The organism is Streptomyces sp. NPDC008139, from assembly GCF_042957025.1.
Classification (GTDB): Bacteria; Actinomycetota; Actinomycetes; order Streptomycetales; family Streptomycetaceae; genus Actinacidiphila.
Map to the genome: position 1 here is coordinate 261692 of NZ_JBIBHM010000011.1, position 45884 is coordinate 307575.

Sequence of the window (45884 nt, forward strand, 5' to 3'; positions counted from 1 at the left end):
GTCGGCGAGGGCGCGGGCAAGATCTCCCGGCCCACCGGGCCCGAGGTCGACTCGTTCTCGGTCAAGGACTTCGAGATCCAGCGGATCTGCAACACGCAGCAGTTCGGCAAGGGCAACCGGCACTATCTGGGCATCCAGTTCACCCTCTGGGACGGCAATCTCGTCATCACGCTGATGACGACGGTGACGGTGCTGGCGCACACCCTGCGGATCGAGGTCACCGGGCACGCGCTCGGCCCGATCCACGGGATCTTCACCTCCGGGCCGCCCGCGAAGGAGAAGACGATCACCAAACCGGTGAAGTTCTGGGAGACCAGGACCGTCCAGCTCCCGCTGATCGAGTCGGACGAGGTGGTACGGCTGGCCGCCCGCGCGCCGCTGACCCGCTTCCCCGCCGTGCTCGACTACCTCGGCGGCACGCTGAAGCTGCCCGAGCCGTTCGGGCTGCGGCACACGTGGGCCGACAAGCCGTGGAAGCACCGCTTCATGGCCGACGACGCGCTGCGCGCGGCCACTCCGGTGCTGCGGGCGGTGCACGCCGCCGCGATCCAGGTGATGAGCGAGAACGGCGTGGACACCTCGCACTTCACCAGCCGCTCGATGATGCTGAGCGGTCTGTCGCAGAGCGTGGAGCCCAGGAAGGCCGACGCGTACGACGCCTAGGACCTGTCCGGGCTCCGGCTCCGGCGCATGCGGGGTTCAGGGCGACGGGACGTTTCAGGACGACGGGCCGGCCGTCAGGAGGGCCAGACGTCCGCGAGCATCTTGCGGGTGTCGGCGAGGAGCTGCGGCAGCACCTTCGTGTGTCCGACGACCGGCATGAAGTTGACGTCGCCGCCCCAGCGCGGCACCACGTGCTGGTGCAGGTGCGCGGCGATCCCGGCGCCCGCCACATCGCCCTGGTTCATCCCGATGTTGAAGCCCTGCGCGCCGGACGCGGACCGCAGGGCGGTCATCGCCTGCTTGGTCAGCACGGCCAGTTCCGCCGTCTCGGCGCCGTCCAGCTCGGTGTAGTCGGCGACGTGCCGGTAGGGCACCACCATGAGGTGGCCGCTGTTGTACGGGTAGAGGTTGAGCACCGCGTACACGTGCTCGCCGCGCGCGATGACGAGGCCGTCCTCGTCGGACTCGGCCGGGACCGCGCAGAACGGACATCCGTCACCGGCACCGGGGCCGGTGGGCTTGTTCTCGCCCTGGATGTACGCCATCCGGTGCGGGGTCCACAGGCGCTGGAACGCGTCCGGCACCCCCGCTCCGATCTGCTGTTCCGGCTCACTCGTCATGCCGTTCAGCATAGGACTTCCCCCGGAGCACGCGTGCTGCGGGGGAAGTCCCGGATCTCACGGGCGGCGGGCCTCGGCGCCGTCAGACCTGGATGCGGCGCTCCACGGCGTCCACCATCTCGGCGATGGCCTCGTCGCGCGGAATGCCGTTCTTCTGCGAGCCGTCGCGGTAGCGGAAGGAGACCGTGCCGCCGGACATGTCCTCGTCGCCGACGATGACCATGTAGGGCACCTTCAGCTTCTGCTGGTTGCGGATCTTCTTCTGCATGCGGTCGGAGGACGCGTCCACGTCGACCCGCAGGCCCTTGCGCCTGGCCTCCGCCGCGAACTCCTGGAGGTACGGCACGTGCGCGTCGCCGATCGGGATGCCGACCGCCTGCACCGGCGCGAGCCAGGCGGGGAACGCGCCCGCGTAGTGCTCGAGGAGCACCGCGAAGAACCGCTCGATGGAGCCGAACAGCGCGCGGTGGATCATGACGGGCTGCTGCTTGGAGCCGTCGGGGGCGGTGTATTCGAGCCCGAACCGCTTGGGCTGCTGGAAGTCCACCTGCACGGTGCTCATCTGCCAACTGCGGCCGATCGCGTCCCGCGCCTGGACGGAGATCTTCGGACCGTAGTACGCGGCGCCGCCCGGGTCGGGGACCAGCGGCAGGCCCTGCTTCTCGGCCGCCTGGCGGAGCGCCTCGGTGGCCTCCTCCCACTCCGAGTCCTCACCGATGAACTTCGGGGAGTCGTCGCGGGTGGACAGCTCCAGCTCGAAGTCGTCCAGACCGTAGTCGCGCAGCAGGTCCAGGACGAAGGTGAGCAGCGAGTCCAGCTCGCCCGCCATCTGCTCCTTGGTGCAGTAGATGTGCGAGTCGTCCTGGGTGAAGCCGCGGGCGCGGGTGAGGCCGTGCACCACACCGGACTTCTCGTAGCGGTACACCGTGCCGAACTCGAAGAGCCGCAGGGGCAGTTCGCGGTAGGAACGGCCGCGCGCGTCGAAGATCAGATTGTGCATCGGGCAGTTCATCGCCTTGAGGCGGTAGTTCTGTCCGTCGAACTCCAGCGGCGGGAACATCCCGTCGCCGTAGTGCGGAAGGTGCCCCGAGGTGACGAAGAGCTCTTCCTTGGAGATGTGCGGGGTGTTGACGAACTCGTAGTCGGCGTCCTCGTGGCGCTTGCGCGAGTAGGTCTCCATCTCGCGGCGGATGATGCCGCCCCTGGGGTGGAAGACCGCGAGGCCCGAGCCGAGCTGCTCGGGGAAGGAGAACAGGTCCAGCTCCGCGCCGAGCTTGCGGTGGTCGCGCTTCTCGGCCTCGACCAGGAAGTCCAGGTGCGCCTTCAGCTCTTCCTTGGTGGGCCAGGCGGTGCCGTAGATCCGCTGGAGCATCGGGTTCTTCTCGCTGCCGCGCCAGTACGCCGCCGCGTTGCGCATCAGCTTGAACGCCGGGATGTTGCGGGTGGTGGGCAGGTGCGGACCCCGGCAGAGGTCCTTCCAGCACAGGTCCCCGGTCTTCGCGTCCAGGTTGTCGTAGATGGTCAGCTCGCCGGCGCCGACCTCGACGTCCGCGCCGTCGTCCGAGGCCGCGGCGCCGCCCTTGAGGCCGATCAGCTCCAGCTTGTACGGCTCGTCGGCCAGCTCCTCGCGGGCGGCCTCGTCGGTCACGACACGGCGCGAGAAGCGCTGGCCGCGCTTCTGGATCTCCTGCATCTTCTTCTCGATGGCCTTGAGGTCATCGGGGGTGAACGGCTTCTCGACGTCGAAGTCGTAGTAGAAGCCGTCCTTGACCGGCGGGCCGATGCCGAGCTTGGCCTCGGGGTGCAGCTCCTGCACGGCCTGTGCCATCACGTGCGCGGTGGAGTGCCGCAGGATGTTGAGGCCGTCCTGGCTGGTGATGTCCACCGGCTCGACCTCGTCGCCGTCGGCGAGGGCGTACGCGAGGTCCTTCAGCTCGCCGCCGACGCGGGCGGCGATCACGGACCGCTCGCCGGGGAACAGCTCGGCCGCGGTCGTGCCCGTCGTGACCGTCCGCTCTTCCAGCTCAACGGAATCGCGTTTGATGATCACACGGACATCTGACACCGGTCTGCTCCTGACTCAGGTCCTGCTGGCTGTGGTGACTCGGCGGCGGCGGGCGCCGCACCGCTGAATCGTACCGAGCCGCGAGGGCTGCCCGCGAAGCGATAACCCGCAGGGGTGGCGGCGCGAGGTGCCGTGAGCCCCGACGACCGGCCGCATCGCGGTCCTCACCCCCGGGGCCGGTCCTGAGGACGGTCCTGGGGACGGCCGCCGAGCGGCGGCACCGGGTGTCGTCGCCGAGCGGTGTCCGGCTGAAGTCCAGCGGCGTTCGACCCCGACCGCTTCCCGGTGTGGATCTGGGAGGACACCAACTGCTTCTACAAAATCCCCGCCTACGGCGAACCCACCGTCAAAGCCGCCCGTGACGTGTCGAACAACCTGATGACGCCCGAGGACCGGACCTTCGAGCCGTCCGCCGAACTGCTCGACCGGCTCTCGGCGTTCATGGGCGCCACGATCCCCGCCAGCGGCCATGTGCTGCGCACCGTCACCTGCCAGTACGCGATCACGCCCTACCGGGAATTCGTGCTGAGCCCGCTCGCGCGGTACCCCGACATCATCGTCGCCCTCGGCGCGGGCCACGCCTTCAAGTTCACCCCGGCCATCGGCCGCATCCTCGCCGAATTGGCGCTGGACGGTGAATCCACCGACGACATCTCGGCGTTCACCGCACCCGGCGTTGCCGCCTGACGGTCTCACAGGCCGGCGTTCCGCGACGGCCGCCGCGGAACGCACAACGGCCTGCTGACTGATGTCGGCAGGCCGTCACGGTACTTCGAGGCCGGTGAGCCTCGGTGGGCGATACTGGGATCGAACCAGTGACCCCTTCGGTGTGAACGAAGTGCTCTCCCGCTGAGCTAATCGCCCGGGACGCCTCGAACCATACAGCGCGACGGGCCCGCCGTTCAAACCACATGCGCGGCGTCGGCGGCGAGCCGCGCGAGCAGCCCGTGGCGCCCGCCGCGCATCATCAGCGTGTGGTTGGCGAGGAAGAGCGGGCGGCAGGGGACGGCGAGCAGCCGCATCAACGGCTTGCGGACGACGACTTCCTGCTCGTAGAGCAGCCTGGTGCGGGTCCCCGGGACGGCGCCCGGCGTGATCGTCCAGCGGAACCAGCCCTCCAGGTCGCCGGTCATCGCGGCTTCCAGGACCCGCGTGCAAGGGTCGTGCCGGACGGATCTGGCGCTGACGACGAGGTCGTACGGGAGGAGGGAGCGGAAGCGCAGCATTCCGGTGGTGTCGCCGGTCTGCCGCACCTCGCGGATCTGGGGCCACCAGACGGGGTAGTCGTCGGGCCGTTCCAGCACCCGGTAGACGGCGTCGGGTTCCGCGTCGAGCTGCCACGTCCTACGGAATCGGTAGTGACTCCAGTCCATACCGCAAGTGTGCGCGATCGAATCCGCGTACGGCACGGGAACGCAAAGGATCCCGGGGAGCGGTTTGAAAACCGGTCCCCGGGATCCTCGAATCCGGTGGGCGATACTGGGATCGAACCAGTGACCCCTTCGGTGTGAACGAAGTGCTCTCCCGCTGAGCTAATCGCCCGGACGCGTCGACAACTTTACCGCACGTGGGAGGGGCCTCGGACCAGGATCCCGAGGGTCTGCGGCGGTCAGCGGCCGACTAAGGCCTGTCGTGTGGATCTCCGTGACGCCGCGGAGATCCACACGACAGGCCCTAGCTGTCGCCCCAGGGCGTGTCGAGGCCGAACTGCCACAGGTAGCACCCGGCGAGTCCGGCCAGGGCGAGCACGGCGGCGGTGGTGAGCAGCAAATTGCGCCGCCGTACGCGGGGGTCCAGGGCGGACCTGGCGGCGTCGGCGACCTTGCGGCGGGTCCAGCGCAGGACGCGCTGGGCCCAGGCGAATTCGGTGGCCCAGATCGCCATGCCGCCGAAGATCACCACCCAGCCGGGGCCGGGCAGCGGGAGGAGGACGACTCCGCCCGCGACGACGGCGAGGCCGACGAGGAAGACGCCGACCCGCCAGGACTGGTGCAACAGCCGTGACTTCCTGATGAAGCCGGGGGCCCGTGACCCCAGCCGCGAATCCTTGGCCACGGCTCCGTCGAACTCGTCACTCTCCGCAGCCATACCGACAATTTACCCGACCGGCGTTCGTCACCGAAATGGCCGATCGGCCCGTCTCGGGACTAGGCCGGACGAGGTACCAGAAGCCTCACAAACCCCTCAGAGGGGTTTACAACGTCCTCGCAGGTGGCATGTCGATTTCGCCGACGTGCGAATCCCCGAGCGCACACTGAGCGAAAGGCCCTGGCGCTTATGAACACCACGGTCAGCTGCGAGCTGCACCTGCGCCTCGTTGTGTCGAGCGAATCCTCACTGCCTGTACCCGCGGGCTTGCGGTACGACACGGCCGATCCGTATGCCGTGCACGCCACCTTCCACACCGGAGCCGAAGAGACGGTCGAATGGGTGTTCGCCCGCGACCTGCTCGCCGAGGGGCTGCACCGCCCCACCGGCACCGGAGACGTCAGAGTCTGGCCGTCCCGCAGCCACGGTCAGGGCGTCGTCTGCATCGCCCTCAGCTCCCCCGAGGGCGAAGCGCTGCTGGAAGCACCGGCGCGGGCCCTGGAGTCCTTCCTGAAGCGGACGGACGCCGCGGTTCCGCCGGGCACCGAGCATCGTCACTTCGACCTCGACACCGAGCTCTCCCACATCCTCGCGGAGAGCTGAGACCCAGCCCGTCACCGCAGTCCGCGGCCGTCCTACTCGGGGGGACGCCCGGACCCGACCAGCGGAGCCGGACGCTCGCGCCCGGCCCGGCCGCCTGTCATCTCGACACGACTTCGCACGCGATTTCGCTCATGACATCGCTCGTGACGTCGCTCGCCGCGACACGCACGAGACCGTCGCCCGTCGCGTACGAGACACGCACGACAGCCGTCTCCGTGGGGCCTGCACCCCCACGGCGGCGGCTTTCGCGCGCTAGAGTCACCGGAACGCAGCCGACCGATCACGCCGGCAGGGAGCAGTTCCGTGCTGATCAACCATGACACCAGGTGCGCGCTCGACAGCGTCGTCGACCTCGTCAACACCGCGCCGCAGATCGAGGGCCGGGAATCGCTCGCGGACGTCGCGGACCTCCGCGGCTTCGTGGAGCGCAACCAGGTCAGCGAGGTCGGACGGCTCGACGAGCGCGACCTCACCGCCGTCCACGCCGTACGCGCCCGCTTCACCGCCGTCTTCGGCGCCGCCGACAACGCGACGGCCGCCACCATGCTCAACGCGATGGTCGCCGAGGCGGGCACCACGCCCCGGCTGACCGACCACGACGGCTACGACTGGCACGTGCACTACTTCGCGCCGGGCGCCTCGCTGGCCGACCACCTCGCCGCGGACTGCGGCATGGCGCTGGCCTTCCTCATCGTCGCCGGGGAACGAGACCGGCTGCGGCGGTGCGACGCGCCCGACTGCCGCCGGGCCTTCGTCGACCTGTCCCGCAACCGCTCACGCCGCTACTGCGACAGCCGCACCTGCGGCAACCGGCTCCATGTGGCGGCCTACCGGGCCCGCCAGCGCGAGGCGAGCGCCTGAGCGCGGGCGGTCGGGCACGAACAGCTGACCGCGGACGCAGCCGCGTGCGCCCGCCCCCCGGCCCGCGGCGTCAGAGCAGCAGCAGGTCGTAGATCGCGCCTGCCCCGAGCAGCCCTCCGATCACGCACAGGAACAGCATCAGCGGGGGCTGCGAGAGGGCGTACAGGCACCCCTGCGGCTCTCCCTCCCCCGCCCTCGCGGCGGGTTCACGACCCTCGGCGCGCGGGCCTGGAACGACGTTCTCGACAGTGGATTCGGCACGGTCCGGCCGCGGAGGGGAGAGACGATCCCCGGAGGTGGGCAGCACAGGCCGATGATCGCGCAGAGAACGATCACTCGTCTCCCAACACGCCAACTCTCAGGGGTGTTTCGGACCCCCACACCCGTTCGAAGGGGTCCGTGCTGTGCAAACCTTCCGGTCAGATCCCGCGCCGCTTGAGGATCTCCTCGACGTCGGCGAAGTCGGACAGACCGCTGTCCGCCGAGGCGCGCCGTTTCGTGCTCGGGCGGGAGGAGGCGGGCAGCGCGGGACTGGAGGCGCCAGGCACGGCCGCCGGGGGCTGCTGCCCCTCCTCGGGTCCGACGCGCGCGGCGATCAGCCGGGTGACGCCGTACAGCAGCACGGAGACGCCGATGACGCCGAAGCCGAGCCAGACGGTGGGCTTGAAGATCAGGTCGGCCGCCCAGTTGCCGGTGGCGGTGCCGATCTTGCGGCCGAGGGTCACGAGCCCCGCCATGGCCAGGCCGACCGGCAGCAGGGACACGGCGGCGATGCGGGTGGCCCGCAGATAGCGTCGGCGGTAGGCGGTCTGCACGGCGATGGCCAGGCCCGCGGCGGACAGGACGGCGCATAGGGCGGTGGTCAGCATCCCGAGGCTCCTGCGGCAGTTGCGGATGGCCCCGTGAGGTCCGGCCAAGGGCCCGCACGAGGTCGCGTCCTCCCATCCTGCCTCGACATGGGCGCGGGAGGCCACGGTGGGGGGCCGGGTTCAGGGGGATCTCGGGGGTGCCTCCTCCCCGAGTGGGAGACTTGGACCATGGATCAACCCTCCCCCGCCGTGTCGCGTCCCCCCGTACTCGAGGTCTGGTGCGAGCTCCAGTGCCCGGACTGCCGCACCGCCCTGGACGACGTCCGGGCGCTGCGCGAGCGGTACGGCGACACGCTCGACATCCAGCTCAGGCACTTCCCGCTGCCCAAGCACGCGCACGCCCTGGCCGCCGCGCAGGCGTACGAGGAGGCGTACGAGCAGGGCAGCGGCTGGCCGTACGCGGAGGCCGTGCTGGCCAGGGTCGAGGAACTGGACAGCCGCGGTGAGGCGGTGCTGGTCGAGGTGGCCCGCGATCTCGGCCTGGACGCCGACGAGGTGGACACCGCGCTGATCGACGGCCGCCATCTGCTGGTCGTCGACTCCGACGAGGCGGAGGGCAAGGCCATCGGCGTCACCGGCACGCCCACGTATGTGATCGGCGGCGAGCGTCTGGACGGCGGCAAGAGCCAGGACGGACTGCGCGAGCGGATCACCGCGATCGCCGACCGCCTGCTGGCCGATGCGGGCTCGGCCGGCCCCGGCCCCGGCCCGGCCACCGGCGACGACGCGCAGGTCTGCCGGATCCCCGGCCGCGACTAGGGCCTGTCCGGCGGATCATGGGCGGTCCAGGCGGTGCCTGGTGCTCCCCCGGACTCCGTCCTGGCAGACTTCCTCCACACCTACAACCACCACCGCACCCACACCGCACTCGGCGGCCAGCCACCCATCACCCGCGCCAACAACCCTGCGAGTCAATACACCTAGACCAGCACCGGGCTCATCGGGCTCGGGCTCAGACGCGGGCTCGGGTCCGGGTCCGGGTCCGGGCTCGGGTTCGGGCTACAGCAGCGGCTTCGACAGGTGCCGCACCGTCGTGCCGTAGCCCAGCGACTCGTACAGCCGCACCGCCGGTGCGTTGCCCGCGAAGACGTCGAGCGCGACGGCGGTGGCCCCGGCCTCCCGGCAGGCGTTCTCGGCGGCGAGCATGAGCGTACGGCCGTGTCCGCGGCCCCGGTGCGCGGTGTCGACCTCGACGGCCAGCACCCACGCGGGCGCGGCGCGGTCGGCCTCGTCGTACAGCCGCAGCGCCACGCGGCCGACGGTCACACCGTCGTGCGCGAGGGCGTACAGCGCGGCGCCCGGAGTGTCCCGGCCGCGCGGCAGCACGTGGTCGAAGGCGGCGGCCTCGCGGGCCGCCGCCTGCTCCCGCGGCATGCCTCGGTCGACCAGCGAGGCGATGAACTCCTCCGCGCTGTGCGCCCGCCACGGCCCGTACTCGGCGGCGGTCAGCGGGCGCGTGCGGCTGCCGGGCGGCATCGGGTGCGGCGGGGCGGGCTCGCGCAGCGACTTGAGCATGCCGCGGGCGCGCTCGACGTAGCCGAGCGCGGTGGCCAGCCGCAGGCCGTACTCGGCAGCGGCCGGGACCGAGACCTCCGCCCGCGTGCAGCCCCACAGCCGCAGCACCTCCTCGGCGGCCAGCGCGGCCACGGTGCCGCGCCCGCGCCGCCGGTCCGGCTCGTCGACGGCCAGCTCCGCGATCCGCCCGGTGCCGGGGCCGAGCCCCGGTTCCGCGCTCAGCTCGACACCACCGACCGGGCGGCCGTTGACGCAGACGGTGAAGGCGCGGGCGCGACCGCCGTCGGGCGCGCGCCGCTCCGGGCCCGCGGGTCTGAGGGTCGTCGTCATGGTCGCGCTCCCGGGATGTCGCCGTACCGATCGCATGGGTTGCCGGGTGACGTTCTACCGCGCCCGGCCGCCGCCGTGCCGGGACTTGGGGGACCTACGGGTTCACGTCGGCCGCCGCGCGCTCGGCGAAGATCCGCATGGCCTTGGCCGTGACGGGCCCGGGAGCCCCGGACAGCTGACGGTCGTCCGTCCGGTGCACGCCCTGCACATCGCGCAGCGACGACGTCAGGAAGATCTCCTCCGCCCGGTCGAGGACGTCGAGCGGCAGGTCGGTCTCCTGCGCGCCGGTCCAGTCGATCACCAGCTCGCGGGTGATCCCGGCCAGGCAGCCGGACGCCAGCGGCGGGGTCAGCAGCCGGCCGTCGAGGACGACGAAGACATTGGACCCGGTGCCCTCGCAGAGCCTGCCCCGGGTGTTGGCGAACAGCGCCTCGCTGGCGCCGTGTTCGTGCGCCCGCGCGAGAGCGACGACGTTCTCCCCGTAGGAGGTGGTCTTGAGCCCGGACAGCGCGCCCTTCTCGTTGCGCGCCCACGGGACGGTGACGACGGCGGTGGTGTCGGGGCGTACGGACGCCTCGCCGAGCGCCACGACCAGGGTGGTGCCCGCGTCGCCGCGGTCGGAGCCGAGCGGCGACGGGCCGCCGGTGTACGTGATCCGCAGCCGCCCGAGCGGCATCGGGTTCGCGGCGAGCACGGCGTCGCAGGCGCGGCGCACCTCGTCCTGGTCGGGCTCCGGCAGGCCGAGGCCGCGGGCGGACCTGGCGAGCCGCTCCAGGTGTCGGGTGACCGCGAAGGGCCGGCCCTCGACGGCCTTGAGCGTCTCGAACACGCCGTCGCCGACCGTCAGTCCGTGGTCGAGCACCGACACGGTGGCGTCCGCGATGTCCCGCAGTCCGCCGTCCACCCAGATCTTCACCGAAGCATCCCTCCGCTTGTCTCCTGGACTCCCGACGCTACCGCCAGCAGCCTGGCCGCCTTCAATTCGGTCTCGGCCCACTCGCCTTCCGGATCCGAACCCCAGGTGATCCCGGCGCCGGTGCCGAAGCGCAGCAGGGGGGCGCCGGGGCCCGTCCTGTCGATCCAGAACGTCCGGATGCCGACGGCCAGTTCACCGGTCCGCCGGTCGGCGTCGACCCAGCCGATCCCGCCGCAGTACGGCCCGCGCGGGGCGGTCTCCAGCTCGCCGAGCACCCGCAGCGCGCTGGACTTGGGCGCGCCGGTGACCGAGCCGGGCGGGAAGGCGGCGGCGAACAGCTCCGGCCATCCGGCGTCGGGGCGCAGCTCGCCGCGGACGGTGGAGACCAGGTGCACCAGGCCGGGGTGCGGCTCGATCGCGCACAGGGCGGGCACGGTCACCGAGCCGGTGGCGCAGACCTGGCCGAGGTCGTTGCGCACCAGGTCGACGATCATGACGTTCTCCGCGTGATCCTTGGGCAGCAGCTCGTCCGCGGTCCGCGCGGTGCCCTTGATCGGCCCCGACTCGACCGTCGCGCCGTCGCGCCGCAGGAACAACTCGGGCGACGCGGTGGCGATCTCGACGCCGTGCGCGGGCAGCCGAATCGTTCCGGCATACGGGGCCGGGTTGCCGCGGGCCAGGACCGCGGACAGCGCGTCGATGTCCGGGCCGCCGTACTCGCCCCGGCCCTCCGCCTCGGGCAGCGGCGCGGTCAGGACCCGGCAGAGGTTGACCTGGTAGACGTCGCCGGTCGCGATGCGCTCGCGGATAGCGCGCACCCCGGCCACATAGGCCGCGCGGTCCAGCGAGGAGGTCCACGCGGCGGGGTCCGGGCCGCGCCAGGGGCGGGTCCGGGGTGTGGAGCGGGCGGGGTCGCGGCGTACGTCGCCGAAGCGGGCGCAGACCGTACGGCCTTCGAAGTCGGCGGCGACCGCCCAGAAGCCCGTGGAGTCGAGCGCGCTCAGGTCCGCGGTGACATCCCGCAGGTCGGAGGCGACGAGGCCGCCGAAGCGGGCCATGGGGGCGAGGTCACGCACGGGGCTTCCCTGGTGGACGGCGAGTGGACGACGAGAGGGCCGAACCGGTGCTCGGCGGCAGGTGGAGCCGAGTCTAGGCGGGGCGTCGTCGCGGTGCTCCGCCGGTCATGCGCCCGTCATTGGCCCGGCACGCTGCGGAAACCAGTTTTTGAGCTTGACCGGGAATCCGCTAGAGTTCACCACGTCGCCGGGACACGAGAGTGCCCCGGAGCTACGGCGCCTGCGGACGTGGCTCAGTTGGTAGAGCATCACCTTGCCAAGGTGAGGGTCGCGAGTTCGAATCTCGTCGTCCGCTCGACGTGGGGGATCTTCCCGAACCCCCGCTGTGTTGGTGGAGTGGCCGAGAGGCGAGGCAACGGCCTGCAAAGCCGTCTACACGGGTTCAAATCCCGTCTCCACCTCCAAGGACGATTAGCTCAGCGGGAGAGCGCTTCCCTGACACGGAAGAGGTCACTGGTTCAATCCCAGTATCGTCCACTGGACCCCACAGGGTCCTGGAGAAACATCCCGCGCGATTAGCTCAGCGGGAGAGCGCTTCCCTGACACGGAAGAGGTCACTGGTTCAATCCCAGTATCGCGCACGCGTCATCAGCACCATCCGCGTCACCCGCACGACCGAGGACGATTAGCTCAGCGGGAGAGCACTTCCCTGACACGGAAGGGGTCACTGGTTCAATCCCAGTATCGTCCACGCGCAGGACACCGAGGGCCGGAAGCGATCGAGCTTCCGGCCCTCGGTCGTGCGGGTCCCCTCGGTCGGGGGGAGGACCCCTCCGTCGTCGGGGCCGGGGGCAACTGGCCCCGGAAAAGCGCAATGCCCGGGTATCTTGCGATACCCGGGCAAACGCAGTCGTCCGCCGTACCCCCGTCCCCACGGGGTTCACCGGTATGTCCCCGGCCCGGACCGCTCTTCCGGGCCTGGGGCGTTGTGTCAGCGCCCCATCAGGCCGGCTACGGACGACGCTTGTGTGACCACCGCGTCCACTCCACCGAAGAAGTAGGCGAGCAGCGCTGCCAGCGGCAGCACCATGGCCGCCGCCACCAGCGGATGCCGGGTGCCGGTCGGACGGGCGCCGACGATCATCGCCCTGCCGCCGCGCACGGCACGCGCGGTGCGCTCCACCGTGTTCGCCATGGCCCTCTCCAGAGGTGTGGTGTGGTCAGATCTTCTGTTGTCAGATGTGGGGCGGCGGACGTTTGACCTCGGGGGACGAGTGCTTCGTCCGCCGCTTGACCTCAACATTAGGGGCGCGACGGTGGCCGGTCGTCATGCCCTCGTACCCCTTTACCGGCCTCCCGGAGGATGACGGCGAGCGGACCGGATACTCCCCTGGGTGGAGGAGGGGGCCTAGGTCACCAGGGGTATCCCGGAGGGGACACCCGGCCGGAGGGGCGGCTTTCCTGAGGAGGGGTCCGGGACGGCGTCGGTAGCGGGGCGGGTGACAGGGCGGTGACGGGGTCGGGCGGCGGCGCGGTGACGGGGGCGGTGCTCAGTCCGCCTGCTCGACCTCGCGCGGTACCGGCTGCTCCACCAGGGCGAGCACCCTGGTGGACATGAAGCGGGCGGTGCGGACCACCGTCCCATTACGGGTGACTTCACTCACTTCCACGACACCTCGGCGCACCGCCGTCTCCACTCTGCGGCCCGCCCGGGTGGCGATGACCTCATAGGTGCGGGTGGTGTCCCCCGCGTCGACGACTATCTCCACACGATCACCTTTCACGGCGTCATTCCCCCTTGGCAGACGGTCCGTTGGCGAAGCGGGCGCGGTGCTGACCACCCGTCGGACGGGCGCGCTCCCACCTCTCAAGGATCCCACCGGGCACTGACAATTAGCGCCCGCGCGCCTGCGGGGCATCAGCGCGCGGGGGGACTTGAGTCCGTAAGCTGTGGGCGGCCGGCCCAGCGGCCGGTCAGTTCAGTGGAGTGGGGCCTCCCCCACCGGAGGCAGGGGACGGACGGACATGGCGATGATGCGGCTCCGGCGCGAGGATCCGCGGGTCGTCGGCGCGTTCCGGTTGCACCGGCGGCTCGGAGCGGGCGGCATGGGCGTGGTCTACCTCGGCGCGGACAAGCGCGGGCAGCGCGTCGCGCTGAAGGTCATCAGGCCCGAGCTGGCGGAGGACCAGGAGTTCCGCTCGCGGTTCGCCCGTGAGGTGTCCGCCGCCCGGCGGATCCGCGGCGGCTGCACGGCCCGGCTGGTGGCGGCCGACCTCGAGGCCGAACGCCCGTGGTTCGCCACGCAGTACGTGCCGGGTCCGTCCCTGCACGACAAGGTCGCCGAGGGCGGCACGCTGCCCGCCGCCGAGGTCGCCACGATCGGCGCGGCCCTCGCCGAGGGGCTGGTCGCGGTGCACGAGGCGGGGGTCGTGCACCGCGACCTCAAGCCGTCGAACATCCTGCTGTCCCCCAAGGGCCCGCGGATCATCGACTTCGGCATCGCCTGGGCGACCGGGGCCAGCACGTTGACGCACGTCGGTACGGCGGTCGGCTCGCCCGGCTTCCTCGCGCCCGAGCAGGTGCGCGGCGCCGCGGTCACACCGGCCACCGACGTCTTCGCCTTCGGCGCCACCCTGGCGTACGCGGCGACCGCCGACTCGCCCTTCGGACAGGGCAGTTCCGAGGTCATGCTCTACCGCGTGGTGCACGAGGAGCCGGATCTGACCGGCGTGCCCGACGCGCTCGCGCCGCTGGTCTACGCGTGCCTGGCCAAGGACCCCGAGGAGCGGCCGAGCACCGTGCAGCTCTCGGAACGGCTCGCCGAGATCGCCGCCCGCGAGGCCCGCGGGATCGGCGCGCCGCGCCGCGAGGGGCTGCCGAAGGCGGCCGGGCCGCGCCCGGAGCGGCCGACCGGCCGCAGGGCCGAGGAGTACGCGCAGCAGCACACCGAACGGCGGCCGGCCGGTGGACCGACCAACGGGCGTACGGGTCCCGGTACCGCGCCCGGCCGCGGCAGCCGTACAGGCGGTGGCCAGGGGCCGCACGGCACCGGGGCCGGTGCCGGGGGGCAGGGCGGCACCGGCACGTCCGGGGGGCGCTCCGGGTCGCGTACGCCGCCGCCTCGGTCGCCCGGCCCCCGGTCCTCCGGGACCCGCACCCCCGCCGCCCGTACGCCGACCGGGCGGCGTCCCGGTGCCAGCCCGAAGCGGCGCCTGTTGCGCCAGCGCGTCTTCGTCTTCGTCATCGTCACCCTTCTCGCGGCCGTCATCATCGCCGCCGCCCAGGGGTGCCACCGGCTCTCCCGTGGACTCGGCGTCCCGCCGACGGTCACCGTCTCGGCTCCCGCCGGGGATTCGGGCCCCTAGGGCTGCCGCCCGGGCGCCCCGATGTCGACTTCCGTCCCGGCCCCCCGCACCGTTCCCCGCGCCCCCGGGTGGGTGCCCGCTTTCGGCCGTGCGAACAGTCCCGGTCGGCCGTGGCTGGTCGCGCAGTTCCCCGCGCCCCTACGGGGGTGCCACCTACTGTCGCGGAGACAGTCCCGCCACGACGTGGCCGATCGCGCCGTTCCTCGCGCCCCCAGGTGGGTGCCACATTCGACCATGAGAACAGCAGCCGTTCGCTGCGGTTGCCCGCGCCGTTCCTCGCGCCCCTGAGAAGCCCGCCCCACCCACCGTCCGCACTGTCCGGACGGCGGGTGGGGCCCGAAGGGGCGCGGGGAACTGCGCGGGCGGCCCCCACCGGGGCGCGGGTGAAGGACGGCAGGTACGAGCCCCGAAGGGGCGCGGGGAACTGCGCGGGCGGCCACGACGTGGCGGGACTGTCTCCGCGACAGAATGTGGCACTCGCGCGGGCGTCCGTACTCGTGAAGCCTCCCCCGCAGGGGGGCTGGCGTGGGTGGGCGGACTTCGGCTAGGTTTCCAAGCGCTTGCTTAGTGAGCTCGGGCGATCGGAAGGACGCGGCGTATGACGACCACCACCGCGAAGGACGGCCTCGGCGAGGAGGAACTGCGCCGACGGGCAAGGGCGTTGCTGGCGGCGTGGGAGCCGGGGCGGACGGAGCCGCTGGAGTTTCTGCGGGCGCGGTTCGACGCGGGGCTGGCGTGGGTGCACTTCCCCGAGGGCCTCGGGGGCCTGGGCGCGCCGAGGGCGGCGCAGGCGGTGGTGGACGCGGAGCTGACGGCGGCCGGGGCGCCGGACAACGATCCCCGGCGGATCGGCATCGGGCTCGGCATGGCGGCGCCGACCATCCTGCGGTACGGCACCGAGGAGCAGAAGTCCCGCTTTCTGCGACCGCTGTGGACCGGCGAGGAGGTGTGGTGCCAGCTCTTCAGCGAACCGGGCGCGGGCTCGGACCTGGCCGGGCTGCGGACGCGGGCGGTCCGCGACGGCGACGAGTGGGTCGTGGACGGCCAGAAGGTCTGGACGTCGAGCGCCCACAACGCCCGCTGGGCGATCCTCATCGCCCGTACCGACCCGGACGTGCCCAAGCACCGAGGGATCACGTACTTCGTGTGCGACATGACCGACCCCGGCGTCGAGGTGCGTCCGCTGCGGCAGATCACCGGTGAGGCCGAGTTCAACGAGGTGTTCCTCAGCGGGGTGCGGATTCCCGACGGGCACCGGCTCGGCGAGGTCGGCGACGGCTGGCGGGTCGCGCAGACCACGCTCATGAACGAGCGGGTGGCGATCGGCGGACAGAGCCTGCCGCGTGAGGGCGGCATGATGGGCCCCGTCGCCGCGACCTGGCGCGAGCGGCCCGAGCTGCGGACGCCGGAGCTGCACGACCGGCTGATGCGGCTGTGGGTGGACGCGGAGGTCGCGCGGCTCACCGCCGAGCGGGTCCGCCAGCAACTCGTGTCCGGCGCGCCGGGCCCCGAGGGCTCCGGGCTCAAGCTGGCCTTCGCCCGGCTCAACCAGCAGATCAGCGGCCTTGAGGTGGAACTCCTCGGCGAGGACGGTCTGCGCTACGGCGACTGGACGATGGTCAGGCCGCGCAGTGTCGACTTCTACGGCCGCGACGCGGGCTACCGCTATCTGCGGGCCAAGGGGAACTCGATCGAGGGCGGCACCTCCGAGATCCTGCGCAACATCGTCGCCGAGCGGGTCCTCGGCCTGCCCTCCGAGCCCCGCACCGACAAGGACGCCGCCTGGAAGGACCTCCCCCGATGACCGCCGCCTCCGCCCCCTCCCCCGGCGCCGCCGACCTCCTCTACTCCGAGGTCGAGGACGACCTGCGGGCCGCCGTGCGCGACGTCCTCGCCGACCGCTGCCCGCCGACGGCCGTGCTGGCCGCGATCGAGACCGACACACCGTACGACCCGGCGCTGTGGCGGGTGCTCGCCGCCGAACTCGGCCTCGCCGGGCTGCTGGTGCCGGAGAAGCTCGGCGGCCAGGGCGCCTCCGCGCGCGAGGCCGCCGTCGTCCTCGAAGTCCTGGGCGGCGGCGCCGCGCCCACGCCCTTCCTCGGCAGCGCCGTCCTCGCCACCACCGCGCTGCTCGGCTGCGACACCGAGGACGCGGGGACGGCGGCGCTGCTCGGCCGCCTCGCCGCAGGCACGGCCACGGCGGCGCTGGCCGTCCCGCTGTCCGCCGCTCCCGGCGGCGCCTTCCCCGCGGCGGTACGCGCCGACGCGGGCGGTCTGCTGACCGGCCGTGTCACCAGCGTCGTGGAAGCCCTCGTCGCGGACGTGCTCGTCGTCCCGGCCGTGGGCCCGGAAGGTCCGGGGCTCTACGAGGTCGCGGCGGCCGACGTCCGCACCGTACGGCCGGTCTCCCTCGACCTCACCCGGCCACTCGCCGATCTGGAACTCGCCGCCGCCGCCGGGCGTCTCCTGCCCGCCGCAGACCCGGCCGCCGCGCTGGACCGCGCCCTGCTCACGGGCGCCGGGCTGCTCGCCTCGGAACAGCTCGGCATCGCCCAGTGGTGCCTGGACGAGACCGTCCGCTACCTCGGTGAGCGCCACCAGTTCGGGCGCGTGGTGGGCTCCTTCCAGTCGCTCAAGCACCGGCTCGCCGACCTCTGGCTCGAGGTCGTCTCGGCCCGTGCCGCCGCCCGCGCCGCCGCCGACGCCCTGGCCACCGGCTCGCCCGACACCTCCGTCGCCGTGGCCGTCGCGCAGTCGTACGTCGCCGCCACGGCCGTCCACGCCGCGGAAGAGGCCCTTCAACTGCACGGCGGCATCGGGATGACCTGGGAGCATCCGCTGCACCTCTACCTCAAGCGTGCCAAGGCGGACGAGATCGCGCTGGGCACACCGGGGTACCACCGCGCGGCGCTGGCCTCATTGGTGGGGCTCCCGCCCCGCTCGTGAGGACGCGGGCGCGCTGGGGGTGCCCCAGCGCGCCCGAAGACCTGGCCCCGCCCACTGCCCTGCGCGGCTAGAGCCTCGTGGCGTAGAAGGCGACAGCCGACGCGGCGGCGACGTTGAGGGAGTCGACGCCGGGGGCCATCGGGATGCTGACCCACTCGTCGGCGGCGCGCAGGGCGTCGACGGAGAGGCCGTCGCCCTCGGTGCCGAGCATGAGGGCGAGTTTGGGGTAGCGGCGGGCGGCCAGCTCGTTGATGGTGATCGACTTGTCGGCGAGGCAGAGCGCGGCGGTGACGAAGCCGTGCTGGCGGAAGCGTTCGATGTCCTTGGGCCAGGAACTCAGGCGGGTCCAGGGGACTTGGAGGACGGCGCCCATGGAGACCTTGACGGCGCGCCGGTAGAGGGGGTCGGCGCAGCGCGGGGAGAGGAAGACGGCGTCCACGCCGAGGGCGGCGGCGCTGCGGAAGGCGGCGCCGAGGTTGGCGTGGTCGACGATGTCCTCGAAGATCGCGACGCGGCGTCCGGCGCCGTGGGCGGGAGCGGCGGCGAGCAGGTCCTCGGCCGTCGGCAGCGGCTTGCGCTGCATGGAGGCGAGGGCGCCCCGGTGCACGTGGTAGCCGGTGACCTGCTCCGCGAGGTCGGGGCTGACGGCGTAGACGGGAGCGGGCACCTCGTCGATGACATCGCGCATGACGTCCACCCACTTGGCGGACAGCAGCATCGAGCGCATGCGGTAACCGGCGTGCCGGGCCCGCCTGATGACCTTCTCGCCCTCGGCGATGAAGAGACCTTCGGCGGGTTCGCGGCGGCGCCGCAGGTCCACGTCGGTCAGCGACGTGTAGTCGTGCAGGCGCGGGTCGTCGGGGTCGTCGATCGTGATGAGCTCAGCCACAGCCTGATACTGCCCTGTCCTCCGGCACCTGCCAACGGCGCATCCACAAGCCGTTCACCGGCCGGTACGGCCCTGTGCGACGCCGCCGCCCACGGTGACCACGTCGCCGATCACGATCACGGCGGGGGGACGTACGCCTTCCGCTTCCACGACGTCCGCGACGGTCGCCAGCGTGGCGTCCACCCGGCGCTGCGCGGCCGTCGTGCCCTCCTGCACCACGGCCACGGGTGTGTCGGCGGGCCGGCCGCCCGCCACGAGCGTCGCCGCGATCGGGCCGATCCGCTCGACGGCCATCAGCAGCACGAGGGTGCCGCGCAGCCGGGCCAGCGCCGCCCAGTCGACCAGCGAGCGCGCGTCGTCGGGCGCGACATGGCCGCTGACCACCGTGAACTCATGGGCCACACCCCGGTGCGTGACCGGGATACCGGCCGCGCCCGGCACGCTGATGGAGCTGGAGATGCCGGGTACGACGGTGACCGGGACACCGGCCGCGGCCAGCGCCTCGGCCTCCTCCATACCGCGCCCGAAGACGTACGGGTCGCCGCCTTTGAGCCGGACCACGGCCTTGCCCGCCCTGGCGTGCTCGATCAGCGCGCTGTTGATGGCCTCCTGGGCCATCGCCCGGCCGTACGGGATCTTCGCCGCGTCGATCACCTCGACGTGCGGCGGCAGTTCGTCCAGCAGGTCGCGCGGGCCGAGCCGGTCGGCGATCACCACGTCCGCCTCCGCCAGGAGGCGGCGTCCGCGCACCGTGATCAGGTCCGGGTCGCCGGGGCCGCCGCCGACCAGCGCCACGCCCGCCGTCCGCGTCCGGTGGTGCGGCGCCACCAGCGTGCCGTCCCGCAGCCCCTCGACGACCGCGTCCCGTACCGCCGCCGACCGCCGGGGGTCCCTGCCGGTCAGCACCGCCACCGTCACACCCTCCGAACGGCCCGTCGCGGGCGTCCACGCCGTGGCCGCCTCCGCGTCGTCGCTGCGCACGCACCACACCCGGCGGGCCTCCGCCTCCGCGGACGCCGCCGCGTTCGCCGCCGCGTCGGTGCTCGCCACCAGGGCGTACCAGGCGCCCTCCAGGTCCCCGTCCTCGTACGGCCGCCGCTCCCAGCGCAGCTCGCCCGCGTCGGCCATCGCCTCCACCGACGGCGTCGCCGTCGGCGACACCACCACGATGTCCGCCCCCGCCGACACCAGCGCCGGAAGCCGCCGCTGCGCCACCTGGCCACCGCCGACCACCACGACGCGCCGTCCGGCGAGGCGCAGCCCTACGGGGTACGCCGGGGCGTCCTTGCGATCCATGCGGTCCGGCTCCTTCTCAACGGTTTCCACTGCGTGCGGCGATCCTACGTTTTCGGCCCCAGCCCCGGTCGGCCCCGCCGTGCGGTTCCCCGCGCCCCTTCGGGACGCGTCCTCTTCCGCAAAGGGTGAGCCGTCCTTTCTGGGGGCGCGGGGAACTGCGCGGCCGACCAGGACGCACCGCGACTGTGCACGCCACGGCAAGCGGCACCCTCTGGGGGCGTGGGGAAACGGCGCGCTCGGCCGCGACCGCGCCGCCGCGGTGCATGCCGCCGTCAGCGGCACCCCCTCCGGGGAGCTAGAACCGGACCCGGGCCCGGTGAGGGCCTGAGCTTCAAGCGGCGGCACCCCGTGCGGGGGCTAGGCCTTTTCGGTGACGCCCGCCGCGTCGAAGGTGGCGACTTCGTGCATGACGCGCGCCGCGCTCTGGACGAGGGGCAGGGCGAGCAAGGCCCCGGTGCCTTCGCCGAGGCGGAGGTCGAGGTCGACGAGGGGCCGCAGCCCCAGCGTGGTGAGCGCGGCGACATGCCCGGGCTCGGCGCTGCGGTGCCCGGCGATGCAGGCGGCGAGCACCTCGGGGGCGATCGCGCGAGCGACCAGGGCGGCGGCACCGGCGCTGACGCCGTCGAGGATGACGGGGGTACGGAGGGCTGCGGCGCCGAGCAGGAGTCCGACCATGGCGGCGTGTTCGAGACCGCCGATGGCGGTGAGGACGCCGATGGGGTCGCCGGGGTCGGGCCGGTGCAGGTCGAGAGCGCGCCGGACGACCTCGACCTTGCGGGCGTGCATCTCGTCGTTGATGCCGGTGCCGCGCCCGGTGACCTCGGCGGCGTCGACGCCGGTGTAGACGGCGATGAGGGCTGCGGACGTCGTGGTGTTCGCGATGCCCATCTCGCCGGTGAGCAGCGCCTTGTTGCCCGCGGCGACGAGGTCGCGGGCGGTCTCGATGCCGACCTCGATGGCGCGCAGCGCCTCTTCGCGGGTCATCGCGGGCCCCGCGGTGAAGTCGGCGGTGCCTGCGCGGACCTTGCGCGGCAACAGCCCCGGGGTGCTGGGCAGTTCGGAGGCGACGCCGACGTCCACGACGCAGACCTCGGCGCCGACCTGGTTGGCGAAGGCGTTGCAGACGGCGCCGCCGCCGAGGAAGTTGGCCACCATCTGCGCGGTCACCTCCTGCGGCCACGCGGTGACACCCTGGGCGTGCACCCCGTGGTCACCGGCGAAGATCGCCACGGCCGCGGGCTCGGGGATCGGCGGCGGGCACTGCCGCGAAAGCCCGCTGAGCTGCGCGGAGATGATCTCCAGCATGCCCAGCGCGCCCGCCGGTTTCGTCATCCGCTTCTGCCGCTCCCACGCCTCGCCGAGCGCCTTGGCGTCCAGCGGGCGGATGCCGCGCAGCGTCTCTTCCAGCAGGTCGTGCGGCTCCTCGCCGGGCAGCGCGCGGTTGCCGTACTCCTCGTCGTGCACGACCCACGACAGCGGGCGGCGCTGCGACCACCCGGCCTGCATCAGCTCGGGCTCGTCGGGGAATTCGTCGACGTACCCGACGCACAGGTAGGCGACGACCTCCAGGTGCTCGGGCAGGCCGAGCTCGGTGACCATCTGGCGCTCGTCGAAGAAGGAGACCCAGCCGACGCCGAGTCCTTCCGCGCGGGCGGCGAGCCACAGGTTCTCCACGGCGAGCGCGGAGGAGTACGGCGCCATCTGCGGCTGCGTGTGGCGGCCGAGGGTGTGCCGGCCGCCGCGGGTGGGGTCGGCGGTCACGACGATGTTGACCGGGGTGTCGAGGATCGCCTCGATCTTCAGCTCGCGAAACTGCCGCGCCCGGCCCTTGGGGAGCGACTTGGCGTACGCCTCCCGCTGCTGCATGGCCAGTTCGTGCATCTTCTCGCGGGTCTTCGCCGACCTGATGACGACGAAGTCCCACGGCTGCGAGTGCCCGACGCTGGGCGCGGTGTGCGCCGCCTCCAGGACGCGCAGCAGCACGTCGTGCGGGATCGGGTCGGAGCGGAAGCCGTTGCGGATGTCCCGCCGTTCGCGGATCACCCGGTGCACGGCGTCCCGGACGGCGGGCTCGTACGCCTCCGCCGCGGGCCCCTGCTGGGGGGCGGCCGCGACCGGCAGCGGCTGGGCCTCTTCGGCCTCGGCGACAGCGGCGGCGACCGGCTCGGGGGCGACGGGGTCCGCGACGACCGGCTCCGCGACGACGGCCTCGGGGGCGGTCTCGGGGGCGGTCTCAGCCGCGGCCTCGGCTTCGGGAGTCGCCTCGGGCGCGGTCTCGGCCGACTGCGCCGGAGCAGCGGCCTGTTCCGGTACGTCCGCCGGTTCCGGCACGGCGACCGGCTCGGCCGCGGCGGGCGCGGGCGTCCCCTCGGCGGGTGTCTGCTGGACGGCCTCCACGGGCGCGGCCTCGGCCGGTGCCGCTTCCACCGGTACGGCCTCGGGCAGCGGCGCCGGAGCCTGCACGGCCGCAGACGGCTGCTCCTCGGGCGCGACGTGCGGCGCCTCCTGCTCGACCGGGGCCGCGGGCGCGGCCTGCTCGGGAGCGGGCGCGTACTCGGCTGCGGCGGGCTGAGCGGGCGGCGCGGGCTGCACCGGCTCGACGGCCACGGCCTCGGGCTGCGCGGCGGCCTCGGGCTGCGCGGCGGGTTCGGGGACGGCCACCGGCGCCGGGGCCTGGGCCGGGACGGCGGCCGGAGCGGCGGCCGGAGCCGCGGTCTCCTCCGGCGCGTCGTCGGGCGCGAGGAACGCGCGCAACGGGTCGGCGGGCCGCGGCGGGACGACGCTGTCGGCGTGCGGGATCAGCGACGGCTGCGAGGCGGCGGGGGCGGCGGGCCAGCCGCCGACCTGCTCGGCACCCGCCGTACCGGAGGCCGGAGTCCGGTCCGCGGCCTCGCCGGTCTGCTGGGCGGGAATGCCGGAGGTGTCGTCCTGCGGCACGTCGAGGTATTCGGGGCCGGAGGTCGGCGGGCCCGAGGCCCGTACCGGGGTCTGCGCCGGCGCCTGGGCGTGCGCGGGCCCGCGATCGGCCAGGGAGCGTACGGAGACGCCCGCGCCGATGCTGTCGGGCATCGGCGGGCCCATGTGCAGCGGGCGGCGCGGCGCGGCGGTCTGCGCGGCCTGGGCGCCGACCGGCGGCGGCGCACCGGTCGACGGCATTGGGACCGCGCCCGTGTCGCCGGAGTCGGCGAACTCGGCGGCCGGGACCGCGTGCTCGATACCGGTGTCGAAGCCGTAGCCGGGCGCCGGATTCCCCGCGGCGGGCGTCGCGGCCTCGGCCACGGGCGGCACGGCCGGGGGCAGCGCCTCGCCGCCCTGCTGGGCGTCCTGGGGCAGGCCCTGCGGGAGCGGCTGCGGTGCGAGCACCGCCGCGTAGTCGATGGAGCCGGAGTCCCGGCCGCCCGCCTCGTGCGCGTCGGCGGGGGGCGGTACGGGCTGCGGCGGCACCGGCTGCGGGTCGCTCCAGGACCCCTGCGGGCCCGGCATGAGCAGCACGTCGTCCTCGTCGTCGATGCCCGCGCCGGGAGCGGCGGGCTGGTCGAGGTAGGTGTACTCGGGTGCGCCCTGTTCGTCGGGAAGCGGTTCCGCGCCCCAGCCGGGGGCGGACGGCTGCGGTACGGCAGTGCCGGGAAGCTCGGAGTGCGGCTGGCGAACCGCTTCCCCGACTGCGTTCTCCGGCAGCCCCTCGCCGGGGATCCGACCGGTGTCCGTCATGCGTGCCCCTCGCCCATCGGTTTCGCTCCTTCCAGCGCTGCACCGCGCGCGGCCCGACCCCCTCACGCAAGAGAACGAGCGTGCGGAGCAGCGGGCACGTGAGCGCCGGACGCCGCGGTTCTCGACGACCCGTCAACGCACGACGACGGCACAACGATCCGCCAGCCTACCCCGCTCGGCGCGGCGGCCCGTCCGGTGGTCCGCACCTCGGGACGTCCCGCGTACGATGCCCCAACACACGTCCGCGACCGGCGCAAACGCCTTCTGCGCAGGCGTTTTTGATCATGCACGGATCAGCGGCGCGTGCCGCAGAGGGCAAAGGTCACCGAGCGTTCCCGCTCGGCCCACTCGGAATCCAGTTCGACGGATTGCAGGAGAGCGCGTTCCACCTCGTAACCGCCTTCCTCCAGTGCCCTGCTGACCGCTTCGGCCTCGTCGCGGGTGGTCGCGCCGGTCACGATCCGCTCCGGGCGGCGGGCCGCGCAGGCGGCGGTCACCTCGGCGTCGACGCACCCGATCCGTACCGCGTCGGGCTCCGGGAGGTCGTCGAGCACCTGGGGCGCCGGGCCGTGTACGACCTGGAGTTGGACCCCGGCCCTGCGTCCGGTGGCGGTGATCCAGTCGCACGCGTCGGCGTCCCGGTCGACGGCGATGACGGCGGCGCCGAAGCGCGCGGCCTCGACGGCGACGGCGCCGTCGGCGGAGCCGATGTCCCACACGAGGTCGCCGGTGCGCGGGCCGAGCCGGGCGAGTTGGAAGGCGCGCAGATGCGCCGAGGTGTCGCCGCCGTATTCGGACGAGGGCAGCGCCCAGCCGCGGACCGGGCCGGGAAATCCGGGGTCGCGCCCGGCGATCCAGCCGCCGCCGCGCTCCGCCGACGGTACGCCGAGACCGGCCGCTCCCGAACCGGCGGAGGTGGTGCCGCCGACGACCAGGACGACGTTCGGATCGCGCCAGATGTGGTCGGCGACGTTGTCGGAGGTGAGAACTGTCACCTGTTCCTGCTCGGTGCCGAGCGCTTCGCAGATGACGAAGGTGCGGTGGACTCCGGTGAGCAGCAGGGAGAGTTCGACCGGGCCCGCGCCGGGTGCGGTGAGCACGGCGACCTTCGGGTAGGCGCGGCAGACGTTGACCGCGCGGCGCAGGGAGCGGCCGTGCGCGACCACCACGCGGGCGTCGTCCCAGGGCATTCCGGCGCGGGCGAAGGCGGTGGCGACGGCGGAGACGCCGGGGATGACCTCGATCTCCAGGCCGTGTTCCGGCGCCCGCAGCGCGCGGACGACGCCGAAGAAGCCGGGGTCGCCGTCGGCGAGTACGACGGCGCTGCCGCGGTGCTTGGCGATCCTGCGGGCGGCGATCTCGATGCTGCCCAGCACGATCCGCTCGGCGTGCTCGGGGACGTGCGACAGCGCGAGATGGTGTTTGGTGCCCGCTACCAGGGTGGCGGCGTTCAGTGCGGCGCGGGCCGCGTCGGACGGAGGTGAGCCGTCCCATCCGATCACGGTGACCCGGTCGGCCATCGTCGTCTGCCTCCATGGCTGTGCGGATCACTGCGGACCAGGTCACGGCACGGCGGCGTGGCGCGCCCCGGTCCCGGGGGGAGAACACTATCCGGGCCCGGGTGCCCGGGGACGAGGCGAGGGGGCACGTATCCGCCACGGCGTCCTCGGAGCCGGTGGGCGGGAGGGCTCAGCGCCAGTCGGCGTACGCGCTGAAGTCGGCGTGGGCGTCGTATCCGCCGTCGCCGGAAGCCTGGCCGGGACCCTCGTCCAGGTCCTCGGGCAGCACGCTCCACACCAGCAGGTCGGTGCGGATCTCGGCCCAGCGGCCGTCCTCGGTCTGGCTGCGGACGATGCCCGCGTTGCGCAGTACGCCCTCGCTGACGCAGCCGATCTTCTGCGCGACCTGCTGGGAGGCGGTGTTGTCGGCCGCGGTGCGCAGCTCCAGCCGTTCGAAGCGCTGGTCGGTGAAGAGCCAGTGGCAGACGGCCTGCACCGATTCGCTGGCGTATCCCTCACCGCGCGCCCAGGCGGCGGTGAGATAGCCCACCTCGCTGCCGCGGATCCGCCAGTCGGTGTTGTGCAGGTGGACGGTGCCGACCAGCCGCTGGGTGAGGAATTCGGTGACGGCCAGGACGATGCCGCGGCCGGACTCGCGCTCGGCGGGCGCGGTCCCGGTGACGAACGCGCGGGCGTCGTCCTGCGAATACGGCTGCGGTACGCCGGTCCACGCGATGATCAGCTCGTCGTTCATCATCTCCGCCAGGGCGGGGATGTCGGCCTCCTCGTACGCGCGCAGCACCAGCCGCTCCGTACTGATGGAGATGTCCGGAAAGGTGGGCGTCATTCGCTGCTCCGTAACCAGGGCATGTGTGGATTGCACAGCATGCAGCATCCCGCACGGCATGGGCCGGGCAGGGTCGCCGGGGCGGGAGTGGGGTGCGCGGCGGCGAACGCCCTTCCAGAGTAGGGCGAATGCCGGTCAGGGCGGGTATCCGTGAACGTCATCCGATCCTGCTACCGTCAGCCCGCGTGACAGTGCACCACGCAGCAGGAGTCGGCTATCAACGGGCAGCGGAGGTCTACGAGAGCTCCCGGCCCTCCTATCCGCTCGCCGCGCTCGCCGCGCTGGCGGACGCGTTGCCCCTGGAAGCGGGCCGTACCGTGGTCGATCTCGGCGCGGGCACCGGCAAGTTCACCCGTCTGCTGGCACTGACCGGGGCCGAGGTGCTCGCGGTGGAGCCGGTGAAGGAGATGCGGGAGCGGCTCGCCGAGCTGCTGCCCGCGGTCGCGGTGAACGCGGGCACGGCGGAGACGACGGGCCTGCCCGACGGCTGCGCGGACGCCGTGGTGGCGGCGCAGTCCTGGCACTGGTTCGAGGAGCCGGCCGCGCTGACCGAGGTGGAGCGGCTGCTGCGGCCGGGCGGCGCGCTGGCGCTGGTGTGGAACACCTTCGACACCTCGGAGCCGTGGATGCGCGACTTCCAGGACATCTACTTCCGGCTGGCGCCACGCGATCTGCCCCGCCCGCCGCTGTCCTCCGGCCTCGGCGACGCGGCCTGGCGCAAGCCGTTCGAGTCGCGGCCCGGCTGGGGGGCGATCGAGGAGCGGCACTGGCCCAATCCGCACTCCACGACGGTCGCGGACATCGTCGACCGGATGATGTCGTCCAGCCATATCGCCGTCCTCGACGCGACCGCCCAGGGGCGGGTGCGCGCCGAGTTGGAGGCGGTGCTGGGGGCGCACCACGCGACGCGCAGCAGCGGCGCGATCGAGATGCCGTACGTGACGGACGTGTACTGGGTGCGGCACGGCTGAGGCCCCGCGCCCTCGGGGGGAGCGGGGCCCGTGGGCGGCGGTCAGGCGGCCGGGGCGCCGAAGGCCGGTATCACCGAGCCCTTGAAGGTCGTCTCGATGTACTGCTTCACCTCGGGCGAGTTGAGCAGCTCCGCGAGCTTCTTCACGCGCGGGTCGTTCTCGTTGCCCTTCTTGACGGCCAGGAAGTTGGCGTACGGGTTTCCGTCCGCCTTCTCCAGCGCCAGCGCGTCCTTGGCCGGGCTGAGATCGGCCTGGATCGCGTAGTTGCCGTTGATCACGCCCGCGTCCACGTCGTCCAGGGAGCGCGGGAGCTGGGCGGCCTCCAGCTCCTTGAACTTCAGGTGCTTCGGGTTGGCCGTGACGTCGGCGGGGGTCGCGGTCTGGTCGGTGCCCGCCTTGAGGGTGATCAGGCCGTTGTCGGCGAGCAGCTTGAGCGCGCGCGCCTCGTTGGTCGTGTCGTTCGGTACGGCGACGCTCGCGCCGTCCTTGAGCGCGCCGATCGACGTGATCTTGTGGGAGTACAGGCCCAGCGGCTCCAGCTCGACGTTGACGACGGGCACGATGTGGGTGCCGTTCTTCTTGTTGAAGTCGTCCAGGTAGGGCTTGTGCTGGAAGAAGTTCGCGCCGACCTCGCCCTGCTCCGTGGCGGTGTTGGGCAACACGTAGTCGGAGAACTCCTTGACCTGGAGGTCGAGGCCGGCCTTCTTCGCCAGGTGGTCCTTGACGTAGTCGAGGATCTGCGCGTGCGGGGTGGGGCTGGCCGCGACCACGAGCGGGCCGCTGGTGTCCTTGGCGCTCGCCTTGGAGTCGGAGTCGGAGCCGCAGGCGGTGAGGCCGAGCGAGAGCGCGGCGGCGGCGAGGACGGCAGCGGTGATGGTGGTGTTCTTTCGCACGAAAAGTGCCTCTTTCTGGTTTGTCCGGGTCGTGCTGGGTGCTACGGCGCCGCGACGCTGCGGTGCCAGGGGGAGAGAAGCGGGTCGGGACGGGAGGGTCGGGCGGTCAGGAGGCTGTCGCCGGACGCAGCAGGCGCAGCCGGGGGGCCGCGCCGGACCGGCCCCGGCGGGAGACGGTGCGGGCGGCGAAGTCCCCGAGGAGCTGGACGAGGGTGACCACGACGACGAGCACGGCGACGATCACCCACATGAAGCCGGTCTCGAAGCGCTGGTAGCCGTAGCGCAGCGCGAGGTCGCCGAGCCCGCCGCCGCCGACCACCCCGGCCATCGCGGAGTAGCCGATCAGCGCGATGACGGTGGTGGTGGCGCTGGCGATCAGTGAGGCGAGCGACTCCGGCAGCAGCACCTTGCGGACCACCGTCCACGTACTGCCGCCCATCGCCTGGACCGCCTCCACCAGGCCGTGGTCCACCTCGCGGACCGCCGTCTCGACCAGCCGGGCGAAGAACGGGATCGCGCCGACGGCCAGCGGGACGACGGCCGCCTCCCAGCCGATGGTGGTGCCGACGATCGCCCGGGTGAAGGACATCAGGGCGATCATCAGGATCACGAACGGCAGCGACCTGCCGATGTTCACGACGACGCCGAGGACGCGGTTGACGGGCAGACAGCGCAGCAGGCCGCCCCGGTCGGTGAGGACCAGCAGGACACCGATCGGCAGCCCCGCGGCCACCGATATGACCGTGGCCCAGGCGACCATGCGCAGCGTCTCGCCACCCGCCTGCGTGAGCAGCGGGTGCATCTCGGACCAGGTCACTTCGCCGTCTCCCCGACCGTGTTCCCGGCCTTCTCCCCCGCCGTCTCCGCGACCGTGTTCCCGGCCCTCTCCCCCGCCGTGTTCCCTGCCGTGTTCCCTGCCGCGACCGGCTCGGCGGCGACGACGGCGACGTCCAGGCCCTGCTCGCGCAGGTAGCCGATCGGCACCACGTTGTCCTCGAAGCGGCCCGGCAGCTCGATCCGCATCCGGCCGATCTGCCGTCCGTCGTAGGTCTCCATGGCCGCGCCGAGGATGGAGATGTCCACGTTGTACGTGCGCGCCAGCCGGGAGATCACCGGCCGGGTCGCGCTGTCGCCGTGGAAGGTGAGGTCGACCACCGTACGGTCGGGGCCCGAGGCGTCACCGTCCACGGGGAACAGCTCGTCGGCCAGTTCGGAACCGGGGGTGGCCAGCAGTTCGGCCACGGTGCCTGACTCCACTACGCGTCCGCCTTTCATGAGTGCCGCCGAGTCGCAGACCTGCTTGACGACGTCCATCTCGTGGGTGATCAGCAGGACGGTCAGGCCGAGCTGCCGGTTGAGGTCGCGCAGCAGCCGCAGCACGGACCGGGTGGTCTCCGGGTCGAGCGCCGAGGTGGCCTCGTCGGAGAGCAGCACCTTGGGGTCGCCCGCCAGGGCGCGGGCGATGCCGACGCGCTGCTTCTGGCCGCCGGACAGCTGCGCGGGGTAGGCGCGGGCCTTGTCGGACAGGCCGACCAGGTCGAGGAGTTCACCGGCCTTGCGGGCCCGCTGGCGGCCGGAGATCCCCAGGATCTCCAGCGGGAGTTCGACGTTGTCCTGCACGGTGCGCGAGGAGAGCAGGTTGAAGTGCTGGAAGACCATGCCGATCCCGGCGCGGGCGGCGCGCAGGGCGGCGGGGGCGCGGTCGGAGCGTCCGGCCAGCGCGGTCAGGTCGCGGCCCGCCACCTCGACGGTGCCCGAGGTGGGGCGCTCCAGCAGGTTCACGCAGCGGATCAGGGTGCTCTTGCCCGCGCCGCTGCGGCCGACGACGCCGTAGACCTCGCCTTCGCGTACCCGCAGGTCCACCCCGTCCAGGGCGGTGACCTCACGGTCGCGCGAGCGGTAGACCTTTCTCAGGTCGGTGGTGGTGATCATAGGAGCGTCCATCGGGGTCGAGCGCGCGGCGGACGTACCACCGCACACAGGGGCGTTCTTCTCGGGACGCGGCACGCGGCGGCACACCGGAAAGGGCGGCGGGCCTCAAAGGGTTTCGGCGGCGCTCTGGGCGCTGCGCCGGTGCGTGACGCGGGGCACTCGCTTCGGGGCGCGAGGCGTGGAGCTGGGCCCTCGGTCAGTCACACATTCGACACGCACAACGAACACCGGGCGTGATCGCCTCGGTCGCGCGGCTGCGGCTGTTCGTCGTGGTCATGCGTTCCAGTAAACCAGACGGGTGGCCGCGTTCCGAAATCCGGTCCGATTGTTCATTATGCGGACACACTCACGGGGCCGCCCCGGTGCGCGGCCGGGCGGGCAGGGGCGGGAGATCCGGGCGTCACGCCCCGTAATAGAGTCGCCGCATGCTCGACGCGGTCCTCATCACGGTCTCGGTCACGGCGCTGCTGCTCGCGGCGTGGTGCGGTTTCGCCGCGTACCGTGACCAGCCGACCAACGACTGGCACTTCATCGCGATGGCCGTGGTCACCGCGGCCGCGCTGGTGCAGCTCGTGATCGCGATCGTGCAGCTCGCCCGCGGCGAACGGCCGCAGCACGGGATGGCGGTCTTCCTCCCTTATCTGCTGGGCGCGGCCGTGACGATCCCGGCGGCGGCCTTCATGTCCCTTGCCGAGCGGACGCGTTGGGGCTCGGCGATCGTGGCGGCCGGCGGTGTGGTGCTGGCCGTGCTCGAACTGCGGCTCAACGAGATCTGGGGAGCCGGCCATGGCTGACGGCACACGCGCGACGCGCGAACAGGCACGGACGAAGACGCTGACGAAGGGCACGGACGGCATGAAGGACACGGGGGACGGCACGGCGGCCGAGGCGGCCCAGGACGCGCCGGGGACGCGGATCGGCCAGGGTCCGGGCCGGCTGCTGCTCTCGCTCTACGCGGTCTTCACCGTCGCGGCGCTGTCCCGGTCGATCGTGCAGATCGCGACCAAATACCACGAGGCACCGCTGGCGTACGTCCTGTCGGGCGTCGCGGGCGTGGTCTACGCGGTGATCACCGTCGCGCTGTGGAAGGGCGGCGAGGCGGCCCGCAAGGTGGCGCTGGTGTGCTGCTCGGCCGAACTGGCCGGCGTGATCGCGGTGGGCACCCTGACGGTCGTGGACTCCTCGGCCTTCCCCGACGCGACCGTCTGGTCGGACTTCGGGATCGGCTACCTCTTCCTGCCGCTGGCCCTCCCCGTGGCCGGTCTGCTGTGGCTGCGCCGTGCCGCCCGCGAGGCGGGGCGGCCACAGGAACAGCAGACCGGGTCCGGGGCCTGATCCGTACGCGAGGCGCCGTGGAACGCGGCTCAGGCGGTGGCCGCGTAGCCCGCCGTGTCGGCGGCCTTCTCCATGGTCACCAGGCTCAGCCGACGGCTGACCGGCTCCGCGGCGCCCACCTGCTCGTAACCGAGCTTGCGGTACATCCGCAGATTGACCTGGCTGCGGTGGCCGGTGAAGAGCCGGTAGCGCTTGGCCTCCTCCTCGGCCGCCAGTCGCTCCTCGACGGCGTTGAGCAGCCGCCCGCCGAGGCCGTGTCGTTGAAGTCGCGGGTGGACGATCAGTTTCCCGATCCGCGCGGTGCCGTCGTCGTCGACGACTCCGCGTACCGAGCCGACGACCTCGTCGCCCAGGCGCGCCACCAGGACGCACCCCCCGGCGAGTTCGGCACGCAGCTCGTCCAGGGTCTGGGTGAGAGGTTCGATGCTGTAGTCGCCGTACAGCTCCGCCTCGCTCTGGTAGCAGAGGTACTGGAGTTTGAGGATCTTCTCGGCGTCCGAGTGCTCCGCCGTAGAGATGGTCACGCTCATGCCCATGCGCGCAGGCCTCCCCTTCGAATCCGTCCGGGCAGTTTGAGGGTGAGGTATGCGCCCGGAACGAGTGCCTGAACGGAGTTGGTGCGGATATGCGCCGCCTCCGTGGCGCCGATGATCGCACAAACCCTTCGGTGGGGTACCGCCTGCGCCCCACCCAGTTCAGTCTCGTACGGGCGCGCCAAGGGTGCCCACTGCCGCCGACTGTTTACCGTGCATTACCCCGTCTCACCGGGGATCCAACCCTCGAATTCAGGATCGTCCGAAGACAGCCGAGGCAGCGCGACCTCAGCGGTCCGATGCTGCCCTGTGAGATTCCCAACTCGCGGGAGATTTCCCGGTAAGTGGGGTCGGAACGGGACATCAGGGCCGTGACGACCTGCGGACAGCGGCCGGGCAGCCGCCGTACCGCGGCCTGGACCGTACGGTGTTGCTCCGCCGCCAGCACCAACTCCTCGACCCCGCGCACCTGCGCGGGCGGGCCCGCGGCGTCCGGGTCCCCGTACGGGCGTTCGCTGCGGATCCGGCGGGCCTGGGCGCGGGCCTCGGCGCGGACCGCGCGGCGCACCCAGCGGTCCGGCTCGGGCGGCGGGCCGCCCAGTTCCAGCAGCCGCAGCCAGACGGCCTGTTCGAGGTCGGCGGCCTCGACACCGCCGCCGGGCAGCGCCTCGGCCGCGGCCTCGGCGGCCAGCAGCGGCCCGAGCGGCGCGTAGGGGTCCGCGGGACGGCGGGCGTGGTCGTCGGCGTGCGGGGCCGCGGACAGGTCGGGATGGTCCATGGGGATCTGCATATCCGCTGGCACGAGACGGCCGCGCCGGACGGTTGCCCGGCGCGGCCGTTTTCACCACATGGAGTGGCGGTGGCGGTTCTGGACTTCCGGGTTTCAGGACTTCCAGAAGTCCTCGCGGGCCAGTACGGCGGTGTCGGCGTTGTCGGTGAACAGGCCGTCGATGCCGGTCGCGAACCACGTCTTGAATGCGGCCAACGGGTCGCCGTACGCGTTGGGGTCCGTGCCGACCTGGAAGTCGGCGGGCAGGAACTGGTTCTCGTTGCGCGCGGTGAAGGGGTGCAGCAGCAGACCGGCCTTGTGCGCGTCCTTGACGACGGCGGTGGGCCGGAGCAGCCTGCCCGAGGCGTCGCGCGGGATGATCACGTCCGTGGTCGGGCCGATGCCCTGTGCGAATCCGGCGATCCAGCGCAGCCCGGCCGGGGTGACCAGGTCGGCCACGGTCCGCTTGTCGCCGGAGACGACGAAGTCCCAGGGCCGCGAGGTGAGGCCGTTGAGCAGGAAGATCTTGGGCGCGGCGCCGCCGAGCGCGCCGAGCCGCTGGAGGCTCTGCGCCTCGAAGGACTGGAGGAACTGCGGGGCGTCGGCGCGGTGCCTGCCGTACTGCTTGAGCAGCTTGATCAGCCGCTCCTCCAGCGGCAGGCCGATGCCGCGGAAGTACGTGGGGTGCTTGGTCTCGGTGTGCAGCCAGACCGGCTTGCCGCGCTTGCGGCCCTCGCGGTCGGCCCAGGCCAGCACCTCCTCGAAGGTGGGGATCGCCCAGCGACCGTTGTAGATGGTGTTGCGCTGGCGGACGGCGGGCAGCCGTTCGACGGCGCGCAGCCGCTTGAGTTCGGCGAGGGTGAAGTCCTCGGTGAACCAGCCGGTGGTGGGGGTGCCGTCGATGGTCTTGGTGGTTTTACGGCCGGCGAACTCCGGGTGGTCGGCGACGTCGGTGGTGCCGCCGATCTCCGGCTCGTGGCGGCAGACGAGGTGGCCGTCCCTGGTGGGTACGACGTCCTGCTCGACGACGTCCGCGCCGATCTCCAGCGCGTACTCGTAGGAGCCGAAGGTGTGCTCGGGCCGGTATCCGGCGCTGCCGCGGTGCCCGACGATGGTCGGGACCGGCAGCTTGGGCGCGCCGCCGTGGCCGGGGGCGCCGTGCTGGGGCCGGGCGGCGGACTGTTCCCGGGCCTGCGCCGTACCGGCCGTGCCGAGTACCGCGCCGCCCGCGCCGAGTGCCGCCGCGGACAGGACAGCGCGCCTGCCGAGGCCGGTCTTGTGCTGGTCATCCGTCATGCGCGCATCGTGCCGTGAAAGTCTGTCGCCCCGTCGACTTCGGCCGTAACACACACCTAACGCGTGTCAACACTGCGTAGCGGACGTGTGAACCCGGCGTGCGGAGGGGCCCCGCGCGGAAGTATCGTCCTTGTGTACGGTGCGGCGTCCCGCGTTCCCCCCGGTCCTGCGGTCAGGCTGCCGTCGTACCGCCACATCGCAGCACCGCCGCCGTCCGTCCCGCCCAGGCGTGTCCGAACCGGAGGATCCGTTGTCCCGCATGTCCCGCAGCTTGCTCAAGGCGATTCTCGGAGTGCTCATGCGCGTCCTGTACCGCCCCGCGGTCGAGGGCGTGGACGGCATCCCCGGTGACGGCCCGGTGATCCTGGCCGGGAATCACGTCACCTTCGTCGACTCGATGTTCCTGTCGCTGGTGGTGGACCGGCAGGTGTACTTCATCGGCAAGGACGAGTACGTGACGGGCAAGGGCGTCAAGGGCCGGCTGATGGCCTGGTTCTTCACCACCTGCGGCATGATCCCGGTGGACCGGGACGGCGGCCACGGCGGTGTCGCGGCGCTGATGACCGGCCGCCGCGTGCTGGACGAGGGCAAGATCTTCGGCATCTACCCCGAGGGCACCCGTTCCCCCGATGGCCGTCTGTACCGCGGCCGGACCGGAATCGCCCGGTTGGCCCTGATGACCGGCGCCCCGGTGGTGCCCTTCGCGATGGTCGGCACCGACAAGGTGCAGCCCGGCGGCAAGGGGATGCCCCGGATCGCCCCGGTCACCATCCGCTTCGGCTCCCCGCTGACCTTCTCCCGCTACGAGGGCATGGACCGCGACCGCTATGTGCTGCGCGCCCTGACCGACGAGGTCATGAGCGAGGTCATGCGGCTGGGCGGCCAGGAGTACGTGGACATCTACGCGACGAAGGCCAAGGCCGCCTGATACGGCGGGGGTTGCGCCCGGCGCCCGCTGTGACGTGGCGGGTTCACGGGGGCCGGTTTCGCGGCTGACCATCGCCGGTTCGGCGGCTGGCGGTGGCCGGTCCGGCGGCTGGCGGTGGCCGGTTTCGCGGTTGGCGGCTGCCGCGCGCGGGGAACCAGTGGGTGGGTCGACAGCGTCACTGGCGGCGGGGACCCGACACGAGGGGGCCGACAGTGCGACGTACGGTGTGGCGCGGACTCGGGGCCGCGGTGGTGAGCGGTGCCGTCGCCGCCGCGGTGGTGCTCGGGACCGGCGGCCCCGAACGGGCGGACCGCGCGGCGGACACCTCCGGGCGATTACCCGCGGCGGCCCCGGCGGGCGCGCCCGGCCTGGCCCCCGCGCGGGACGAGTCCTGCCACCCCCGGCAGAGCTACCGGCCCGGCGGCCCGCCGCCCGCGGTCGGCCATATGCCGGCCGGGTCGACGATGGCGGCGATCGTCAAACGCGGACGGCTGATCGCGGGCGTCGACCAGAATTCGTATCTCTTCGGCTACCGCAATCCGCTGACCGGTGAACTCGACGGTTACGAGATCGAGTTGGTGCGGCGGATCTCCACGGCGCTGTTCGGCAGCCCGGACCGCGTCCAGTTCCGCACCATCACCTCGGCCGCCCGGATCCCGGTGCTCACCACCGACCCGAATCCGGTGGACCTGGTCATCGACTCGATGACCATCAACTGCGACCGCTGGAAGCAGGTGGCCTTCTCCAGCGACTACATGGACGCGGGCCAGCGCGTCCTGGTGTCGAGCACGTCGAACGCCAGGTCCGTCAAGGACCTGGGCGGCAAGCGGATCTGCGCCGCCAAGGAGACCACGTCGATCGACACACTGCGCGCCCTGCGCGACCCCAGCGTGGTGGCGGTCGGCGTCAACGACTGGACGGACTGCCTGATGCTGATGCAGCTCGGCCAGGTCGACGCGGCATCGACCGACGACACCATCCTGATCGGACTGGCCGCGCAGGACCCCAACACCAAGCTGATCGGCCCGCGTTTCACCGATGAGCCGCACGGCATCGCGATGCGGCCGAAGCAGACCGACTTCGTCCGCTTCGTCAACGCCGTGCTGGAACGCATGCGGCAGGACGGCTCGTTGAAGGCGCTGGCCGCCAAGTGGCTGGGCGGCAGCGACCTGTTCGCGCCGCCCGCCGCCCAGTACCGCGACTAGACGGCGTCGCTGTCGGCCCCGTCCCAGGCGTGTGCCCAGGTGTGCTGCGCCGTCAGATCAGCCTTGATCTCGGCGAGTTGTACGGCGACGGCGGCCGGCGCCGTGCCACCGCGTCCGTTGCGGGAGGCCAACGCGCCGGGGACGTCGAGGACATGGCGTACCTCGGGCGTCAGATGCGCGGAGATCTTCGCGAACTGCTCGTCGGTGAGCTGGTCGAGTTCGATGCCCTCGGCCTCGCAGACCTTGACGCACTCCCCCGCGACCTCGTGCGCGACCCGGAAGGGCACGCCCTGCTTGACCAGCCACTCGGCGATGTCGGTGGCGAGCGAGAAACCGGCCGGTGCCAGTGTCTCCATCCGCTCCCGGTGGACGGTGAGCGTGGCCATCATGCCGGTGAACGCCGGGAGCAGCACCTCCAGTTGGTCGCAGGAGTCGAACAGCGGCTCCTTGTCCTCCTGGAGGTCGCGGTTGTACGCGAGCGGCAGCGCCTTGAGCGTGGCCATCAGTCCGGTGAGGTTGCCGATGAGCCGTCCGGACTTGCCGCGCGCCAGCTCCGCGATGTCGGGGTTCTTCTTCTGCGGCATGATCGACGAGCCGGTGGAGAAGGCGTCGTGCAGGGTCACGAAGGAGAATTCCTTCGTGTTCCACAAGATGACCTCTTCGGCGATCCGGGAGAGGTTGACGCCGATCATCGCGGTGACGAAGGCGAATTCGGCGGCGAAGTCGCGGGACGCGGTGCCGTCGATGGAGTTGCCCACCGAGCCGTGCTGGAAGCCGAGTTCCTTGGCGACGGCTTCCGGGTCAAGGCCGAGCGAGGACCCGGCGAGCGCGCCGGACCCGTACGGGGAGACGGCCGTGCGGTCGTCCCACTGCCGCAGCCGCTCCGCGTCCCGGGACAGCGCCTGTACGTGGGCGAGCACGTGGTGTGCGAAGAGCACGGGCTGAGCGTGCTGGAGGTGGGTGCGGCCGGGCATCGCGGTGTCCGGGTGCGCCTCGGCGAGGCCGACCAGCGCGCTCTGGAGGTCGGCGATGAGCCCGCCGATGGTCCGCGCGTGGTCGCGCAGGTACATCCGGAAGAGCGTGGCGACCTGGTCGTTGCGCGAGCGTCCGGCCCGCAGCTTGCCGCCGAGGTCGGCGCCGACCCGCTCCAGCAGGCCGCGTTCCAGCGCGGTGTGCACGTCCTCGTCGGCGATGGTGCCTGCGAAGTCGCCGGAGGCCACGTCCGCTTCGAGCGCGTCGAGTCCGGCGATCATCCGGTCCAGCTCGTCGGCGGTCAGCAGCCCCGCCTTGTGCAGCACCCGGGCGTGCGCGCGAGAGCCCGCGATGTCGTACGGCGCGAGCCGGAAGTCGAAGTGCACGGAGGCGGAGAGCTTGGCCAGCGCCTCGGCGGGGCCGTCGGCGAACCGGCCGCCCCACAGCCGCAGGTTGTCGTTGCCGCCGCCGGAGCCGCCGGTGTTCGTGTCCGTCACTTCGTCAGGTCCCGCTTCGCGGCGATCTTGCTGGACATGCCGAAGATCTCGATGAAGCCCTTGGACAGCGACTGGTCGAAGGTGTCGCCGGTGTCGTACGTCGCCAGGTTGAAGTCGTACAGCGATTCACCGGACTTCCGGCCGGTGACGACGGCCCGGCCGCCGTGCATGGTCATCCGGATGTCGCCGGAGACGTGCTCGTTGGCCTCGGCGATGAAGCCGTCGAGCGCCCGCTTGAGCGGGGAGAACCACAGGCCGTCGTAGACCAGTTCGCCCCAGCGCTGCTCGACCTGCCGCTTGTACCGGGCCAGTTCGCGCTCGACGGTGACGTTCTCCAGCTCCTGGTGCGCGGTGATCAGCGCGATGGCGCCCGGCGCCTCGTAGATCTCACGGGACTTGATGCCGACCAGCCGGTCCTCGACGATGTCGATCCGGCCGATGCCCTGGGCCCCGGCCCGCACATTGAGCTGCTGGATGGCTTCGAGCACGCTGACCGGCTTGCCGTCGATGGCCACCGGGACGCCCTGCTTGAAGGTGATGACCACCTCGTCGGCCTCGCGCAGCTCGGCCGGATTCTGCGTGTACTCGTACACGTCCTCGATCGGCGCGTTCCAGATGTCCTCAAGGAAGCCGGTCTCGACGGCCCGCCCGAAGACATTCTGGTCGATGGAGTACGGCGACTTCTTGGTGGTCGCGATCGGGAGGTTCTTCTCCTCGCAGAAGGCGATGGCCTTGTCGCGGGTCATCGCGTAGTCGCGGACCGGCGCGATGCACTTCAGGTCGGGCGCCAGCGAGGAGATGCCCGCCTCGAACCGCACCTGGTCGTTGCCCTTGCCGGTGCAGCCGTGCGCGACGGTGGTGGCGCCGTGCTTGTTGGCGGCGGCCACCAGGTGCTTCACGATGGCCGGCCGCGACAGCGCGGACACCAGCGGATACCGGTCCATGTAGAGGGCGTTGGCCTTGATCGCCGGGAGGCAGTACTCGTCGGCGAACTCGTCCTTGGCGTCCGCGACCTCGGCCTCAACCGCCCCGCAGGCGAGCGCCCGCTTGCGGATGACGTCCAGGTCCTCGCCGCCCTGGCCGACGTCCACCGCGACCGCGATGACTTCGGCGCCGGTCTCCTCGGCGATCCAGCCGATGGCGACGGACGTGTCCAGACCGCCGGAGTAGGCGAGTACGACGCGCTCGGTCACGGGGCTCTCCTTACGATGCATACGCTGACTGGTATAAGTATGCACTCGACCGTATGCTTCGTCAACGCGGCAGGTCAGAGGGGGTGTGAGACCGTATAACCGGCCGGACCGGAGCTATGCCTCGCCCTGGGCGAGACGGAGCAGGTGGTCGGCGAGTTTCTGGCCGCCGGCCGGGTCGCGGCTGATCAGGACGACGGTGTCGTCGCCCGCGATGGTGCCGAGGATGTCGTAGACCTCGGCCTGGTCCATGGCGGAGGCGAGGAACTGGGCGGCGCCGGGCGGGGTGCGGACGACGACGAGGTTGGCGGACGCCTCGGCGGAGATGAGGAGTTCGGCGGCCAGGCGCCGCATCCGCTCTTCCTTGACGGACTCGCCGAGCGGGGCCTGCGGGGTGCGGAAGCCGCCCTCGGAGGGGACGGCGTAGATGAGTTCGCCGTCGTTGGTGCGGATCTTGACCGCGCCGAGTTCGTCGAGGTCGCGGCTGAGCGTCGCCTGGGTGACGCTCAGCCCGTCGTCGGCGAGCAGCTTGGCGAGCTGGCTCTGCGACCTGACCGGCTGGCGGCCGAGGATGTCCACGATCCTGCGGTGCCGCGCGGTACGGGTCTGCGGTACGGCCTGGCTGCCGTTGTGCTGCTGCGCCTCGGTCATCGTCGTGTCAACTCCGTCATTCTCCGGCTCCGCTCGCCCCGGAGGCCCGGTGCACCTGGTCGAGGACGCCGGGCAGCGCCTGGAGGAACGCGTCCGTCTCGTCGTCGCCGACGATCAGCGGGGGCGCGAGCCGTACCGTGTCGGGCACGGCGGCGTTGACCAGGAACCCGGCATCCTGAGCCGCCTTCTGGATCTGCGCTGAGAGCGGCTCGGTGAGCACGATACCCAGCAGCAGGCCCGAACCGCGCACATGATCGACCAACGGGTGTCGCAGCGCCTCGACGCCCTGCCGCAGCTTCTCGCCCTGCCGCTTGACGTGGTCGAGCAGGCCGTCGGCCGCGATCGTGTCGAGGACGGCGAGCGCGGCGGCGCAGGCGACCGGGTTGCCGCCGAAGGTGGTGCCGTGGGCGCCGGGCGTCATCAGCTCCGCGGCCGGGCCGAAGGCGAGGGCGGCGCCGATCGGCAGGCCCGCGCCGAGCCCCTTGGCCAGGGTCACCACGTCCGGCTCGACACCCTGCGCCTGGCACTCGAACCAGTGGCCGGTCCTGCCGATGCCGGTCTGCACCTCGTCGAGCACCAGCAGCGTGCCGGTGGCCGCGGTGATCTCGCGGGCGGCGGCGAGGTAGCCGGGCGGCGGCACGACCACACCGTTCTCGCCCTGGATCGGCTCGATGATCACCAGCGCGGTGTCGGTGGTGACGGCCGCCCGCAGCGCGTCCGCGTCGCCGTACGGCACGTGCGTGACGTCGCCGGGCAGCGGCTCGAACGCCTCGCGCTTCTTGGGCTGGCCGGTCAGCGCGAGCGAGCCCATCGTGCGGCCGTGGAAGGCGCCGTCGGTGGCGACCATGTGCTGACGCCCCGTCAACCGGCCGATCTTGAAGGCCGCTTCGTTGGCCTCGGCGCCGGAGTTGGCGAAGAAGACCCGGCCGGGGCGGCCGGAGAGCTGGAGCAGCCGCTCGGCGAGCGCGACGGGCGGTTCGGCGACGAAGAGGTTGGACACATGGCCGAGCGAGGAGATCTGCCGGGTCACCGCCTCGACGACCGCGGGGTGCGCGGTGCCGAGGGAGTTGACCGCGATGCCGCCGAGGAAGTCGACGTACTCCTTGCCGTCGGCGTCCCAGAATCTGGCGCCCGCGCCGCGGACCAGCGGGATGCGCGGGGTGCCGTAGTTGTCCATGAGCGAGCCCTGCCAGCGCTGGGTCAGTCCCTCGTTGCCGCTCACCGCGCTTCTCCTTCTCCCTGGTCGGATACGGTGCCCGCGGCCGGTGCGCCGGCCGCGTCGGTGACGTCGTCCGGCACGACCATCGTGCCGATGCCCTCGTCGGTGAAGATCTCCAGCAGGATCGAGTGCTGGACGCGGCCGTCGATGACGCGGGCGGTGTTCACGCCGTTGCGCACGGCGAACAGGCAGCCCCGCATCTTGGGGACCATGCCGCTGGACAGGTCGGGCAGCAGCTTCTCCAGCTCCGTCGCGGTCAGGCGGCTGATGACGTCGTCGCTGTGCGGCCAGTCCTCGTACAGGCCCTCGACGTCGGTGAGGACCATCAGCGTCTCGGCGCCCAGCGCGGCGGCCAGGGCGGCGGCGGCCGTGTCGGCGTTGACGTTGTAGACGTGGTGGTCGTCGGCGGAGCGCGCGATGGAGGAGACGACGGGGATACGGCCGTCGGCCAGCAGCGCCTCGATCGCGCCGGTGTCGATGGCGGTGATCTCGCCGACCCGGCCGATGTCGACCAACTCGCCGTCGATACGCGGGCGGTGGCGGGTGGCGGTGATGGTGTGGGCGTCCTCGCCGGTCATGCCGACGGCCAACGGGCCGTGCTGGTTGAGCAGTCCGACCAGCTCGCGCTGGACCTGGCCCGCCAGCACCATCCGGACCACGTCCATCGCCTCGGGCGTGGTCACCCGCAGCCCGGCCTTGAACTCGCTGACCAGGCCGTGCCGGTCGAGCTGTGCGTTGATCTGCGGGCCGCCGCCGTGCACGACGACCGGCTTGAGGCCCGCCTGCCGCAGAAAGACCACGTCCTGCGCGAAGGCGGCCTTCAACTCCTCGTCCACCATGGCGTTTCCGCCGAATTTGATGACGACGACCTTGCCGTTGTGGCGGGTCAGCCACGGCAGCGCCTCGATGAGGATCTGGGCCTTGGGCAGCGCCGTGTGCTTGCGCGCGGTGGGCTGGCCCTCCGGCTTCGCGGCTCCGGGGCTCCGATCGTCCGTCATGAGCTGTACGCGCTGTTCTCGTGGACGTAGTCGGCGGTGAGGTCGTTCGCCCAGATCACCGCGGACTCCGTACCGGCCGCGAGGTCCGCCGTGACGACCACTTCGCGGAACCGCATGTCGACCAGGTCGCGGTCCTCGCCGACCGAGCCGTTCCTGCACACCCACACGCCGTTGATGGCGACATTGAGCCGGTCGGGCTCGAAGGCGGCCGAGGTCGTGCCGATCGCGGACAGCACACGGCCCCAGTTGGGGTCCTCGCCGTGGATCGCGCACTTGAGGAGGTTGTTACGGGCGATGGAGCGGCCCACCTCGACGGCGTCGTCCTCGGAGGCCGCGTTGACGACCTCGATCCTGATGTCCTTCGAGGCGCCCTCGGCGTCGCCGATGAGCTGGCGGGCGAGATCGCCGCAGACCGCGCGGACCGCCTCGGCGAACTCCTCGTGCTCCGGGGCGATTCCGGACGCCCCCGAGGCCAGCAGCAGCACGGTGTCGTTGGTCGACATGCAGCCGTCGGAGTCGATCCGGTCGAAGGTCAGCCGGGTGGCGGCGCGCAGCGCCGTGTCCAGGGCGGGGGCGTCCACGTCGGCGTCCGTGGTGAGGACGACCAGCATGGTGGCCAGGCCCGGCGCGAGCATGCCCGCGCCCTTGGCCATGCCGCCGACGGTCCAGCCCGCGCCGCCCGCGACGGCCGTCTTGTGCACGGTGTCGGTGGTCTTGATGGCGATGGCGGCCTTCTCGCCGCCGTACTCGGACAGTTCGGCCGCGGCCTTCTCGACTCCCGGCAGCAGCTTGTCCATCGGGAGCGGCAGGCCGATCAGGCCGGTCGAGGCGACCGCGATCTCGCCCGCGCCGTGGTCGTCGGCGCCGAGGACCTCGGCGACCTTCTCCGCGGTCGCGTGCGTGTCCTGGAAGCCCTGCGGGCCCGTACAGGCGTTGGCACCGCCGGAGTTGAGGACCACGGCGGCGACCGCGCCGCCCTTGACGACCTGCTCCGACCAGAGCACCGGCGCGGCCTTCACGCGGTTGGAGGTGAAGACGCCCGCGGCGGCGCGGCGCGGTCCGGTGTTGACCACGAGGGCCAGGTCCGGGTTGCCGTTCTCCTTGATCCCGGCGGCGATCCCCGCCGCCGTGAATCCCTTGGCTGCCGTGACACTCACTGCTTCTCCTCGTTCCCTTCTCCGCCCGCTCGGCACAAACCCGCGCCGATCGTCGTTGCCTGCCGCCCGGCAGCCCGGTGCGTCACGGTGCGACTCCGATGGTGGAGAGTCCTGTCGCTTCGGGGAGTCCCAGGGCGATGTTCATGCTTTGCACCGCGCCGCCCGCGGTGCCCTTGGTCAGGTTGTCGATGGCGCTGATCGCGATCAGGCGGTGGGTGCTCTCGTCGTACGCGATCTGGATCTGGACGGCGTTCGAGCCGTAGACGGCGGCGGTCGCGGGCCACTGCCCCTCGGGGAGCAGGTGCACGAACGGCTCGTCGGCGAGGGCCTTCTCGTAAGCGGCCCGCAGGTCGTGGCCGGTGACGCCGGGGCGGGCCTTGGCGCTGCACGTGGCGAGGATGCCGCGCGGCATGGGGGCGAGGGTGGGCGTGAAGGACACACTGACCCGCTCGCCGGCCGCCGCGCTGAGATTCTGGATCATCTCCGGCGTGTGGCGGTGGCCGCCGCCGACTCCGTACGGGCTCATCGACCCCATCACCTCCGAGCCGAGCAGATGCGGCTTGGCCGCCTTGCCCGCGCCCGAGGTGCCGGAGGCGGCGGTGATGACGGCCTCCGGCTCGACCAGCGCGGCGGCGTACGCGGGGAACAGCGCGAGCGAGACCGCCGTCGGGTAGCAGCCGGGCACCGCGACGCGCTTGGACCCCTCCAACGCGGCGCGGGCGCCCGGCAGTTCAGGCAGCCCGTACGGCCAGGTCCCGGCGTGCGGGCTGCCGTAGAACCTCGCCCAGTCGGCGGCGTCGGTCAGCCGGAAGTCGGCACCCATGTCGACGATCAGCACCTCGTCGCCGAGCTGCGCCGCGACCGCGGCCGACTGGCCGTGCGGCAGCGCGAGGAAGACCACGTCGTGTCCCGCCAGCACCTCCGCCGTGGTCGGCTCCAGCACCCGTCCGGCCAGCGGCAGCAGATGCGGCTGAAGCGCGCCGAGCCGCTGCCCGGCGTTGGAGTTCCCGGTCACCGCCCCGATCTCGACCTCGGGATGCCCCGCGAGCAGGCGCAGCACCTCCCCGCCCGCGTACCCGCTGCCCCCGGCCACCGCTGCCCGCACCACCATCGAACCCTCCTCGTCGATGGCATGACTATACGTTTCAACGCAGTATTATGCAAAGGTCCCGTCACCCCGCCAACCGGCACTTCCCCCGTTGCTAGGCTCCGCGCATGTCGAACCTGGGGCCCGTCGTCTGGCCGCCCGAGCCGATCAGGACCGCGAGGCTCGTACTGCGCGGGTCCGAGGCGCGTGACCGGGCGGCGTTCATCGAGCTGCTGGCGTCGCCGGAGGTGCATACCTACCTCGGCGGCCCCCGGCGGCGTGCCGAGCTGGAGCGCGAGCTGCCCGAGGTGCCCGAGCAGTGGCCGGGAAGCTTCGTCGTGGAGCTGGACGGCGCGATGATCGGCCAGCTCCTGCTGAGGCGGGCGGCGGAGAGTCACCGCCCGGCCGCCCGGGGGAAGGCCGATCTCGGCTATCTGTTCCTGCCGCGGGCGTGGGGCCTCGGATACGCCGCCGAGGCGTGCGCGGCGGCGCTCGACTGGTTCGACGGCGCCCTGCCCGGCGAGCCGGTGATCCTGGCCACCCAGAGCGCCAACGCCGCCTCGATGCGCCTCGCGGCCAAGCTCGGGTTCACCGAGGTGGAGCGGTTCCACGCCTGGGACGCCGAGCAGTGGCTGGGCCTGCGCCCGCCGCGCCCGGCATCCGCGTAGGCCCAAGGGCCCCGGTCGCAGCGGCCGAGCCGTACGTCGGCGCGCCCTCGGCGGAGTCAGAGGGCGCGCAGGGCGGGCAGGAGCGTCTTCTGCGACCAGTCGAGGAAGGGCTCCTGGTGGTCGCCGCCGATCTGGATCAGGGCGATCTCGGTGAAGCCCGCGTCGATGTAGGACGTGACCGCTTCGGCGAACACGTCGGGGTCGCTGCCGCAGGGAATGGCCTCGGCGATGTCCTCGGGGCGCACGTGTTCGTTGGCTCCGGCGAAGGCCGCCGGATTCGGCAGTTCCGAATTCACCGGCCAGGGCCCCACGGACCAGCGGAACTGCTCGTGGGCCCGGGCGACGGCGGCGTCGGTGTCCGGGTCGTAGCAGACCGGGAGCTGGCCGACCCTCGGCTTTCCCGTACCGCCGTGTGCGTCGAAGGCGTCGAGCAGTTCGCTCTTCGGCTCCGTGGCGATCACCAGATCGGCCAGCCGGCCCGCGAGCGAGCAGGAGCGCTCGCCCGAGACCGCGATGCCGAGGGGCGGCGGGGTGTCCGGGAGGTCCCACAGCTTGGCGTTGTCCACCTCGAAGTGGGCGCCCCGGTGGTTGACGACATCGCCCGCGAACAGGGCGCGGATGATCCCGACCGCCTCTTCCAGCATCTCGACCCTGGTCCGCGCGGAGGGCCAGCCACCGCCGACCACGTGCTCGTTGAGCTGCTCACCCGAGCCCAGCCCGAGCCGGAAGCGCCCCTCGGACAGCAACTGCATCGTCGCGGCCTTCTGCGCGATCACCGCCGGGTGGTACCGCTTGGTCGGGCACGTCACGTAGGTCATGAGCGGGATGCGGTACGTGGCCTGGGCCGCGGCTCCCAGCACGCTCCAGGCGTACGGGGAGTGCCCCTGGGAATCGAGCCAGGGGAAGTAGTGGTCCGAGGTCACCGAGAAGTCGAATCCGGCCCGCTCGGCGCCGACCACATGGTCCACGAGCGCACGAGGGCCCGCCTGCTCCGTCATCATCGTGTATCCGAATTGCACCATGCGAGGCGTTTAGCCGATCTTCCCGGCCGGGAAACCTCCCGTTCGGCTGAGGGGGCGGTGCGGGGGTAGGCGTAACGGGCAGGCAGGAGGGGGACCGACCCCCCGTCCAGGACGCTTCGTGATCGCACACGGGTAGGTGGCTTCGGGATGACGAACGGGACCGGTGGCAGTGCCGCACCGGGCAGGGACGAGACGCCGGAGGAGCGCGCGGACCGGCAGTGGGGTGAGCTGCTCCAGGAGTTGCGGGTCGTCCAGACCGGTGTGCAGATCCTCTTCGGGTTCCTGCTGACGGTCCCGTTCCAGCAGCGTTTCGGGCAGCTGTCCGACGGCGAACGCACGTTGTACATCGTGACCGTGATGCTGGGTGCGGCGACGACGGGCGCCCTGGTGGGGCCCGTCTCGCTGCACCGGATGCTGACGGGGCGGCGGTTGAAGCCCGAGACGGTCGTATGGGCGTCGCG

Annotated in this window: 45 protein-coding genes and 7 tRNA genes (1 of these 52 cut by a window edge); 20 read left to right on the forward strand and 32 right to left on the reverse strand. The window is 72.2% G+C overall.

The features are described from left to right. Window positions 1–663, forward strand: partial view of a hypothetical protein gene (locus tag ACFZBB_RS24570; protein WP_391126157.1) — the 3' portion only. 1023 nt of this gene lie to the left of the window's left edge; 663 of the gene's 1686 nt are visible here — the last part of the coding sequence; the start codon falls outside the window, past its left edge; its stop codon occupies window positions 661–663. Window positions 664–737: 74 nt separating this feature from the next. On the opposite strand, the gene ACFZBB_RS24575 is transcribed toward ACFZBB_RS24570, so the two are convergent. Both ACFZBB_RS24575 and thrS read right to left on the reverse strand, forming a co-directional pair. Then, window positions 738–1295 (reverse strand): HIT domain-containing protein, encoded by a 558-nt coding sequence (locus ACFZBB_RS24575; protein WP_188285222.1) that lies wholly within the window; start codon window positions 1293–1295, stop codon window positions 738–740. 70 nt (window positions 1296–1365) lie between these two features. Continuing rightward, window positions 1366–3348, reverse strand: a complete 1983-nt coding sequence (gene thrS, locus ACFZBB_RS24580; protein ID WP_391126160.1) for a threonine--tRNA ligase — start codon at window positions 3346–3348, stop codon at window positions 1366–1368. A gap of 285 nt (window positions 3349–3633) precedes the next feature. Between thrS and ACFZBB_RS24585 the strand changes: the two genes are divergently transcribed. Next, on the forward strand, window positions 3634–4035 hold the full coding sequence (locus ACFZBB_RS24585; RefSeq protein ID WP_391126163.1) for an FAD-dependent oxidoreductase: 402 nt from the start codon (window positions 3634–3636) through the stop codon (window positions 4033–4035). A gap of 105 nt (window positions 4036–4140) precedes the next feature. Here ACFZBB_RS24585 and ACFZBB_RS24590 read toward each other — a convergent pair. From ACFZBB_RS24590 to ACFZBB_RS24605, 4 genes are all read right to left on the reverse strand, one after another. Next, window positions 4141–4212 (reverse strand) — tRNA-Val (locus tag ACFZBB_RS24590). Between the two features lie 38 nt (window positions 4213–4250). Then, entirely contained in the window at window positions 4251–4721 is a 471-nt protein-coding gene (locus ACFZBB_RS24595; RefSeq protein WP_391126166.1) for an SRPBCC family protein, read from the reverse strand. Window positions 4722–4818: 97 nt separating this feature from the next. Beyond that, window positions 4819–4890 (reverse strand) — tRNA-Val (locus ACFZBB_RS24600). A 132-nt stretch (window positions 4891–5022) separates the two neighbouring features. Beyond that, on the reverse strand, window positions 5023–5436 hold the full coding sequence (locus ACFZBB_RS24605) for a TIGR02611 family protein (RefSeq protein WP_391126169.1): 414 nt from the start codon (window positions 5434–5436) through the stop codon (window positions 5023–5025). A 189-nt stretch (window positions 5437–5625) separates the two neighbouring features. On the opposite strand from ACFZBB_RS24605, the gene ACFZBB_RS24610 reads away from it, so the two are divergent. Together ACFZBB_RS24610 and ACFZBB_RS24615 are read left to right on the forward strand one after the other, a co-directional pair. Beyond that, entirely contained in the window at window positions 5626–6039 is a 414-nt protein-coding gene (locus tag ACFZBB_RS24610) for an SsgA family sporulation/cell division regulator (protein ID WP_003959770.1), read from the forward strand. Between the two features lie 303 nt (window positions 6040–6342). Beyond that, window positions 6343–6900 carry a CGNR zinc finger domain-containing protein gene (locus ACFZBB_RS24615; RefSeq protein WP_355332576.1) on the forward strand — a complete coding sequence of 186 codons (558 nt, stop codon included), beginning with the start codon at window positions 6343–6345 and terminating at the stop codon, window positions 6898–6900. 70 nt (window positions 6901–6970) lie between these two features. Here ACFZBB_RS24615 and ACFZBB_RS24620 read toward each other — a convergent pair whose 3' ends face one another. Both ACFZBB_RS24620 and ACFZBB_RS24625 read right to left on the reverse strand, forming a co-directional pair. Further along, the gene (locus ACFZBB_RS24620) at window positions 6971–7207 is read right to left on the reverse strand and encodes a hypothetical protein (protein ID WP_355332579.1); all 237 of its coding nucleotides are present in this window, start codon (window positions 7205–7207) and stop codon (window positions 6971–6973) included. Between the two features lie 112 nt (window positions 7208–7319). Further along, window positions 7320–7769, reverse strand: coding sequence for a hypothetical protein (locus ACFZBB_RS24625; RefSeq protein WP_355332582.1), 450 nt, complete (start codon window positions 7767–7769; stop codon window positions 7320–7322). A 168-nt stretch (window positions 7770–7937) separates the two neighbouring features. Here ACFZBB_RS24625 and ACFZBB_RS24630 point away from each other — a divergent pair, with 168 nt between their 5' ends. Next, entirely contained in the window at window positions 7938–8528 is a 591-nt protein-coding gene (locus tag ACFZBB_RS24630; RefSeq protein ID WP_391126174.1) for a DsbA family protein, read from the forward strand. A gap of 240 nt (window positions 8529–8768) precedes the next feature. On the opposite strand, the gene ACFZBB_RS24635 is transcribed toward ACFZBB_RS24630, so the two are convergent. The 3 genes from ACFZBB_RS24635 to ACFZBB_RS24645 form a co-directional block, all read right to left on the reverse strand. Then, complete coding sequence (locus ACFZBB_RS24635; protein WP_391126177.1) at window positions 8769–9614, reverse strand: GNAT family N-acetyltransferase; 846 nt, start codon at window positions 9612–9614, stop codon at window positions 8769–8771. A gap of 94 nt (window positions 9615–9708) precedes the next feature. Beyond that, on the reverse strand, window positions 9709–10530 hold the full coding sequence (locus ACFZBB_RS24640) for an aminotransferase class IV (protein ID WP_391126180.1): 822 nt from the start codon (window positions 10528–10530) through the stop codon (window positions 9709–9711). Further along, complete coding sequence (locus tag ACFZBB_RS24645) at window positions 10527–11606, reverse strand: chorismate-binding protein (protein ID WP_391126183.1); 1080 nt, start codon at window positions 11604–11606, stop codon at window positions 10527–10529. Before ACFZBB_RS24645 ends, ACFZBB_RS24640 begins: the two co-directional genes overlap by 4 nt. Window positions 11607–11828: 222 nt before the next feature. Between ACFZBB_RS24645 and ACFZBB_RS24650 the strand changes: the two genes are divergently transcribed. From ACFZBB_RS24650 to ACFZBB_RS24670, 5 genes are all read left to right on the forward strand, one after another. After that, window positions 11829–11901: transfer RNA gene (locus ACFZBB_RS24650), tRNA-Gly, on the forward strand. Window positions 11902–11936: 35 nt separating this feature from the next. Next, window positions 11937–12010: transfer RNA gene (locus ACFZBB_RS24655), tRNA-Cys, on the forward strand. Window position 12011: 1 nt separating this feature from the next. Next, window positions 12012–12083, forward strand: a tRNA-Val gene (locus ACFZBB_RS24660). A gap of 32 nt (window positions 12084–12115) precedes the next feature. Then, window positions 12116–12187: transfer RNA gene (locus tag ACFZBB_RS24665), tRNA-Val, on the forward strand. 38 nt (window positions 12188–12225) lie between these two features. Next, window positions 12226–12297 (forward strand) — tRNA-Val (locus ACFZBB_RS24670). Window positions 12298–12537: 240 nt separating this feature from the next. On the opposite strand, the gene ACFZBB_RS24675 is transcribed toward ACFZBB_RS24670, so the two are convergent. Further along, a complete protein-coding gene (locus ACFZBB_RS24675; protein ID WP_188285448.1) occupies window positions 12538–12741 on the reverse strand; it encodes a hypothetical protein in 204 nt (67 codons plus the stop codon). A 355-nt stretch (window positions 12742–13096) separates the two neighbouring features. Further along, window positions 13097–13330 (reverse strand): hypothetical protein, encoded by a 234-nt coding sequence (locus ACFZBB_RS24680; RefSeq protein WP_391126187.1) that lies wholly within the window; start codon window positions 13328–13330, stop codon window positions 13097–13099. A 241-nt stretch (window positions 13331–13571) separates the two neighbouring features. Here ACFZBB_RS24680 and ACFZBB_RS24685 point away from each other — a divergent pair, with 241 nt between their 5' ends. The 3 genes from ACFZBB_RS24685 to ACFZBB_RS24695 all read left to right on the forward strand — a co-directional run bounded on the left by ACFZBB_RS24685 (window position 13572) and on the right by ACFZBB_RS24695 (window position 17858). After that, window positions 13572–14912 (forward strand): protein kinase, encoded by a 1341-nt coding sequence (locus tag ACFZBB_RS24685; RefSeq protein ID WP_391126190.1) that lies wholly within the window; start codon window positions 13572–13574, stop codon window positions 14910–14912. 598 nt (window positions 14913–15510) lie between these two features. Further along, window positions 15511–16716: an acyl-CoA dehydrogenase family protein gene (locus ACFZBB_RS24690; protein WP_391126193.1), complete on the forward strand. Its 1206-nt coding sequence runs from the start codon at window positions 15511–15513 to the stop codon at window positions 16714–16716. After that, window positions 16713–17858 (forward strand): acyl-CoA dehydrogenase family protein, encoded by a 1146-nt coding sequence (locus ACFZBB_RS24695; RefSeq protein ID WP_391126196.1) that lies wholly within the window; start codon window positions 16713–16715, stop codon window positions 17856–17858. Before ACFZBB_RS24690 ends, ACFZBB_RS24695 begins: the two co-directional genes overlap by 4 nt. Before the next feature lie 67 nt (window positions 17859–17925). Here ACFZBB_RS24695 and ACFZBB_RS24700 read toward each other — a convergent pair whose 3' ends face one another. From ACFZBB_RS24700 to ACFZBB_RS24720, 5 genes are all read right to left on the reverse strand, one after another. Further along, a complete protein-coding gene (locus ACFZBB_RS24700; protein WP_391126199.1) occupies window positions 17926–18747 on the reverse strand; it encodes a TrmH family RNA methyltransferase in 822 nt (273 codons plus the stop codon). A gap of 54 nt (window positions 18748–18801) precedes the next feature. Beyond that, complete coding sequence (cobA, locus tag ACFZBB_RS24705; protein ID WP_391126202.1) at window positions 18802–20043, reverse strand: uroporphyrinogen-III C-methyltransferase; 1242 nt, start codon at window positions 20041–20043, stop codon at window positions 18802–18804. 357 nt (window positions 20044–20400) lie between these two features. Next, the gene (gene cobT / locus ACFZBB_RS24710; protein WP_391126205.1) at window positions 20401–23754 is read right to left on the reverse strand and encodes a nicotinate-nucleotide--dimethylbenzimidazole phosphoribosyltransferase; all 3354 of its coding nucleotides are present in this window, start codon (window positions 23752–23754) and stop codon (window positions 20401–20403) included. 293 nt (window positions 23755–24047) lie between these two features. Beyond that, window positions 24048–25274 carry a precorrin-6y C5,15-methyltransferase (decarboxylating) subunit CbiE gene (cbiE, locus tag ACFZBB_RS24715; RefSeq protein ID WP_391126208.1) on the reverse strand — a complete coding sequence of 409 codons (1227 nt, stop codon included), beginning with the start codon at window positions 25272–25274 and terminating at the stop codon, window positions 24048–24050. A gap of 169 nt (window positions 25275–25443) precedes the next feature. Further along, the gene (locus ACFZBB_RS24720) at window positions 25444–26100 is read right to left on the reverse strand and encodes a GNAT family N-acetyltransferase (RefSeq protein ID WP_391126210.1); all 657 of its coding nucleotides are present in this window, start codon (window positions 26098–26100) and stop codon (window positions 25444–25446) included. A 185-nt stretch (window positions 26101–26285) separates the two neighbouring features. On the opposite strand from ACFZBB_RS24720, the gene ACFZBB_RS24725 reads away from it, so the two are divergent. Continuing rightward, entirely contained in the window at window positions 26286–27071 is a 786-nt protein-coding gene (locus ACFZBB_RS24725; protein WP_391126213.1) for a methyltransferase domain-containing protein, read from the forward strand. A 41-nt stretch (window positions 27072–27112) separates the two neighbouring features. Here the strand turns inward: ACFZBB_RS24725 and ACFZBB_RS24730 are convergent, their stop codons facing one another. The 3 genes from ACFZBB_RS24730 to ACFZBB_RS24740 all read right to left on the reverse strand — a co-directional run bounded on the left by ACFZBB_RS24730 (window position 27113) and on the right by ACFZBB_RS24740 (window position 29896). Beyond that, window positions 27113–27964, reverse strand: coding sequence for a MetQ/NlpA family ABC transporter substrate-binding protein (locus ACFZBB_RS24730; protein WP_391126216.1), 852 nt, complete (start codon window positions 27962–27964; stop codon window positions 27113–27115). Window positions 27965–28070: 106 nt separating this feature from the next. Further along, complete coding sequence (locus tag ACFZBB_RS24735) at window positions 28071–28781, reverse strand: ABC transporter permease subunit (protein WP_391126219.1); 711 nt, start codon at window positions 28779–28781, stop codon at window positions 28071–28073. After that, window positions 28778–29896: an ATP-binding cassette domain-containing protein gene (locus ACFZBB_RS24740; protein WP_391126223.1), complete on the reverse strand. Its 1119-nt coding sequence runs from the start codon at window positions 29894–29896 to the stop codon at window positions 28778–28780. Before ACFZBB_RS24740 ends, ACFZBB_RS24735 begins: the two co-directional genes overlap by 4 nt. A gap of 425 nt (window positions 29897–30321) precedes the next feature. Between ACFZBB_RS24740 and ACFZBB_RS24745 the strand changes: the two genes are divergently transcribed. Together ACFZBB_RS24745 and ACFZBB_RS24750 are read left to right on the forward strand one after the other, a co-directional pair. Further along, window positions 30322–30690, forward strand: a complete 369-nt coding sequence (locus tag ACFZBB_RS24745; RefSeq protein ID WP_391126226.1) for a hypothetical protein — start codon at window positions 30322–30324, stop codon at window positions 30688–30690. Beyond that, complete coding sequence (locus ACFZBB_RS24750; protein ID WP_391126229.1) at window positions 30683–31231, forward strand: hypothetical protein; 549 nt, start codon at window positions 30683–30685, stop codon at window positions 31229–31231. The genes ACFZBB_RS24745 and ACFZBB_RS24750 overlap by 8 nt, the downstream gene beginning before the upstream one ends. A 29-nt stretch (window positions 31232–31260) precedes the next feature. Here ACFZBB_RS24750 and ACFZBB_RS24755 read toward each other — a convergent pair whose 3' ends face one another. From ACFZBB_RS24755 to ACFZBB_RS24765, 3 genes are all read right to left on the reverse strand, one after another. Next, the gene (locus ACFZBB_RS24755; protein ID WP_391126232.1) at window positions 31261–31767 is read right to left on the reverse strand and encodes a GNAT family N-acetyltransferase; all 507 of its coding nucleotides are present in this window, start codon (window positions 31765–31767) and stop codon (window positions 31261–31263) included. Window positions 31768–31972: 205 nt separating this feature from the next. Beyond that, on the reverse strand, window positions 31973–32542 hold the full coding sequence (locus ACFZBB_RS24760) for a sigma-70 family RNA polymerase sigma factor (protein ID WP_391126236.1): 570 nt from the start codon (window positions 32540–32542) through the stop codon (window positions 31973–31975). Window positions 32543–32647: 105 nt separating this feature from the next. Then, window positions 32648–33829, reverse strand: a complete 1182-nt coding sequence (locus ACFZBB_RS24765) for a glycerophosphodiester phosphodiesterase family protein (RefSeq protein WP_391126239.1) — start codon at window positions 33827–33829, stop codon at window positions 32648–32650. Between the two features lie 259 nt (window positions 33830–34088). Here ACFZBB_RS24765 and ACFZBB_RS24770 point away from each other — a divergent pair, with 259 nt between their 5' ends. Both ACFZBB_RS24770 and ACFZBB_RS24775 read left to right on the forward strand, forming a co-directional pair. After that, the gene (locus ACFZBB_RS24770) at window positions 34089–34757 is read left to right on the forward strand and encodes a 1-acyl-sn-glycerol-3-phosphate acyltransferase (protein ID WP_391126242.1); all 669 of its coding nucleotides are present in this window, start codon (window positions 34089–34091) and stop codon (window positions 34755–34757) included. 212 nt (window positions 34758–34969) lie between these two features. Then, window positions 34970–35962 carry a transporter substrate-binding domain-containing protein gene (locus ACFZBB_RS24775; protein WP_391126245.1) on the forward strand — a complete coding sequence of 331 codons (993 nt, stop codon included), beginning with the start codon at window positions 34970–34972 and terminating at the stop codon, window positions 35960–35962. Here the strand turns inward: ACFZBB_RS24775 and argH are convergent. From argH to argC, 7 genes are all read right to left on the reverse strand, one after another. Continuing rightward, on the reverse strand, window positions 35959–37431 hold the full coding sequence (gene argH, locus ACFZBB_RS24780) for an argininosuccinate lyase (RefSeq protein WP_391126248.1): 1473 nt from the start codon (window positions 37429–37431) through the stop codon (window positions 35959–35961). The genes ACFZBB_RS24775 and argH overlap by 4 nt on opposite strands. Beyond that, window positions 37428–38624 carry an argininosuccinate synthase gene (locus ACFZBB_RS24785; protein ID WP_391126251.1) on the reverse strand — a complete coding sequence of 399 codons (1197 nt, stop codon included), beginning with the start codon at window positions 38622–38624 and terminating at the stop codon, window positions 37428–37430. The genes argH and ACFZBB_RS24785 overlap by 4 nt, the downstream gene beginning before the upstream one ends. Window positions 38625–38738: 114 nt before the next feature. Further along, the gene (locus ACFZBB_RS24790; RefSeq protein WP_188280110.1) at window positions 38739–39272 is read right to left on the reverse strand and encodes an arginine repressor; all 534 of its coding nucleotides are present in this window, start codon (window positions 39270–39272) and stop codon (window positions 38739–38741) included. 16 nt (window positions 39273–39288) lie between these two features. Further along, window positions 39289–40494, reverse strand: a complete 1206-nt coding sequence (locus ACFZBB_RS24795) for an acetylornithine transaminase (protein ID WP_391126254.1) — start codon at window positions 40492–40494, stop codon at window positions 39289–39291. Then, the gene (gene argB / locus ACFZBB_RS24800; protein WP_391126257.1) at window positions 40491–41489 is read right to left on the reverse strand and encodes an acetylglutamate kinase; all 999 of its coding nucleotides are present in this window, start codon (window positions 41487–41489) and stop codon (window positions 40491–40493) included. Before argB ends, ACFZBB_RS24795 begins: the two co-directional genes overlap by 4 nt. Further along, window positions 41486–42646: a bifunctional glutamate N-acetyltransferase/amino-acid acetyltransferase ArgJ gene (argJ, locus tag ACFZBB_RS24805; RefSeq protein ID WP_391126260.1), complete on the reverse strand. Its 1161-nt coding sequence runs from the start codon at window positions 42644–42646 to the stop codon at window positions 41486–41488. The genes argB and argJ overlap by 4 nt, the downstream gene beginning before the upstream one ends. 82 nt (window positions 42647–42728) lie before the next feature. Next, a complete protein-coding gene (gene argC, locus ACFZBB_RS24810; RefSeq protein WP_391126263.1) occupies window positions 42729–43757 on the reverse strand; it encodes an N-acetyl-gamma-glutamyl-phosphate reductase in 1029 nt (342 codons plus the stop codon). A 104-nt stretch (window positions 43758–43861) separates the two neighbouring features. Here argC and ACFZBB_RS24815 point away from each other — a divergent pair, with 104 nt between their 5' ends. Then, window positions 43862–44401: a GNAT family N-acetyltransferase gene (locus ACFZBB_RS24815; protein ID WP_391126267.1), complete on the forward strand. Its 540-nt coding sequence runs from the start codon at window positions 43862–43864 to the stop codon at window positions 44399–44401. A gap of 56 nt (window positions 44402–44457) precedes the next feature. Here ACFZBB_RS24815 and ACFZBB_RS24820 read toward each other — a convergent pair whose 3' ends face one another. Further along, a complete protein-coding gene (locus ACFZBB_RS24820) occupies window positions 44458–45423 on the reverse strand; it encodes a TIGR03557 family F420-dependent LLM class oxidoreductase (RefSeq protein WP_391126269.1) in 966 nt (321 codons plus the stop codon). A gap of 147 nt (window positions 45424–45570) precedes the next feature. Between ACFZBB_RS24820 and ACFZBB_RS24825 the strand changes: the two genes are divergently transcribed. Further along, the coding region (locus ACFZBB_RS24825) for a DUF6328 family protein (RefSeq protein ID WP_391126272.1) at window positions 45571–45884 on the forward strand (314 nt) is incomplete at its 3' end.

What these genes read in the sequence shown, in the direction of transcription:
- ACFZBB_RS24575 (WP_188285222.1), bottom strand. Translation starts at nt 1,295, where the DNA reads ATGCTGAACGGCATGACGAGTGAGCCGGAACAGCAGATCGGAGCGGGG.
- ACFZBB_RS24595 (WP_391126166.1), bottom strand. Translation starts at nt 4,721, where the DNA reads ATGGACTGGAGTCACTACCGATTCCGTAGGACGTGGCAGCTCGACGCG.
- ACFZBB_RS24605 (WP_391126169.1), bottom strand. Translation starts at nt 5,436, where the DNA reads ATGGCTGCGGAGAGTGACGAGTTCGACGGAGCCGTGGCCAAGGATTCG.
- ACFZBB_RS24610 (WP_003959770.1), top strand. Translation starts at nt 5,626, where the DNA reads ATGAACACCACGGTCAGCTGCGAGCTGCACCTGCGCCTCGTTGTGTCG.
- ACFZBB_RS24625 (WP_355332582.1), bottom strand. Translation starts at nt 7,769, where the DNA reads ATGCTGACCACCGCCCTATGCGCCGTCCTGTCCGCCGCGGGCCTGGCC.
- ACFZBB_RS24630 (WP_391126174.1), top strand. Translation starts at nt 7,938, where the DNA reads ATGGATCAACCCTCCCCCGCCGTGTCGCGTCCCCCCGTACTCGAGGTC.
- ACFZBB_RS24635 (WP_391126177.1), bottom strand. Translation starts at nt 9,614, where the DNA reads ATGACGACGACCCTCAGACCCGCGGGCCCGGAGCGGCGCGCGCCCGAC.
- ACFZBB_RS24675 (WP_188285448.1), bottom strand. Translation starts at nt 12,741, where the DNA reads ATGGCGAACACGGTGGAGCGCACCGCGCGTGCCGTGCGCGGCGGCAGG.
- ACFZBB_RS24685 (WP_391126190.1), top strand. Translation starts at nt 13,572, where the DNA reads ATGGCGATGATGCGGCTCCGGCGCGAGGATCCGCGGGTCGTCGGCGCG.
- ACFZBB_RS24690 (WP_391126193.1), top strand. Translation starts at nt 15,511, where the DNA reads ATGACGACCACCACCGCGAAGGACGGCCTCGGCGAGGAGGAACTGCGC.
- ACFZBB_RS24695 (WP_391126196.1), top strand. Translation starts at nt 16,713, where the DNA reads ATGACCGCCGCCTCCGCCCCCTCCCCCGGCGCCGCCGACCTCCTCTAC.
- cobA (WP_391126202.1), bottom strand. Translation starts at nt 20,043, where the DNA reads ATGGATCGCAAGGACGCCCCGGCGTACCCCGTAGGGCTGCGCCTCGCC.
- cobT (WP_391126205.1), bottom strand. Translation starts at nt 23,754, where the DNA reads ATGACGGACACCGGTCGGATCCCCGGCGAGGGGCTGCCGGAGAACGCA.
- cbiE (WP_391126208.1), bottom strand. Translation starts at nt 25,274, where the DNA reads ATGGCCGACCGGGTCACCGTGATCGGATGGGACGGCTCACCTCCGTCC.
- ACFZBB_RS24720 (WP_391126210.1), bottom strand. Translation starts at nt 26,100, where the DNA reads ATGACGCCCACCTTTCCGGACATCTCCATCAGTACGGAGCGGCTGGTG.
- ACFZBB_RS24740 (WP_391126223.1), bottom strand. Translation starts at nt 29,896, where the DNA reads ATGATCACCACCACCGACCTGAGAAAGGTCTACCGCTCGCGCGACCGT.
- ACFZBB_RS24745 (WP_391126226.1), top strand. Translation starts at nt 30,322, where the DNA reads ATGCTCGACGCGGTCCTCATCACGGTCTCGGTCACGGCGCTGCTGCTC.
- ACFZBB_RS24750 (WP_391126229.1), top strand. Translation starts at nt 30,683, where the DNA reads ATGGCTGACGGCACACGCGCGACGCGCGAACAGGCACGGACGAAGACG.
- ACFZBB_RS24755 (WP_391126232.1), bottom strand. Translation starts at nt 31,767, where the DNA reads ATGGGCATGAGCGTGACCATCTCTACGGCGGAGCACTCGGACGCCGAG.
- ACFZBB_RS24760 (WP_391126236.1), bottom strand. Translation starts at nt 32,542, where the DNA reads ATGGACCATCCCGACCTGTCCGCGGCCCCGCACGCCGACGACCACGCC.
- ACFZBB_RS24765 (WP_391126239.1), bottom strand. Translation starts at nt 33,829, where the DNA reads ATGACGGATGACCAGCACAAGACCGGCCTCGGCAGGCGCGCTGTCCTG.
- ACFZBB_RS24770 (WP_391126242.1), top strand. Translation starts at nt 34,089, where the DNA reads ATGTCCCGCAGCTTGCTCAAGGCGATTCTCGGAGTGCTCATGCGCGTC.
- ACFZBB_RS24790 (WP_188280110.1), bottom strand. Translation starts at nt 39,272, where the DNA reads ATGACCGAGGCGCAGCAGCACAACGGCAGCCAGGCCGTACCGCAGACC.
- argB (WP_391126257.1), bottom strand. Translation starts at nt 41,489, where the DNA reads ATGACGGACGATCGGAGCCCCGGAGCCGCGAAGCCGGAGGGCCAGCCC.
- argC (WP_391126263.1), bottom strand. Translation starts at nt 43,757, where the DNA reads ATGGTGGTGCGGGCAGCGGTGGCCGGGGGCAGCGGGTACGCGGGCGGG.
- ACFZBB_RS24815 (WP_391126267.1), top strand. Translation starts at nt 43,862, where the DNA reads ATGTCGAACCTGGGGCCCGTCGTCTGGCCGCCCGAGCCGATCAGGACC.
- ACFZBB_RS24820 (WP_391126269.1), bottom strand. Translation starts at nt 45,423, where the DNA reads ATGGTGCAATTCGGATACACGATGATGACGGAGCAGGCGGGCCCTCGT.